Source organism: Pseudomonas sp. ASL9 (assembly GCF_056680335.1).
Window position 1 is genome coordinate 4,822,501 of record NZ_CM155277.1, and the last position, 57,671, is coordinate 4,880,171.

At 57.5% G+C, this 57,671-nt stretch carries 40 protein-coding genes, 2 rRNA genes and 3 pseudogenes (2 of these 45 only partly in view); 23 read left to right on the top strand and 22 right to left on the bottom strand.

What is annotated here, in order from left to right; all coding sequences use genetic code 11:
* Together AC1ME2_RS22240 and rrf are read left to right on the top strand one after the other, a co-directional pair.
* Positions 1–579 (top strand): 23S ribosomal RNA (locus AC1ME2_RS22240); it begins 2,312 nt to the left of the window's first position.
* 147 nt (positions 580–726) lie between these two features.
* A 5S ribosomal RNA gene (gene rrf, locus AC1ME2_RS22245) occupies positions 727–842 on the top strand.
* 186 nt (positions 843–1,028) lie between these two features.
* Here rrf and tnpC read toward each other — a convergent pair.
* Positions 1,029–1,858: pseudogene (gene tnpC / locus AC1ME2_RS22250) on the bottom strand (IS66 family transposase); the annotation flags it as partial.
* Positions 1,859–1,987: 129 nt separating this feature from the next.
* A complete protein-coding gene (locus tag AC1ME2_RS22255; protein WP_480436817.1) occupies positions 1,988–3,403 on the bottom strand; it encodes a purine-cytosine permease family protein in 1,416 nt (471 codons plus the stop codon).
* A gap of 253 nt (positions 3,404–3,656) precedes the next feature.
* Here AC1ME2_RS22255 and AC1ME2_RS22260 point away from each other — a divergent pair, with 253 nt between their 5' ends.
* The gene (locus tag AC1ME2_RS22260; protein WP_480436819.1) at positions 3,657–4,568 is read left to right on the top strand and encodes a LysR family transcriptional regulator; all 912 of its coding nucleotides are present in this window, start codon (positions 3,657–3,659) and stop codon (positions 4,566–4,568) included.
* A 16-nt stretch (positions 4,569–4,584) separates the two neighbouring features.
* On the opposite strand, the gene argE is transcribed toward AC1ME2_RS22260, so the two are convergent.
* The 6 genes from argE to AC1ME2_RS22290 form a co-directional block, all read right to left on the bottom strand.
* On the bottom strand, positions 4,585–5,736 hold the full coding sequence (gene argE, locus AC1ME2_RS22265) for an acetylornithine deacetylase (RefSeq protein WP_480436821.1): 1,152 nt from the start codon (positions 5,734–5,736) through the stop codon (positions 4,585–4,587).
* Positions 5,733–6,410 (bottom strand): DUF1028 domain-containing protein, encoded by a 678-nt coding sequence (locus tag AC1ME2_RS22270; RefSeq protein WP_480436822.1) that lies wholly within the window; start codon positions 6,408–6,410, stop codon positions 5,733–5,735. The genes argE and AC1ME2_RS22270 overlap by 4 nt, the downstream gene beginning before the upstream one ends.
* Before the next feature lie 27 nt (positions 6,411–6,437).
* On the bottom strand, positions 6,438–6,854 hold the full coding sequence (locus tag AC1ME2_RS22275; protein WP_480436824.1) for a RidA family protein: 417 nt from the start codon (positions 6,852–6,854) through the stop codon (positions 6,438–6,440).
* A 68-nt stretch (positions 6,855–6,922) separates the two neighbouring features.
* Positions 6,923–8,251 (bottom strand): flavin-containing monooxygenase, encoded by a 1,329-nt coding sequence (locus tag AC1ME2_RS22280; RefSeq protein ID WP_480436826.1) that lies wholly within the window; start codon positions 8,249–8,251, stop codon positions 6,923–6,925.
* 230 nt (positions 8,252–8,481) lie between these two features.
* Complete coding sequence (locus tag AC1ME2_RS22285) at positions 8,482–9,054, bottom strand: YceI family protein (RefSeq protein WP_480436827.1); 573 nt, start codon at positions 9,052–9,054, stop codon at positions 8,482–8,484.
* A gap of 48 nt (positions 9,055–9,102) precedes the next feature.
* Entirely contained in the window at positions 9,103–9,642 is a 540-nt protein-coding gene (locus tag AC1ME2_RS22290; RefSeq protein ID WP_480436829.1) for a cytochrome b, read from the bottom strand.
* 123 nt (positions 9,643–9,765) lie between these two features.
* Between AC1ME2_RS22290 and AC1ME2_RS22295 the strand changes: the two genes are divergently transcribed.
* Positions 9,766–10,752, top strand: a complete 987-nt coding sequence (locus AC1ME2_RS22295; RefSeq protein ID WP_480436831.1) for a GlxA family transcriptional regulator — start codon at positions 9,766–9,768, stop codon at positions 10,750–10,752.
* Between the two features lie 33 nt (positions 10,753–10,785).
* On the opposite strand, the gene AC1ME2_RS22300 is transcribed toward AC1ME2_RS22295, so the two are convergent.
* From AC1ME2_RS22300 to AC1ME2_RS22335, 8 genes are all read right to left on the bottom strand, one after another.
* Entirely contained in the window at positions 10,786–12,711 is a 1,926-nt protein-coding gene (locus AC1ME2_RS22300) for a DNA topoisomerase III (protein WP_480436832.1), read from the bottom strand.
* A 105-nt stretch (positions 12,712–12,816) separates the two neighbouring features.
* On the bottom strand, positions 12,817–13,623 hold the full coding sequence (locus AC1ME2_RS22305) for a glycosyltransferase family 2 protein (protein ID WP_480436833.1): 807 nt from the start codon (positions 13,621–13,623) through the stop codon (positions 12,817–12,819).
* An 11-nt stretch (positions 13,624–13,634) separates the two neighbouring features.
* Entirely contained in the window at positions 13,635–13,991 is a 357-nt protein-coding gene (locus AC1ME2_RS22310) for an EamA family transporter (RefSeq protein WP_480436834.1), read from the bottom strand.
* Positions 13,988–14,824: a sugar phosphate isomerase/epimerase family protein gene (locus tag AC1ME2_RS22315; protein ID WP_480436835.1), complete on the bottom strand. Its 837-nt coding sequence runs from the start codon at positions 14,822–14,824 to the stop codon at positions 13,988–13,990. The genes AC1ME2_RS22310 and AC1ME2_RS22315 overlap by 4 nt, the downstream gene beginning before the upstream one ends.
* Positions 14,821–15,624: an NAD-dependent epimerase/dehydratase family protein gene (locus tag AC1ME2_RS22320; RefSeq protein ID WP_480436836.1), complete on the bottom strand. Its 804-nt coding sequence runs from the start codon at positions 15,622–15,624 to the stop codon at positions 14,821–14,823. The genes AC1ME2_RS22315 and AC1ME2_RS22320 overlap by 4 nt, the downstream gene beginning before the upstream one ends.
* Positions 15,617–17,104, bottom strand: coding sequence for a hypothetical protein (locus AC1ME2_RS22325; RefSeq protein WP_480436838.1), 1,488 nt, complete (start codon positions 17,102–17,104; stop codon positions 15,617–15,619). Before AC1ME2_RS22325 ends, AC1ME2_RS22320 begins: the two co-directional genes overlap by 8 nt.
* Entirely contained in the window at positions 17,088–18,212 is a 1,125-nt protein-coding gene (locus AC1ME2_RS22330; protein ID WP_480436840.1) for an NAD(P)/FAD-dependent oxidoreductase, read from the bottom strand. Before AC1ME2_RS22330 ends, AC1ME2_RS22325 begins: the two co-directional genes overlap by 17 nt.
* Complete coding sequence (locus AC1ME2_RS22335; RefSeq protein WP_480436841.1) at positions 18,212–19,243, bottom strand: glycosyltransferase family 2 protein; 1,032 nt, start codon at positions 19,241–19,243, stop codon at positions 18,212–18,214. The genes AC1ME2_RS22330 and AC1ME2_RS22335 overlap by 1 nt, the downstream gene beginning before the upstream one ends.
* A gap of 684 nt (positions 19,244–19,927) precedes the next feature.
* On the opposite strand from AC1ME2_RS22335, the gene AC1ME2_RS22340 reads away from it, so the two are divergent.
* Together AC1ME2_RS22340 and AC1ME2_RS22345 are read left to right on the top strand one after the other, a co-directional pair.
* Positions 19,928–21,169, top strand: a complete 1,242-nt coding sequence (locus tag AC1ME2_RS22340) for a glutamine synthetase family protein (RefSeq protein WP_480442281.1) — start codon at positions 19,928–19,930, stop codon at positions 21,167–21,169.
* Positions 21,170–21,246: 77 nt separating this feature from the next.
* Positions 21,247–22,557 carry an MFS transporter gene (locus tag AC1ME2_RS22345; protein ID WP_480436843.1) on the top strand — a complete coding sequence of 437 codons (1,311 nt, stop codon included), beginning with the start codon at positions 21,247–21,249 and terminating at the stop codon, positions 22,555–22,557.
* 142 nt (positions 22,558–22,699) lie between these two features.
* On the opposite strand, the gene AC1ME2_RS22350 is transcribed toward AC1ME2_RS22345, so the two are convergent.
* The 4 genes from AC1ME2_RS22350 to flgA form a co-directional block, all read right to left on the bottom strand.
* Entirely contained in the window at positions 22,700–23,443 is a 744-nt protein-coding gene (locus tag AC1ME2_RS22350; protein ID WP_480436846.1) for a flagellar brake protein, read from the bottom strand.
* An 83-nt stretch (positions 23,444–23,526) separates the two neighbouring features.
* Positions 23,527–23,994 (bottom strand): flagella synthesis protein FlgN, encoded by a 468-nt coding sequence (locus tag AC1ME2_RS22355; protein ID WP_480436848.1) that lies wholly within the window; start codon positions 23,992–23,994, stop codon positions 23,527–23,529.
* 49 nt (positions 23,995–24,043) lie between these two features.
* Positions 24,044–24,367, bottom strand: coding sequence for a flagellar biosynthesis anti-sigma factor FlgM (flgM, locus tag AC1ME2_RS22360; protein WP_480436851.1), 324 nt, complete (start codon positions 24,365–24,367; stop codon positions 24,044–24,046).
* Positions 24,368–24,507: 140 nt separating this feature from the next.
* The gene (gene flgA, locus AC1ME2_RS22365) at positions 24,508–25,269 is read right to left on the bottom strand and encodes a flagellar basal body P-ring formation chaperone FlgA (protein ID WP_480442283.1); all 762 of its coding nucleotides are present in this window, start codon (positions 25,267–25,269) and stop codon (positions 24,508–24,510) included.
* Between the two features lie 80 nt (positions 25,270–25,349).
* On the opposite strand from flgA, the gene AC1ME2_RS22370 reads away from it, so the two are divergent.
* The 7 genes from AC1ME2_RS22370 to AC1ME2_RS22400 all read left to right on the top strand — a co-directional run bounded on the left by AC1ME2_RS22370 (position 25,350) and on the right by AC1ME2_RS22400 (position 32,484).
* A complete protein-coding gene (locus AC1ME2_RS22370) occupies positions 25,350–26,279 on the top strand; it encodes a chemotaxis protein CheV (RefSeq protein WP_480436855.1) in 930 nt (309 codons plus the stop codon).
* Positions 26,280–26,333: 54 nt separating this feature from the next.
* A complete protein-coding gene (gene cheR, locus AC1ME2_RS22375) occupies positions 26,334–27,161 on the top strand; it encodes a protein-glutamate O-methyltransferase CheR (protein WP_449636305.1) in 828 nt (275 codons plus the stop codon).
* Positions 27,162–27,427: 266 nt separating this feature from the next.
* Positions 27,428–27,835 carry a flagellar basal body rod protein FlgB gene (gene flgB / locus AC1ME2_RS22380; protein WP_480436859.1) on the top strand — a complete coding sequence of 136 codons (408 nt, stop codon included), beginning with the start codon at positions 27,428–27,430 and terminating at the stop codon, positions 27,833–27,835.
* A 3-nt stretch (positions 27,836–27,838) separates the two neighbouring features.
* Entirely contained in the window at positions 27,839–28,282 is a 444-nt protein-coding gene (flgC, locus tag AC1ME2_RS22385) for a flagellar basal body rod protein FlgC (protein ID WP_480436862.1), read from the top strand.
* A 15-nt stretch (positions 28,283–28,297) separates the two neighbouring features.
* Complete coding sequence (gene flgD, locus AC1ME2_RS22390; RefSeq protein ID WP_480436865.1) at positions 28,298–29,008, top strand: flagellar hook assembly protein FlgD; 711 nt, start codon at positions 28,298–28,300, stop codon at positions 29,006–29,008.
* Between the two features lie 28 nt (positions 29,009–29,036).
* A complete protein-coding gene (flgE, locus tag AC1ME2_RS22395) occupies positions 29,037–30,350 on the top strand; it encodes a flagellar hook protein FlgE (RefSeq protein WP_480436866.1) in 1,314 nt (437 codons plus the stop codon).
* A gap of 322 nt (positions 30,351–30,672) precedes the next feature.
* Positions 30,673–32,484, top strand: a complete 1,812-nt coding sequence (locus AC1ME2_RS22400) for a flagellar hook-basal body complex protein (protein WP_480436867.1) — start codon at positions 30,673–30,675, stop codon at positions 32,482–32,484.
* A 254-nt stretch (positions 32,485–32,738) separates the two neighbouring features.
* Here AC1ME2_RS22400 and AC1ME2_RS22405 read toward each other — a convergent pair whose 3' ends face one another.
* Both AC1ME2_RS22405 and AC1ME2_RS22410 read right to left on the bottom strand, forming a co-directional pair.
* Entirely contained in the window at positions 32,739–35,261 is a 2,523-nt protein-coding gene (locus AC1ME2_RS22405; protein ID WP_480436869.1) for an O-linked N-acetylglucosamine transferase family protein, read from the bottom strand.
* 119 nt (positions 35,262–35,380) lie between these two features.
* Entirely contained in the window at positions 35,381–45,976 is a 10,596-nt protein-coding gene (locus AC1ME2_RS22410; RefSeq protein WP_480436870.1) for a beta strand repeat-containing protein, read from the bottom strand.
* Between the two features lie 666 nt (positions 45,977–46,642).
* Between AC1ME2_RS22410 and AC1ME2_RS22415 the strand changes: the two genes are divergently transcribed.
* The 10 genes and pseudogenes from AC1ME2_RS22415 to AC1ME2_RS22460 form a co-directional block, all read left to right on the top strand.
* Entirely contained in the window at positions 46,643–48,361 is a 1,719-nt protein-coding gene (locus tag AC1ME2_RS22415) for a type I secretion system permease/ATPase (protein ID WP_480436871.1), read from the top strand.
* Between the two features lie 24 nt (positions 48,362–48,385).
* Entirely contained in the window at positions 48,386–49,711 is a 1,326-nt protein-coding gene (locus AC1ME2_RS22420; RefSeq protein WP_480436872.1) for an HlyD family type I secretion periplasmic adaptor subunit, read from the top strand.
* Positions 49,712–50,305: 594 nt separating this feature from the next.
* A complete protein-coding gene (locus tag AC1ME2_RS22425) occupies positions 50,306–51,043 on the top strand; it encodes a flagellar basal body rod protein FlgF (protein ID WP_480436874.1) in 738 nt (245 codons plus the stop codon).
* Between the two features lie 46 nt (positions 51,044–51,089).
* Positions 51,090–51,878, top strand: coding sequence for a flagellar basal-body rod protein FlgG (gene flgG, locus AC1ME2_RS22430; protein WP_480436875.1), 789 nt, complete (start codon positions 51,090–51,092; stop codon positions 51,876–51,878).
* 144 nt (positions 51,879–52,022) lie between these two features.
* The gene (gene flgH / locus AC1ME2_RS22435; protein WP_480442284.1) at positions 52,023–52,694 is read left to right on the top strand and encodes a flagellar basal body L-ring protein FlgH; all 672 of its coding nucleotides are present in this window, start codon (positions 52,023–52,025) and stop codon (positions 52,692–52,694) included.
* A 13-nt stretch (positions 52,695–52,707) separates the two neighbouring features.
* Positions 52,708–53,817 (top strand): flagellar basal body P-ring protein FlgI, encoded by a 1,110-nt coding sequence (locus AC1ME2_RS22440; RefSeq protein ID WP_480436877.1) that lies wholly within the window; start codon positions 52,708–52,710, stop codon positions 53,815–53,817.
* Between the two features lie 10 nt (positions 53,818–53,827).
* Positions 53,828–54,437 (top strand): annotated as a pseudogene (locus AC1ME2_RS22445) (rod-binding protein); the annotation flags it as partial.
* A 155-nt stretch (positions 54,438–54,592) separates the two neighbouring features.
* Positions 54,593–55,138: pseudogene (gene flgJ / locus AC1ME2_RS22450) on the top strand (flagellar assembly peptidoglycan hydrolase FlgJ); the annotation flags it as partial.
* 10 nt (positions 55,139–55,148) lie between these two features.
* On the top strand, positions 55,149–57,200 hold the full coding sequence (gene flgK / locus AC1ME2_RS22455) for a flagellar hook-associated protein FlgK (protein ID WP_480436879.1): 2,052 nt from the start codon (positions 55,149–55,151) through the stop codon (positions 57,198–57,200).
* 13 nt (positions 57,201–57,213) lie between these two features.
* Positions 57,214–57,671, top strand: the 5' end (the start) of a protein-coding gene (locus AC1ME2_RS22460; protein ID WP_480436881.1) for a flagellar hook-associated protein 3. The gene runs 1,144 nt beyond the window's last position; 458 of the gene's 1,602 nt are visible here — the first part of the coding sequence; it begins with the start codon at positions 57,214–57,216; the stop codon falls past the right edge of the window.

Sequence of the window (57,671 nt, forward strand, 5' to 3'; positions counted from 1 at the left end):
TAAAGGCAAAAGCGCGCTTGACTGCGAGACAGACACGTCGAGCAGGTACGAAAGTAGGTCTTAGTGATCCGGTGGTTCTGTATGGAAGGGCCATCGCTCAACGGATAAAAGGTACTCCGGGGATAACAGGCTGATACCGCCCAAGAGTTCATATCGACGGCGGTGTTTGGCACCTCGATGTCGGCTCATCACATCCTGGGGCTGAAGCCGGTCCCAAGGGTATGGCTGTTCGCCATTTAAAGTGGTACGCGAGCTGGGTTTAGAACGTCGTGAGACAGTTCGGTCCCTATCTGCCGTGGACGTTTGAGATTTGAGAGGGGCTGCTCCTAGTACGAGAGGACCGGAGTGGACGAACCTCTGGTGTTCCGGTTGTCACGCCAGTGGCATTGCCGGGTAGCTACGTTCGGAATAGATAACCGCTGAAAGCATCTAAGCGGGAAACTAGCCTCAAGATGAGATCTCACTGGGACCTTGAGTCCCCTGAAGGGCCGTCGAAGACTACGACGTTGATAGGTTGGGTGTGTAAGCGCTGTGAGGCGTTGAGCTAACCAATACTAATTGCCCGTGAGGCTTGACCATATAACACCCAAGCAATCTGCTGAGAGAAAAGCAGATTGATGTGTGTGAAGACGATACATGTCGAAAGTTTGCAGCCAACACACAAATCTATCACATCCCATTAGTTGGCCCGTTGCGCGCAAGCACCACGAGCCGGCAGCCGAATTTCTTGACGACCATAGAGCATTGGTACCACCTGATCCCATCCCGAACTCAGCAGTGAAACGATGCATCGTCGATGGTAGTGTGGGGTTTCCCCATGTGAGAGTAGGTCATCGTCAAGATTAAATTCCAGAACCCCTGTTTGCTTACGCAGACAGGGGTTTTGTTTGTGCGCAAGAAAGACAGGCCTAAAAAGTTGCACGTGGCGACGCGTAAAGCCCAATCGATAGATATAAAAAAACCACCAGATCGGTGGTTTTTTTGCATGCGACCCATAAACCCCACGTACCGTTAGATGGGCTTTACGTTTACCTTGGCATCTCTGGCGAGCAGTTCCACGGCAGCAAGGCTTCAAACGCTTCTACCGACGATGCATGTGGCAACCGCTCAAGTACGTGGCGCAGCCACGTATAGGGTTCCTGGCCGTTAGCCTTGGCGGTTTCGACCAGACTGTAGATCTGGGCACTGGCCGTCGCACCTCTGGGCGTATCGCTGAACAGCCAATTTTACGACCTATCACAAACGGCTTTACTGCTCTTTCGGCGACGTTGTTGTCGATGGGTAAAAAGCCGGCTTCCACGTAGCGCTCCAACCGGCTCCAGTTGCTGGCCAGATAACTGACGGCTCGGCCCAGCACGCTCTGCGGCGTAATCTGGGGATGTGTCTTCTCTAGCCAGCTTTTCAGTTGCGCCAGGACCGGAAAACTCTTTTCCTGCCGACCGACAACGCGTTGTTCATCGCTCACGTCTTTGAGTTCACGCTCGATGCCGTACAGCTTGTTAATCATCGTCACGGCTATATCGGCACGCCCAGTCTTGCCCTTGGGCTGCATTTTTTGCGCTTCGACGAACTTCCGTAGAACGTGCGCCAGGCAAGCCAGTCGCGTAACGCCCGGTTGCGCGCCCAAGGCGTTATAACCGGCGTAATCGTCCGTCATCACGTAGCCGCGATAACCTTCGAGCAGGCGCAAAGGCACCTCCTGTGTTTTGCGGATGTGTTTGATGACGCGGATCTGCATTGGCACGATCTCCAGCTGTTCGCTGGTTTCTTCACCGATGGTGTGTTTGCGGCAACCGCAGGCACAGGTCAGTTCGTGTTCGGGCAGTTCGTGGATAACTTCAATGCGCGGCAGCCCGGCGGGAGCAAGCACCCTCGCCACAATGGGGGAGTTTCTACGGGTTTTGCGGACCTGCACATAACGCATAACAGGGACAGACCACGATTTTTCCGTTCTGCGGATTTTGAAATCCTGGTCTGTCCTGCTGTTTCACACGCCGTTAGCCAGTTTCCCGGTAGACAACCGGCGCTTATAGGCGCTATCGCGGCTGGCCAGCCAGTAATACAGCGGTGAAGTCACCAGCAAACCCACCAACCAGGACAAATCCGCACCATCGATGTGCGCCGAAATCGGCCCGACATACAACGGCGTGTTCATGAACGGAATCTGCACGGCAATACCAATCGCATAGGCCAACAGCGCCTGAGGGTTATAACGCCCATAAATGCCGCCATCGACGTGGAAGATCGAGTCAATGTCGTACTGGCCTTTGTGAATGACGTAGAAGTCGATCAGGTTGATCGCGGTCCACGGCACCAGTACCACCAGCAGCACCAGCACCATGTCGACGAAGTGGCCGATGAAGTCAGCCGAGGCGCCGACGGCGGCAAAGCAGCAACTCGCCAGGACGATGATCGAGATGACTGCGCGGCTCTTGGCGGTCGGGATCCAGCGATCAGCGAAGGTCTGCACCAGGGTGATCAGCGACAGCACGGCGCCGTACAGGTTGAGGGCGTTGTGGCTGATCACGCTGAGTAGAAACAGCAACAGCATCAACGGGCCGATGGAGCCGGTGGCGAGTTTTACCGCGTCCATGGTGTCCATGCCCACGGGTGTTGCCAGTACCGCTACGGCGCCGAAGATGAACGAAAGGCTGGAGCCGAGCACAGTGCCCAGGTAGGTGGTCCAGAAGGTCGAAGCCACGGGCACATTGGCCGGCAGGTAACGCGAGTAGTCGGACACGTAGGGTGCAAACGCGATTTGCCAGAGCGCTGCCAGCGAGACAGTGGCCAGCCAGCCGGAGATGTTGAAGCTGCCGCGGGTGAGGAAGTCGACGGTCTGCACGTGGGTGAAGATGTAGCCGAAGCCCAGCACAATGCCAGCGCCGAGCACCCAGGTGCCGATGCGGTTGAGCACGTGGATGAAGCGGTAGCCGATGATGCCGATGATGCCCGAACCGAGGGCGCCGATAACGATGCCCACCGGCACTGGCACGCTGTCGATCACGCCATGCAGTGATTTACCGGCCAGGACGATGTTGGAGGCGAAGAAGCCGATGTACATGACCCCGGCGATCAGCACCACCAGCAGTGCGCCGAGCGAGCCGAACTGGGCGCGGCTCTGGATCATTTGCGGAATGCCCATCTGTGGGCCTTGCGCCGAGTGCAAGGCCATCAGCACCCCGCCGAGCAGGTGCCCAACCAGAATGGCGACGATGCCCCACACCAGGTTCAGGTGAAACAGTTGCACACCCAGGGCACCGGTGACGATGGGCAGCGGCGCGATGTTGCCGCCGAACCAGAGGGTGAACAGGTCTCTTACCTTTCCATGGCGATCTTCGGGAGGCACGTATCCAATCGTGTGTTTTTCGATGAGCGGAGCGGAGGTTGTTGCAGAGGTGACCATGGCGAACTCCAAGGCAAAGTGAGTACGTGGACGTACTTCGGTGAGCGCCGCACGAACGACGCTTTTCTTGTTGGAGTGATGATGTGCAATGCGCCGGGATAGATAAATTATTAAGTTTGTTGCTCTAGACGTTAAAAAAAGTATGCCCGTGGTTTTTGCGCCTCCGGTATGTTCAGCGTTGGTCGTGCGCCCAAAAAATACCTATTTGTGTCTTACTGATTGGGGGCGTAATCCGACTTTTCTGGAGGTCCGCATGGCCGCTTACAACCTGCGACAGCTTAGGTATTTTGTCACCGCCGCCGACTGCGGCAGCGTGGCTGAAGCCTCGCGCAAGCTCTATATCGCCCAACCGTCGGTGTCGACCGCCATCAAACACCTTGAAGAAAGCTTTGGCGTGCAGCTGTTTATTCGGCATCACGCGCAGGGTGTTTCACTGACGCCGAGCGGGTCGCGTTTTTACCGAAAAGCGCTTGAGCTGCTGCGGGTCGCTCACGAGTTTGAGCAGAATGCGCTGGCTGACAATGATGTGGTGGCGGGGCAGATCGATATTGGCTGCTTTGAAACGGTTGCACCGCTCTACCTGCCACGTTTGATCGCAGGTTTCAGAGAGCGCTGGCCGGGTGTGGAGATACGTATTCGGGATGGGGAGCAGCAGGAATTGGTGCAGGCACTGACCGCCGGCAGCATCGACATGGCGATGCTGTTCGAACATGACCTGGACAGCACGATCGAGACGGTTCCGCTGATGCCGCCCCAGCAGCCATACGCTTTGCTGCCGGCGGACCACCGCTTCGCGCAACAGGCGAAGGTGTCGTTGGACGACCTGGTACTGGAGCCGATGATTTTGCTGGACGTGGTGCCCAGCCGGACCTATTTCGTCAGCATTTTTGAAGAGCGCGGGCTGAGGCCGCACATCGTGTTCAGCTCACCTTCCATCGAGATGGTCAGGGGCATGGTCGGGCGGGGCTTTGGGTTTTCCATTCTGGTAACCAAGCCATTTTCTGAATACACCTATGACGGGCAAAAAGTCGTGTGTGTGCCGCTGGCCGAAACGGTGACGGGCTCAGGTTTATCCGCGGCCTGGCTGCGCCGAGCGCAATTGACCAAGCCGGTGCAACTGTTCGTTGATTATTGCCAGGAAGAACTGGCCCGACTGTATACCTAGCTCGGGCCATCGCGACTTAGCTGCAAATCGATAACAGCATCCGTTGCAGCATTGCGTCGCAGCCTGTGAGTTGCGCCAGGCTGACAAACTCGTCCGGCTTGTGGCCTTGATCCATGCTACCCGGCCCGCAGACCACCGTCGCAATACCCGCCGCGTCAAACAGCCCGCCCTCGGTGCCGAACGCCACTGTACCGAACTCCCTGGAGCCCGAGAATGCGGCGATCAGCTCAGCCGCCTCGCTGCGAGCATCGGTGGCCAAACCGGGATACGCCGCCAACTCACTGAAGCGGATAGCGCTCTGATTGCTCACGGCGCGCATGCGGGGTAACACCTGCTGCTCGGCGTAAGTCTTCAGCTCTTGCGCAACAACACCTGGGTCCTGTGAGGGCAGCGCGCGGATTTCAAAATCAAAGCGGCAATCGGCGGGGACGATATTCAAGGCCTTGCCGCCGGAGATGACCCCGGTTTGCACCGTGCTGAACGGCGGATCGAAACGAGCGTCGTGATGCTCTGGCGCTTTGAGTCTGTTGCCAATCCGCCCGAGTTCACCAATCAGTTCTGCGGCGTATTCAATGGCATTCACCCCGAGCGGGGCATACGCGGAATGGCACGCTTCACCGTGAATATCGCAGCGCATGGCCAGTTTGCCCTTATGGCCAAGCACCGGTTTGAGCTCGGTCGGCTCGCCAATGATGCAAAGCATCGGTTTGACCGGGCGCTGCTCGAGTGCTTTCAGCAGCGAGCGGGCCCCAAGACAGCCGACTTCTTCATCGTAGGAAAGCGCGATATGCACCGGTAGCCGAAGAGGGGCCTTCACCAGGGACGGAACCAAGGCGAGTACGCAGGCGATATAGCCTTTCATATCCGCTGTGCCGCGGCCGTACAGCTTGCCGTCGCGCTCAGTGAGCTGGAACGCAGGAACGGTCCACGGCTGGCCGTCAACGGGCACCACATCGGTGTGTCCCGACAGCACGATGCCGGGCTGATCCTTCGGGCCGATTGTCGCGAAGAGATTGGCCTTGCTGCGCTGGTCGTTGTAGATCAGCTCGCAAGGCACATCGAAGCGTGCGAGGTAGTCCCGGACAAATTCGATGAGGTGCAGGTTTGATTCGCGGCTCGTGGTGTCAAACGCCACCAACGCTTTAAGCAAATCGAGGCTTTTACTCATCTGTCGTCTCCAGCGACACCGTAGCCAGGCGACTTGGCGGGGTCCAGGGCACGATCAATGTAATCCTGAACCTGTGGGCGATAGGTACCCCACAACTGTTCTAATTGGCTGACCGGATCCTGATCAGCCCAATCAACCCTCAGGTTGATAATCGGCCAGGTCAGCTCGCCGACCACCACCACAGCGGCAGAATGCACGGCCCCGGCTTCGCCTCCCGCCGCCACAGCCGCTTTCAGCGCCGCCAGCAAGCGATCGGTCAGTTGACCCTCACCATTTTCGAATGCCTTGACCATCGCCTCGATCACCGAACGATCGGCCAGCATGTTACCGGCAGCCACGCATTGCTCGCCCGACACGGCATTATGGTTGCCCAACGTTTGCGTGCCGCTGAAGTGCGCGGTCTGACCGAGATGGTCAATCACGGTGATCTGTCGATACTGGCTATAGCCATTACGGGTCAAGACCTTGTCCAGGGCCTCGGCGGGCGCAAGGCCTTGCTCCATGAGATCGAGTACTTCCGGGCCGAGTGACGGCAAGGTGATGTTTTGGGTCGATACGGCGCCGACGCCGGGACGCAGCCATGGGCAGCGTGCGCCGACGGCGATACTCGATGAACTGATAGCAATGCCGAACTGACCGGTTTCGGGGCAACGTGCTGCGATGGAAAAGGTCATGTCTTGGCTCCTGTTTAGTCGGGCTGTTTACTCGGGGATCACGGCAATCACGTCAATTTCCATCAGCCACTGCGGCTGGCCCAGTGCCGATACCACCAGACCGGTCGAGATCGGAAAGACCCCTTTAAGCCACTTGCCTACTTCCTGATAGACCGGCTCGCGGTAACGAGGATCGATAAGGTAGGTGGTGGTTTTAACGATGTGGCTGAGGTCGCTGCCGGCTTCCTCCAGTAACTGTTTGACGTTGTGCATGGCTTGCTCGGTTTGCGCACGAGCGTCGCCGAGACCCACCAGGTTGCCGTCGAAGTCGGTGCCGACCTGGCCACGAACATAGACGGTGTTGCCAGCCCGGACCGCTTGGCACAAGTCATTGTCCAGGCTCTGGTTAGGGTAGGTTTCTTTGGTGTTGAACATGCGAATTCGGGTATGGGTTGGCTTGGACATCTGAAGCTCCTAGGGAAGAAAGGCAAAACCTGGCCCGGCGGTTCAACCGCCGGTGCGGATTTTGAGCATCAAGCGGTTACCGTTGTTTTATTGGCGGCCGGTGCGGCCGGTGCGGTTTCGCAGTCTTCTGCCTGGCGTTGCGCGGCATCCCTGTAGGCGAGGTACTTACGCTGCGTGGCGATATGATCAGCCACATGCTTGGCGTCGTGCCAAACGCCCCAGATGAACGAGGAGCCACGATGCGACTGCCATGGCAGGCCCAGGAAATACACGCCAGGCTCGCTCGAAACGCCCCGCTGATGCTGCGGCTTACCATTGGCGTCGAAGGCGTCGACCTTCAGCCAGCTGTAATCAACGGCAAAACCGGTTGCCCAGATGATCGATGTCACGCCGGCCTCGGCCAGGTCGAGCTCAAGAATCGGATGGGTCACACACGCCGGGTCCGCGAAGGTATGCCGGGCTTCAGGTTCTTCTGGCAGGTCCAGACCATTGCGCTCGATGTAGGCGTCAGCCGCATTGAGCAGCGCCAGATAGTTCTCATCGCCGCGCGCCAGGTTGTCGGCAAGATTCGGCTGGAAGGTCGCCACGGCACCCTTGAACGATTGGGTCAGGCCAACCAGCGTCATGCCGCGATGAGCAAGCCCGCGGAAATCCACCGTGCGGCCGCCATGCGCACCGCTGACGGCGATGGTGACGTGTTCCCGGCCTGGCTTCATGGCGGCCTGATCCCATTCGCCGAGCGCGCCCAACCACCAGCAGAAGTCACGGTTGCGATAGGCGCGAGGAGGGCGATCATGTGCGCCAACCGAGAGGTAAACCTGCTTGCCGGCACGCTGCAATTCATCGGCGATCTGCACCCCCGACGACCCGGCGCCCACGACCAAAACGGCGCCCTCGGGCAGTTGCGCTGGATTGCGGTATTCGGCGGAGTGGATCTGGGTGAATGGCTGATCTTGCGGGGCGATCGGCGGGATAACCGGACGCTGGAAAGGTCCGGTGGCGGCCACCACACGGCTGGCCTCGATCACGCCCTCGGAAGTTTCAATGGTGAAGCCCGGCCGGCCAACATTGCGTTCCACCTTCTTTACTTCCACGCCGGTGCGGATGGGCGCATTGAACTTCTTGGCATAGGCTTCGAAATAATCCGCAACCCGTTCCTTCGGGGCAAAGCCGTCGGGACTGAGATCGTCGAACTCAAGCCCCGGAAAACAATCGTGCCAGGCCGGACCGTTGGCAACCAGCGAATCCCAGCGTTCGGTGCGCCAGCGTTCGGCGATACGATTGCGCTCCAGCACGAGGTGGGACACGCCGAGTTTGCTCAGGTGTTCACTCATGGCCACCCCAGCCTGACCGGCGCCAACAACAAGCGTATCTATTTTTATTTTATCAATGGTCATCTCTACACCCTTCTAAAAAGCAGCTGGATTCAAGTCGGACATGGCTTGCCATCTCTTGGGGCAAGACTAGGGATCACCCCTGTATTGGTAAAATATTATTAAGCTGGTAATTGACGATAAATAACTGATGCAGAGCCTTTGTCGGCAAGGATCGCGTCCAAAAACTGATGCGATTTCACGGCACCACTGGCGTTCTCCATACAGACGTCTAACGACATTACGTCAGGGCATTACTGTGCAGGAGCGACCACGCGGAATTTGATGTGGATATCGTTGGAAATGATGCCGACATCAGCCCACTCGCCCTCACCGATATTGAAGTCGGCGCGGTTCAGGATGAATTCGCCATCGAATACGCCGATGGAGTTCTGCGGCTTCAAAATGATCTGCGCGCTGACGTCTCGGGTGTGGCCCTTGAGCGAGAGCGTGCCGGTGACCTCGTAGCGGTTGTTGTCTAGCACCCTCACGCTGCTCGATTCAAACTTCGCCACGGGATACGCGGCGGTGTTGAACCATGCGGGTTTTTGCAGTTCGCTGTTGGCGTCGCTGGTGCCAGCGTCGATGCTGGCGAGTTGGATGGTGAGCTCTGCGTGGGCGGCTGCGGGGTTGGCCGAGTCAAAATCGAGCTTGGCGTCGAACTTGCCGAAACTGCCGTACACCCTCGCGCCCATCTGGGTGTAAGTGAAGGCGATTTGGCTGGCAGCCGCGTTGACTCGCTTGTATTCAACGGCGTGGGCGCAGGTCAAGGCGCCGAGCGAGAGTGCAACGGCCAACGCGGCAGACGTCAGGAATCGATAACTCATAGGACTCTCCGGTTGGGGCGCGAGCGTCATGGAGTGAAGTGCCGTGGGTCAGTTTTTGCTCTTGAGCGGTAGTATGCGCGTGAGGACATCGTCGTGATCGATGAAGTGATGCTTCAGTGCGGCACCCGTATGGGCGATCACGAGACCGAGCAACGTGAAGTTGAGCACCTCATGCACGTCCTTCAAGCGGTCACCCAGCGCCGGGTCCTTGGGAAGCAGATCCGGCAGTGGCAGGACTCCAAACCACACGGTCTGGAAGCCTTTCGCCGACCCCATCAGCCAGCCGCTGACTGGAATCGCGATCATCAGGGCATACAGCAGCCAATGCATGGCATGGGACGTGAAACGCAACACGTCCGAGGTCGCCGCTGGCAGAGGTGGTACGGGGTGGGTCAGGCGCCAGGCGAGTCGTATAAGTACCAGGGAAAACAGGGTCACGCCTGCCCACTTGTGCCATGAGAACAGTTTCAGCTTGGTCGGCGAAAGTGGAATGTCGGGCATGTAGAAACCGAGCGCGAAGGTGCCGATCAGCCCCAGAGCCACGAGCCAGTGGAGGGCAATCGCCGTGCGGGTGTAACGCTGCGTCATGAGTACTCCGCCTCAACCTGCCGGGGGGGGCTGGGGATAACTTAAGGTTAGACGAATTAGAGGGTGGTCATGCCCAGTATATGGGCCCACCAATCCAGGAGCTTTTTTTGATGACTAGATTCGATGACTAGAACGGTTGCGCTTGTGGTTTTTTCCGGCGTGCAGTCCCTGGACGTAACGGGACCGATGGACGTGTTCGCGGAGGCGAATCGGTTTCTTCTACCGGAAGAGCACTACTTGCTGGATGTTATTGGTGTGGAGCGTGGCCTGCTGCACTGTTCGAACGGGTTGGCGATCCAGGCCCACCGGCATTTCAGCGAAGCACTGGAAGGGTACGACCTGCTGCTGTGCGCAGGCGGGCCGGGCCTTCCACAACAGCATTTTGGTGACGCGTTTTATGCGTGGTTGATTGAGCAGAGCCAGCGCTCGAATCGCTTTGGCTCGATCTGTAATGGCGCCTTTATGTTGGCGCGCGCGGGGCTGCTGGATGGCCGCACAGCAACGACTCATTGGAGTGATGCCGCCGCACTGGCCACCTTATGCCCGACGACACAGGTCGAGGCTGATCGACTTTATGTGCAGGACGGCGAACTGTTCACGTCGGCAGGCGTGACGTCGGGCATTGATCTGTCATTGTATCTGCTGTCGAAGGATCATGGTCCGGAAGTCGCCTTGAAGGTGGCTAAGCGTCTGGTGGTGTTCACTCAGCGCTCAGGCGGGCAATCGCAATTCAGCCCTTTTCTGACACCCCACGCGCAAGCGTCTTCACCCGTCGCGGAGGTTCAGCAGTACGTGCTGGCAAACCTGACGGGTGATCTGACCATCGCCGAGCTGGCCAAAGCCTCCAACATGAGCCAGCGCAATTTTTCTCGGGTGTTTGTTCGGGAGTCTAAAGTCACCCCGGCAGAATTTGTCGAGCGGGCGCGAGTAGACGCGGCACGAGTGATTCTGGAAAGCGGCAACTTACCGTTGAAAACCGTGGCCTACCACTGTGGCTTTCGCGACGCCTATCACATGCGCAGTGTGTTCAAAAGGCGGCTAGGGGTTTCGCCGCAACAGTTTCGCATGAGCTTCGGGGCGCCCATCGATCACGATGCTTCCAAACGTTGATCCTCAATGGGGGCCGTTCACTGGCGGGGCTTTTCAGGTTGATTTACCCGTCCCGACTTTGCGGGTGGCTGTTTTGCGTTTCTTCTTCCTGAAGGCGCCGACGCCTCCGGGCGGGCTCGCGGGGCCGGTGATGGTCAAGTTCAGGCCGGTGCAGCGCGCCACTTGTTTGCTCATCCAGGCTGACTGTTTGGCCACGAAATCTTCCAGGCTCATCTCGCCGCTTTGCACCATATCCAGTGCTTGCTCCCAGATAGCGGTGGTGCCGGGGTCGGCGATGGCGCGGGGGACGGCATCGATCAGGCTGAACGCTGCGGGGGTGGCGGCCAATGCCTTACCCTGTTTGGTCATGTAACCTCGGTCCAGCAATCCCTGGATGATCCCGGCGCGTGTCGCCTCGGTACCGATACCCGTGGTGTCCTTGAGTTTCTGCTTAAGCCGGGGATCGCTTACCAGCTTGGCAACGTTTTTCATCGCCTTGATCAAATCGCCCTCGGTGAAGGGCTTTGGCGGCTGGGTCCATAGATCCTTCAGCGTTACCTCCTTAACGGCGCAAACTTGTCCCTTGATCAAGGCTGGGAGTGCCTGCGGGGGAGGGGGTTCGTTACCTTTAGTGGGCGTCAGCGCTTGTGGCAGCGCACGCCGCCAGCCAGGTTCGACGATTCGCTTGCCCACCGCTCGCAATGCCTGCCCGGCGCACTCGAAGTCCGCCTGGGTTCTATCGTATTCGTGGTTTGGCAGGAACTGCGCCAGATAGCGTGCGCGTATCAAGGTGTAGACTGCCCGTTGTTTGCCTTCCAGGCGCCCAAGGTTTGTCGTTGCGGCAGTCGGGATGATGCCGTGGTGGGCGCTGACCTTGGCGTCGTTCCAAGCCCGTGAACGGCGCTGCGGGTCGACGTGCTTCAGCAGGTCGACCAAGCCTGGGTCGGCACGCCCCAGGCCAGCCAGTATTGTCGCTGCCTCGCTGTGCTGGCTCAGTGGCAAGTAGCCGCAATCGCTGCGCGGGTAGGTGATGATTTTGTGATTCTCGTAGAGCGCCTGGGCGATATCCAGGGTTTCCTGTGCGCCAAGCCCCAGTTTTTTCGAGCACACTTCCTGCAACGTACCCAGGTCAAAAAGCAACGGCGGCGCCTCGCGAATACGCTCCGTGCGCAGCGTGGTCACCTGGGCATCAACGGCGTTGCGCAACATCGCAGCAGCCTCTTTGGCCAGCGTTTGGTCCTGACAGCGACCCTGCTCGTCGCACGCGTCTTCTGGCGCGCGCCATTGCGCAGAAAAAGACGTCTCACCGCTGATGAGCTGTACTTCGATGGACCAGTGCGGGACGGGCACGAAATCAGCAATGCTGCGGTCGCGGTCCACCACCAGGCGAAGGGTCGGTGTCTGTACGCGACCCACCGGTAATACACCCTGATAGCCGGACTGGCGCCCGAGCAACGTGAATAATCGGCTCATGTTGATGCCGATCAGCCAGTCGGCACGGGAGCGGCCCAGCGCCGAATGGTAGAGACTGAATGTCTCGGCACCAGGCTTGAGCAGGGCCAATGCCTTGCGGATCGAGGCATCGTCCAGCGCCGACAGCCAGAGTCGTTGAATCGGTCCGCGATACCGACAATGCTCCACCAATTCCCGGGCAATCATCTCGCCCTCACGGTCGGCATCGGTGGCAATGACCAGCTCATGGGCTTCGCCGAGCAAGCGTTTGACGGTTTTAAATTGACCCGCAGTCTTCGGTTTGACCAGCATCTTCCATTTTTCGGGAACGATGGGCAGATCGGCCAGATTCCAGCGTTTGTAGCGGGTGTCATAGGCGTCGGGTGGTGCGGCTTCCAGCAGATGGCCGATGCACCAGGTCACCGTTATGTTCGATCCCACCCAGCAACCGTCGCCACGTCGGGTGGCGCCGAGCACTTTGGCGATGTCTTTGGCCTGGGAAGGTTTTTCGCACAGGAAGAGCCGCATGGTCATCATCGTTCATTTGTTGCCGGGATGACGTGCAGCATGCGCAGTGTTGGGTGTTCAGGCAACCTTTATCTGTATGGATATACAGTTTGTATCGGTACAGGGTTATGGGTTGTAAAGCCCGAAACAAGCACGAAACAGCACCTCCAGCACTGACAGGTTGCCTTTGACGCTACTGATCTTGGTCGGCACCTCGCCTTTGGGGTAACGCCTCACGGTCGGTAGCTCAACGCAGCGATAACCCAGTTTCGGCGCGCGATAGGAGAGGTAGGCAAGCAATTCGTAAGTCATGAACACATCACGAAATAGCGCGACTTTCGGGTCCAGCAGCAACGTGCGACTGTAGGCACGAAAACCCTGGGTGGTGTCGGTCCACTTAAACCCGGAAGACACACTCAGCATCGGCGCATGAATAAAGCGGATCGCGAAGTCGCGCGATTTTGGCGTGTTCTCTGCGACGCCACCTGAGACGAAACGGGACGCCTGGACGAAATCGACGCCTTGCTTGAGCGCTTCAATAAACCGCGGGATGGCTTCTGGATCATCCTTGTCGTTGCCGTCAATCGTAACGATGCCTGCATAGCCTTGATCGAGTGCAAAGGCGTAAGCGCAGCGGAGCTGGGCGCTTAGCTTGCCCGGTGCGGTCTTGACCAGCAGCCCACGAACACCGACCTGTTGCAGCGCGTCCAATGCCAGCGAGCCATCGGTGCTCCCGCCATCCACGATGATGATGTCGGCGATACCGTGGAGGTTAAGGGCCGCCATTCGGCTCAGCAGACGCTTGATTCGTTCCCCTTCATTGACGACCGGAATCACAATGCACCAAGGGTGCTGACGGCCGAGCCATAGAGGCGTTTCAAAGGACGGCACTTGCCAGGCGCTACGAATGGCAGAAGGAATATCAGAAGTCATTATGTTTACCATCAGGCGACGCGCGCTGTAATCAGCGCTACGCCAGCGATTACCAGTACGATCCCGGCCCCTGTCGTCCAGTGGAAGGGTTCACGAAAAATCAGCACCGAAGACAACGCCACGGTCGCCACCGCTCCGGCGGTCAGCACCGGGTGCGCCACATTCAGCGGGAGGCGCGCCAGCGCTGCGGCATAGAGTAAAAAAGCGCCGCCATATAGCCCGAGGCCTAGCCAGAATGGCCAATTACTCAGCGCGCCCAGAGGGTCACCGAGGGATGGAAACTTGCGCGGCGGCATCATGGCCATCTTCACCAGAACACTGGCGGAAGCGTTGGAAAAAATGCCAATAAGCAGGATGAGCCACTTCATACGTCGGCCTCCAGGCCATGCTTGCGGTAATGCTGGATCGCCACGTTCAGCGCTCGCTCAATCGACACCGCATGCGGTTCATTTTTGGTGGCCAGCATTTCGATGGACACCACATGGTTGGGGATAAAGTGTTCCAGGGCGATCATCACCTGCCCATGATCAGTGCCGCCATCCCCCAGAGGAAGCAGGTCAGGCTCACTGGCATGCACATGCCCGATAAGGGCGGCGCAGTCTTGCAGCACCGCGCGCGGATCTTCAGCGTTGATAGTCAGCGCGCCTGTGTCCAGTTGCATTTTGATGGCGGAATGCGCCACCTGCTTCACCACCAAGGCCGTTTCAGCGCTGGTGGTCATGAAGTTGGCGCCATAACAGGTGGGATTGGGTTCCAGGCAGACCGTCACACCGTACAGCTTGGCGATTGCCCCCAAGTGCCTGAAAAAAAACACCGCCACGTCCAGCGTTTTCTGGTCATTCAGCCCGGTGCGATCCCGGTTTTTCGGTGAGCCAAAAACCAGGCGTGTGGCGCCCAGCCCCGAGCCTATGCGACAGACCTCCGTCAGATGTTGCAGCAGTGCGCGCTGGCTCTCAGGTGAGCCAAAGACATTCAAGCCCTTGGTGCCAAACAGCAACGCCTGCATGCCGGTGATTTCGATGCCTCGCCCGGCCCACCAGCCTTTGACCTGAGCAATGTGCTCATCTGTAGCCTGGGCGGGCATAGGGAAATACTTGCCGGGTGCGACATCAATCGCATCGACTGCAAAGCGCTGAAGGAGCGTGGCGATCTCTTCATCTTCTGTGGTGTCCCACGCAATATTGGAGATCGCCAGCCTCATGCGCTACTCCCCAGAACGGACTGGATCATGTGCGGTTCTGACTGCGCATAGGCCCTGACAGCCTGAACCGCTTCACGTGCGCGGTACTGGTAGCGACCGGCGGCACCAAACACGTGAGCGTGCTTGGTCTGCATGTCGTAGGTCGCTATCGGGTTAGCCAAGGCATTGGTGAACGGCCTGCCGAAACCCTGTTGCGAAATATCCGCCACGCTGATGGGTTCTGCCGTGAGGTGAACCAACTTCAAGCCGGCGTTCAGCGCAGTTTGAATGTCATACCAGAGATTGACCATAGGGTAGAACTGAAAGACACCGCGGCTATCAATGGCCTGAAGATTGTTGTCATTCAAAAAATCGAAGATGACATTCTTGCGCAGGCCTGGCCCAACCAGCCCAGGCAGGCGGACGATCAAATAATGGGGGAAGTGGCTTTCGACAAACTTCTCCAGCAGTCGGCGGTGCAGACCATAAGCATGCAGCCCGGACTCATCGACGGGCGTGTCTTCATCAACGCCCACGGCTGTTTTGAAGACATCGACCGTGCTGATCAATATGAAGGTTTTACACTGGATGGTTTTCAGGTGGTCGATAAGGCCTTCGATTTTCTGCCGATCCGCTTCAGGTTCGCGGTTAGCGATCCATTTTTGCGCGGGTGCGCCAGCACAGACAACGGTACCGAATGACTTGCCATCAATATCGCCAATATTGATGGATCGATAATTGGCGTCAAAGACTGTCTGCTTCGCAAGCGTCGACCCGGCAAATCCGGTAAATCCAATCAAGCAATCATTCACGTTATTCATGATTTACCCCGCAACGCATACGCAGTAGCTCGGCATTATGGACATAAAGAACCGACGTGTAGTGACAGTCAAACTTGCTTATTTCAGATTCAACCACTGCCGCATAGCCCGTCTCATCGTCATGGCGATCCATGTGTGAAAGTAATAAGTAAAACTGACCGGCTGGCCGGCGCTCAAATAATGTCCTGATTAACTCGGAGACTATTTGTTTTTCCATGGACGGGTCTCTAGTCTGAGTCGTTTCATCGAGCACGCTGATGAAGTGATGCTTGTTCAGCCGGTTATCCAACAGCAAGTAATACTCGAGAGACGGTTGTGCATCCGGGTAAACCAAAATGTTACTGGCCTCCATGCCTGCAAGGTACTCGTACAAACTATTGTTGGCCGTGTATTCGTAATTATCGCCTGTAAAATTCTTGTACCCTGCTTTGCCCGCCTGAAACGCTAAAATGATAAACAGAGTCCAGCCCAGCACCTTGAAGGTTTTTAGAGGGCTTGATGTGAACTCAAGGATTGCACAGCTGGAAATAACCAGGCTGAAGGGAATCAGCCAGATCACATGCCGGGGATAGGTGGCCGGATAAAAACCAAAAATCTTGCCGGCTACTACGACAAGCACCAAGGCGCAAAAGAATAAATTCAGCCTGAAAATAAATCCTCTATTGCTGAACGTAAACAGTGCAATGCTCGACAGGCAGGACGTTATTAGCAGTGCCTTGCCGTAGGCCCCTAATATCGCGTTACCCAACGTACTGATCGATACTGAAAAAGATTTTTCACCGTACTCAGCGTAGTTGGTCAGCTGATAAATAGTGAGGTGTTTCATGTAAAAATACGAGAAGGCAATGCACGCAGTCGAACATAAAAAGGCGACTATCGTTGCGTTGCGTCGGGGGCGCTCGCTGTTGGTCAGGAACCAGAGAAACGCATACCCTAACAACCCTCCTGAAACAATGAGGGTGGAAAACCCTATTGCGCTGATAACGGCTGCAATCAAAAGGGCCCAAAAAATGTTTTTATGTTCTTCAGCTTCCCAAATCGCGAAGATAGCCAAAAAGCTCCCGCTCACTTCAAGAAAATAATACTTAAGCTCCGTCACGTGAAAGCCAGAAGAAAACGTATTGCCTATGACCGCTACCAGGAAAACAAAAAGCCCCCACTTGTATTGTTTATACAGGAGAGAGACGGGCAAGATCATCAGCACTGACGCCGCCAATACGGACAGCCTCAGAGGCTTGATGTCGTAGTTGAAAATCGCCATCACCGCTTTAAAGAAGAATGACGCCGGTACTGGCTCTGCCTGATCGTAATAGGGTAACGGTGTCATAAAGCCGTTCAGCGTGTTCACTTCGATAATGTTTTTCAGAAGCATGGCTTCATCCAGCCACACAGAACGTGACGCTAGCGTTAAAAATATGCTGGCTAACAGTAGCAGGGCGACCCCGGTACAGACGGAGGGCAGATCAAAAAATTTCTTCATTAATCTTCTCCAACACATCATAAATATTGTCAATTTTTCCGCCGAGCACTGAATAGCAGCCAGGTAACTCCGCATGTTTCTCGAAAAGAATGGGCCTCCCGTCATCACCCTCATTCTTGGCTAGAATGGTTTTGACTTCGAATAACGAATCGATATACCTGGCCTCGAATACAGACGGGATATAGCGCCCCACATCCCTGACCATACGGTCAACGCGGGTTGTGCGGTCGTGGTTCATGAGCTTTTCGTAGGGGTCTATTCCTTGCTCATCATTCCAGTGCAGGTGGGGCGTGAAGCGGACGTGGGATAGCGTATGCAGTCCGCGGGCAGGAAATGGCATGATCGAAAAGAAAGGGCCATCCATCACAGTAATCCCCAAACCTTTTAGGGCGGGAGGCATCTGCATCAGGGCCATTTCGGTGATTTCCTGTTTCAGACCGGTTCGAACACCGGGGAAATCACCCTTGAACTGGTTGGAACCGCTATAGGTGCAGTTGAATACATAACGGCAAGAGATCAGGTCCGGGGCGCTGTCCTCCGTTTCAGCCGCCACCTGTAGCGTCGCGCTCGGTCCTTTGGAAATGGCAGTCGCTCGGGTCTGATAGCGGATCTGTACACCGCATGCTTTCAGCTCTCGTTCCGCCCAGCTCGCCAGTTTCGTGGCGTCGAATGCATACTCTTCAACTAGGAACACATCTTCGATCAGCCGCGGTTCAAACAGTTTGCGCAACGCGGGATCGGCACGCTGAGTCCGGGCGCCAATATCCCGACAAAACCGCTCGAACTGTTTTGCCGTGACTTTCGAGTTATGGCTGGCAATCGCATAGACTTTGGTGAAATCCTGGGTGACTGCTTCGGGCCAATCACGCACGAACTTGGGCAGGTTTATCCGGCTTCGATACGCCGTGGTGAAACTGCGTGGGTAATGGTATCCATTGTGTACACGCGCCTGATTGTTATACGAGGCGCGCATCAACAGCGCCGGCTCACGCTCTACCAGTACGATGCGTTTGAGGCCTCGCTGCCTGGCCAGGTACACAGCAATAGCCGAACCATAAAATCCGCCGCCGATAATCACGGCGTCGTAGTGTGGATCGGTACCTGGCATCAGGACACTCGCTCACTGACAAAGGCTGTCGCCTCATCGGTCGTTGATGACACCTCTTCGATATTCAGCTTTTCACGCCGCGTCATACGAGCGCTGGTGAACTCTTGTCCCACATGGTAGAGCGGGCCTTCATTGGAAAAACTGGCCATGTTCAGGATGTATTCACCCAGCACAAGAAGCACCAGTGAGATCAGAAAAAACATGCCCGACTGTTGCAACGAAAGGCTGATCCAGCCAGGCGCGACGTCCGCTTTTAAAAAACCGACGGCGACGACGTAGACGCAATAAACCAGGTTGATCATTGCGCCAAACGTGGAGAGGGCCGTCACCAGTCGCATGGGCGCGCGAGTAGTTGACACCAGCAAGCGCATGCCTCGGTCGATGCTGTCCCCCAACCGTTTGGGGGGCTGGGATTTTGGCGCCGCCACGTAGTTGTAACGGAGGTAAGACCGGGCAAAGCCGCCCGTTGCAGGTAAATGACGGTAGGTTATGGCCGGCTTTGGATGTTGCAGAATGAAATTGATTACTTTCTTGCTAATGAGTCGGTATTGCGGCGCTTCTGTGGCGAGATGAATACTGTTGAACCAGCGATAGAGTATATGGAATAGCGTGTAAGCGCAGCGGTAGGCGAAGCTTTGTACACACCGTTGCTGGTTGCTGACAAAGACCACATCAGCGCCGCCGATCGCTTGCTCTAGCATATTCGGCATAAATTTTATGTCGTCCGTCGTAGGGTCAATGACGGCCACAAAATCACCCAGCGCATTTTCCAGCCCAACCCATGAGGCGGTGTCGGCATCCACTTCCTTTGTCAGTGCGTACACCTGCAAGTTGGCAAATCCATGTTCGCCTGTCAGCCGTTTCAGGACGGTAATGCTGTCGTCGACCGACGCGTTGTCAACAATGATCAACTCATAATCACTGACAATGGAGGCGATCACGGAACCGGCGTTAAAAAGTATGCCCTCAAGACTTTCCGCTTGATTGCGGACAACGAAAACGACAGATAAAAAACAGGGAAAAAATGCCATTTTAAATTCTCTTTAAAAAGCCAATAAATATCGGGCGCTGGGTGTCGCGCCTGAGGCTGCATTTAAGCTGGATCAAATCGATGTCGTTGGGCTGGGCACGATCAATGCCGACGCAGGGGGCACGGTTGACGGCCGGGACCGCCGCAAGGGCTGACCTCAGACGAACGTCGGACCAGTGGTCAGCAATAAACCGGAGCACAACAGGGTGTTGTCGAGGGCGACAGCAAGGAGGGGGCGTGGGGCGGAAGGTTAAAATAGTCACAAAAAAATGTCCCAGAGTGCTTGCCAGATACTGTCCGATCCAGAAAACAAAAAGGTATCAACGCACGAGCGCTGCACTTTTTCATGGCGTAAAGCTACTGAAAGCAGGCTAGACCAGTGACCCACACTCCGCTAGGCGAGCGCCAAAAAAGACTTGAAAAGGCCAGTGCACATTTAAAGGGTGCCTGCCTACAATGTGGTTTCTGCTATTTTTTTGACGAGAAGGATTTTCGTCGGGATGCTTGAAATTTCGAACGGGTGATGCGTATTTTGTACAGATCGCCGTTCAACGGCTTATAAAACAATAAAGGATTTAGAGTCATGATGATTAATGACCTCCGTTCCCTCGCGGAGCGATTGGCGGGCATTGATGAGATTGAATGTGTTACGCCAGATTTGAACGGTGTGCCACGGGGCAAGGTGATGACCGCCGAGGGCTTTCTCGAAGGGCGGCGTTTGCAGCTTGCGCGTGGTGTGTTGCTGCAATGCATCATGGGTGGTTATCCACCGGCGCGATTTTACGGGAGCGATGACGGTGACCTTGCACTGATTGCCGATCCTACCCAGATTCACCGTTTGCCCTGGAGCGAGCACCCGCGAGCGCTGGCGATTTGCGATGCGGATGAACTGACCGGGGAAGGGTCCAGTCTGTCGACCCGTGGCCAGCTCAAGGCGGTCATCGCTCGTTATGCTGCGCGTGGCTTGGCGCCGGTGGTGGCGACCGAGCTGGAGTTCTTCGTGTTTGCGCCCAATACCGATCCGACTCAACCTTTCGAGCCGCCACTGGGCCTTGATGGTCGTCGCGAGCAAGGTCATTCGGCCTTCAGCGTCAGCTCTAATAATGGTCTGCGCCCGTTTTTCAAAGAGGTGTACGAATGCATGGCGGCGTTGGGCCTGCCGCGCGACACGTTTATGCACGAAATGGGTGTCAGCCAGTTCGAGATCAACCTGTTGCATGGCGACCCCTTGTTACTGGCCGATCAGACATTTTTGTTCAAGCACCTGCTCAAGGAAGTTGCGCTCAAGCATGGCTTGACCGTGGTGTGCATGGCCAAGCCCTTGGCACACACGCCGGGTAGCTCGATGCATATTCATCAAAGCGTGGTGGACCTGCACTCGGGGGGCAATGTGTTCAGTGACGAGAGTGGCAATCCGACCGCGACCTTCCGGCATTTTATCGGGGGGCAGCAAGCGGGCATGGCGGATTTTACGGCGCTGTTTGCGCCGAACGTGAACTCCTACCAGCGTCTGTGTCATCCGTATGCATCGCCTAACAATGCTTGCTGGTCCCACGACAATCGCGCCGCGGGCCTGCGTATCCCGGCGAGTGCGCCGGTCGCCCGAAGGGTGGAGAATCGTCTGCCCGGTGCGGACGCCAACCCCTATCTGGCAATTGCCGCGAGCCTTGCAGCCGGTCTTTATGGTATTGAACATGCGTTGGAACCCACGGCGCCGATACAGGGTGAGATCAAGGTGCCGGATGACTTGTCATTGCCATGTACCTTACATGCCGCACTGGAGCGTCTGAAGCGTAGCCAATTGGCAAAAGAGCTGTTTGGTAACGTGTTCATCGAAGGCTATATCGCTTCGAAGAGCATGGAACTCACCAGCTTTTTTGATGAAATTACCCCCTGGGAAAGGCGTGTGCTGGCTGCTCAGGCTTAGAAACTGTGGTTTTGGAGTCGCCCGTTCGGGTGGCTCCATTCTTTTGCTCCTTTATATGCGGAAAGCCTGGAACGTCGATGCGTCAAATCTGGAAGTCCTTTCGAGCGCTTTATTTCGCCTCGCTGATGATGCTCATCGGCTCGGGTCTGTTAAGCACCTATCTCGCCTTGCGCCTGGCGGCTGATCAGGTCGATGGCCTGTGGGTCGGTGCGTTGATGGCGGCCAACTACTTCGGTCTGGTGCTGGGTGGCAAGATCGGTCACCGACTGATCGGCCGGGTCGGGCACATTCGCGCCTATGCCACCTGCGCGGGTATTGTTGGTGCTGCGGTGTTGGGGCACGGACTGATCGATTGGCTGCCCGCGTGGTTGTTCCTGCGGATGATCGTGGGCCTTGGCATGATGTGTCAGTACATGGTCATCGAAAGTTGGCTCAACGAGCAGGCGCATGCCAAACAGCGTGGCGCCGTATTCAGCGGTTACATGATCGCGTCTTACCTTGGTCTGGTGTTGGGGCAGCTGATTCTAGTCATTCACCCGGCGCTTGGGCTCGAACTGCTGATGCTGGTCGCGCTGTGCTTTGCTCTGTGCCTTGTGCCGGTGGCAATGACCCGCAGTATTCACCCTGCGCCCATGCACCCGGCACCGCTGGAACCACGGTTTTTCCTCAAGCGGGTGCCGCAATCGCTGAGTACCGTATTGGGGGCGGGGCTGATCATCGGCTCGTTCTATGGTCTGGCGCCGCTGTATGCCTCCCAGCAGGGGTTGTCCACAGAGGCCGTGGGCTTGTTCATGGGGAGCTGTATTCTCGCGGGGCTGTTAGTGCAATGGCCGCTCGGGCGCTTGTCGGATCGCTATGACCGGGCGTTGTTGATTCGCATTTTTGCCGGTGCGCTGGCCTTGTTGGCTTTTCCCTTGGCGGTCATGCCGCAGGTGCCTGTGGAAGTATTGTTCGGGGTCGGCTTCTTCGCCTCTTTGATGCAGTTCTGTCTTTATCCGTTGGCCGTGGCCTTTTCCAACGACCACGTTGAAGGCGAGCGCCGTGTGTCGCTGACCGCCATGTTGCTGATGACCTACGGTATAGGCGCCAGCATTGGTCCGTTGGCTGCGGGTGTACTGATGAAGATGTTCGGCAGCAACATGCTCTATGCGTTCGTCTGTTTTGCCGCTGTGATTCTGGTCTGGCGCATCCGGCCCAAGGCTGTGACCAATCTGCACCAGGTCGAGGATGCACCGTTGCAACACGTGGCTATGCCGGACAGCATGTCCAGCTCACCGTTGGTGGTCGCGCTGGACCCGCGCGTGGATGAACAGGTGGTTCAGGATCAGATGCAGACGACGGTCGAGCCGCAGGTAGAGCCGGAAACCGAAGAGGAGCCGCAACCCTGATTGCAAGGCAGCGACAGAGCGCGCTGGCAAGCCTGTTTGATCGCGGACGATTGCGAGTTATGAAGAGCGGGGAGACGCAGTACAGGGGCGGAGGGCGATTGCGGTAGGTATTGCACCGCAATCGCTCATGTCGCAAGCGCGATCAGAAGTCGTCGTCTTTATCGAATCGCCGCGCTTCGCGCTGTAACTGATAAACGAATCGCTCAACCTGGCGCTGGACCAGGCCACTCATGTTGTGGAAGCGCACCCCGGCGAAGGTGATGTTGATTCGGTCTTCGAAATGCAGGTAACGCAACTCGACTGGCGCGGTCATCTTGCCAAAAGGCAGGGCAGCGACGAAGCGCTCATAGACCTGACCCAATTGCAGCTGCTCGGAAATATCACCTTTAAATCGCAATTTGCAGCCGGTGGCAGAAATATCCAAAAGCTTGCCGACCAGCGGTACTTTCAGCTTGTCACCATTGATTTCTATATCGACCAATTGAGCCAGTTTCAGTGCGGCCCGAAAGGCGCTGCGGCGCTGGTGATAAACCACTTCCTTAGGCATGGGGCCACGGTAGCAGCGATGATCTCCATGGTCGCTTATGGCCAGCGTATCTTCGCATTCCCACGCGATACGAACACCGTCATGAAATCCTTCGACGCGAAAGGGTTCGCCGCTGGTCAGGAACCGTTCGCCGTCTCGGGGGATCATTTCGTCGAAAGCAATCTCTTTACCGTCGACCTCGATCAGATAGCTTTGAAAGCGCTGAGTGCGCTCATGAAAGGTAATAATCAGAGGGTCATGACTGTCGAGCATTAGCCGCAGGTTGGCGGCAATTTCCAAAGGTGTGGTGAGTACCTTTGGTGGCTGCGGAGCATCTTCCGCGCTTAAGGCATTGAACACGGTTCATCCATCTCCAGGCAAAATACAATAGCACGCGATTGCGGGCATTTTGCCAGCATGTTCGATGCCTTGATACAGGAAATTTACGCTTGGCTCAGTGGGCGCGGCTTATTGACACTGGCTGTCGACCCGCGATTGTCATACAGCATGGGTGCTTCGCCGCCGGTGAGAATTCTCATCTGATGGGCAGTGGACACTTGCTGTACCTTGATCAAGTCGCCATTGAATTCGTTGGCTGCTCGGCAGTGGCTCATCAGCTCGCTGAGTTTGTCGCCTTGACTGATCAGCGCGTCACCGATCAATGAATTGCGCGCCAGTTCCTCGAGACCCTGACGATCAGGCTTCAAATTGAGGCTGGCAAGAATCTGGCTGCGTTTGCGGCCACGCTGTTCAAGCATGATCACCAGCGATTGTTTCTGCGCAAGAATATCTTCGAGTAAGAACATATCCCGACCATGCAGCGCCAGTGATTCGGCGTGCAGCAGCTCCAGCAGCTTCTGTGCCGGGGCGACATCGTCGGTGATCAGTTGCAATAGAGTAGTGTCGTGCATTGCATGCTCTGAGTTTTAGGCGTCCAAAAGCCCTGGCGCAGGCCCTCGGCTAGCGCTGGGCTTCGAAATTAAGCAGCTTGCTGGCTACGCGACCGCTATCAACTTTATAGCTGCCGTCTGCAACGGCTTGTTTCAACTCGGCCACACGGGCGCTGTTGACAACAGGCTGACTGCGGATCTTGTCGCTGATAGTCTGCAACTGCTGCGCCTCGTTACTGAGGTGTACGGTTTCCCCGCTCGACGTGTTGGCCGTTTCGGTGGTGGTTTTCGCGCTCGTGGAGGCTGCGGCAGTGCCGGTCTCCTTGACATTGCTGGTACGCGAACCCGTCGACACGGAGGGGGGACTGTTTAAACGACTGAAGTCGATGACCATGGTTAAGAACCTCTAGGTGTTTGGACGCTTGCCATGTTTTCGGCCAAACACAAGAAAACTTTAGGTGAGTTTTGAAGAGGAGAAAAAGCTGCCATACACAGCTTGGCAGTCTAGGAAACTCCGCCTCATTACGCCAACTATCACAAGGCTACTTCTACCTGCCCCGGTGCTGTTACCCGAGCTTTGATCACTCGTTTCGAATTAAGGTTCCGCACCCTGATTTGTTCACTCAAGCCGCCATCGGTCAATGCCTCGCCGGGCATGCGGACCACCAGTGTACCGCTCTTGGCGGTAATCACGACCTGGTCGCCCTTGCGTATGAGTTCTGCCTGTTCCAGCTGCAACGGGGTGATGATCTGCCCATTGATCATTTGACGGGTTACTTTTTGTCCTATCGCCTCTTCAACCGATGTGATGTAGCCCTGGGACATCTGACTGATATCGCGTTCGCTCAGGGATATATCATCTTCACCAATGATGCCGTCGCGCTTGAGCGGGCGTTTGACAATCACGACCTGGCGAAATAAATGTACCTGGGCAGGCACATACACCGTCCAGGGTAGTGACCCTTCGCAACGAACCTTGACGGTCACTCGCCCGATGGGCTGAGCAGGGCTTTCGAGACTCGCTGTCAATTCCTTGTCGCACTGTGTCAGAGTCATGCGCGGGTCGAGCTGGTTGACTTGGATTTGGTAACGGCCTTCGGTCTGGGTCGTCGCCAGATAGTCCTCTACGGAGAATTCAAGAAAACCCTGGGTCACGCCGATAAGCTGATCAGGCATGCTCAAAGGCTCGCCCCGTGCGAATTGGCCGCTACTGAAAAGCAACAAAGCGACTGTCGCGCAGCGTAAGCTGCGAGAAATAGATATCACGCGTCGGAAAAATGTCGTATTTGCATTCATAACAGTTAAAAAGCAAGCCCCGTGCCGCTTAGTCATTTTAGTGAGTGTGGGGTCGAAGCTTTCAGTTTGGGAGTCAGGGCATGGCTGGTGTAATGGATTCGGTGAACCAGCGCACGCAACTGGTGGGGCAGAACCGTCTTGAGTTGTTGTTGTTCCGTCTCAACGGCCAGCAGCTCTACGGGATCAATGTGTTCAAGGTCAGGGAGGTGCTGCAGTGCCCCAAACTGACCGTGATGCCTAAGTCCAACCCGGTGGTGCGTGGCGTTGCAAATATTCGTGGGGCGACCATTCCGATCATTGATCTTGGGATGGCCACCGGCTCGAAAGCATTGGTGCAGGGCGTGAATGACACCTTCGTCATCATCACCGAGTACAACACCAAGATTCAGGGCTTTCTGGTGCATTCGGTGGAGCGCATCGTCAATATGAACTGGGAGGAGATCCATCCGCCGCCCAAGGGAACGGGGCGCGATCATTACTTGACCGCAGTCACCCGAGTGGATAATCAACTGGTCGAAATCATCGATGTAGAGAAAATTCTCGCGGAAGTGGCGCCGGCACCGGAAAGTATTTCCGTGGGTGTCGTCGATGCAGAGACCCAGGCCAAGGCGTTGACGCTGCGGGTACTGACGGTCGACGATTCGTCGGTTGCGCGCAAACAGGTGATGCGCTGCCTGCAGACGGTCGGGGTTGAGGTGGTAGCCTTGAACGACGGTCGTCAGGCTTTGGATTACCTGCAGCGCATGGTCGCGGAGGGTAAGAAGCCCGAAGAGGAATTTTTGATGATGATTTCAGACATCGAAATGCCCGAAATGGATGGGTATACCTTGACTGCGGCAATCCGCAACGATCCGCGCATGCAAAAAATGCATATCATCCTGCATACTTCGTTGTCGGGTGTGTTCAACCAGGCCATGGTCAAGAAAGTCGGCGCAGATGACTTTCTTGCCAAGTTTCGACCTGATGAGCTGGCCGCTCGAGTAGTCGAGCGGATCAAGGCAGTGAAATAATCGCCAGAGGGCGCCGCCCTCTGGTTGTACGCAAGCGTGTAAAAGGCGGTTTCTTTGTCGACAGGTAATTTGGATTTCGAACAGTTCCGGGTCTTCCTGGAAAAAGCCTGTGGCATTTTGCTGGGTGAGAATAAGCAGTACCTGGTCTCCAGCCGTCTCAACAAGCTAATGGATCAACAAGGCATCAAGTCGTTGGGGGAGTTGATTCAGCGCATTCAGGCTCAGCCTCGGAGTGGTCTGCGCGAGCAGGTTGTGGATGCAATGACCACCAACGAGACGCTCTGGTTTCGCGACACCTATCCGTTCGAAGTCATGAAGAACAAAGTGCTTCCTGAAGCGATAAAAGCCAGTCCCAACCAGCGCCTGCGCATCTGGTCGGCGGCATGTTCTTCGGGTCAGGAACCGTACTCGTTATCGATGACGATCGACGAGTTCGAGCGCAGCAACCTCGGTCAGTTGAAGCAGGGGGTGCAGATCATCGCCACTGACCTCTCGGGCTTGATGTTGAACAACTGCAAGACAGGCGAATATGACAGTCTGGCGCTAGGCCGTGGCCTTTCCCAAGAGCGCCTGCAGCGCTTTTTCGATCCCAAGGAAGCAGGTCGTTGGGCCGTCAAGGCGCCTATCAAGAGTCGGGTCGAGTTTCGTTCGTTCAATCTGCTGGACAGTTATGCGAGCCTGGGCAAATTCGACATCGTTTTTTGCCGCAACGTGCTGATTTACTTCTCGGCGGAAGTGAAAAAAGACATCTTGTTGCGTATCCACAGTACGCTCAAGCCGGGCGGCTATCTGTTCCTCGGCGCGTCGGAAGCGCTCAACGGTTTGCCTGACCATTACCAGATGGTCCAGTGCAGCCCGGGGATCATTTACCAGGCGAAGTAATCGCTGCGCAAAAAAAAGAGACCCTAGGGGCTCTTTTTTTGCCTCGGGTAAACCATTATGGCCCTTCGGACGGGGGGCGGCAATGGCAATAAAACGGCACCTGGCTTGCCACTTTCCCCCTGAATAGCGGAAATATTTTGCCGCTTTTCTGTCATTGCCGCCCCGTATCGCCCGCAAACCCCCGATTTACGGCCTCGGCGAAGCTGGCACGTTGATTGCTATGTTCCTGATACGAAATTCAGGTCAGCCGCTAAAGGTTTCCCGACATGAGCATCAGCTTCGATAAAGCACTAGGCATCCATGAGCAGGCCCTCGGCTTTCGCGCTCAGCGTGCAGAAGTCCTGGCCAACAACATTGCTAACGCTGACACACCGAACTACAAGGCGCGAGATCTTGAGTTCTCGGCCGTGCTTGCGGCGCAAAGCGATAAAACCAAAAATGGCACCTTCGGTCTTAAAACGACTAATAGTCGGCACATCGATGCCGAGGGGCTGGGTGGCGAAGACGGGACGTTGTTGTACCGCACGCCGAGCCAACCTTCGTTGGACCAGAACACCGTCGACACGCAGGTCGAACAGGCCAGCTACGCGCAGAACGCCGTTGGTTTCCAAGCCAGCTTCACCCTGCTCAACAGCAAATTCAAAGGGCTGGTATCAGCCCTGCGTGGAGAGTAATCCATGTCCCTTGCAAATGTTTTCAACATTGCCGGCAGCGGCATGAGTGCTCAAACCACGCGTTTGAATACCGTGGCCAGTAACATTGCCAACGCCGAGACTGTTTCGTCGAGCGTCGATCAAACCTACCGTGGCCGTCACCCGGTATTTGCCACTGTGCTCCAGGGGCAAAGTAGCGGCGATAGCGGCTCCCTGTTCGGTAGTCAGGGTGAAGCCGGTCAGGGCGTTCAGGTCAGCGGTATTGTTGAAGATCCGAGCAATCTTGACGCTCGTTATGAGCCAAACCATCCATCGGCAGACAAAAACGGTTATGTCTACTACCCCAACGTCAACGTTGTCTCCGAGATGGCCGACATGATTTCTGCCAGCCGCTCGTTTCAGACCAACGCGGACATTATGAACACCGCCAAAACCATGATGCAGAAGGTCCTGACTCTCGGTCAGTGATAAGAGGCGCAGTCGATGACAACCACTAGTAACGTCGGCCAGTCGGTTCTGGACCAGCTTCAGAAATCGGCAAGTTCGAGCAGCTCCACCAGTTCTACCAGCACAGCCAGCACAACCGGTACCGCATCACTGGGCAAAGATGCATTCCTGCAACTGCTTGTCACGCAGATGAAGAACCAAGACCCTCTCAGTCCGCAGGACAACACGCAGTTTGTTTCTCAGTTGGCTCAGTTCAGCAGTCTCGAGAGCATGCAAAACCTGACCAGTACGGTTGATACAATTGCCAGTACTTACCAGTCGTCTCAAGCCCTGCAGGCCTCTTCTTTGGTCGGGCGTTCGGTGATTGTTGAAAGCGGCTCGGCAGTGGTAGACACCACCAAAGGTCTGACCGGTTCAGTGGTCGTGCCTAGCTCGAACTCGTCGACCACGGTCAAAATTTCCGACGCGAATGGGAACGTGGTCGACACTATCGACCTTGGCGCGCAGTCGGCGGGTACTACCAGCTTTACTTGGGACGGCAAGAACGGGGACGGCACAGTTGCAGCAGCCGGCACTTACAGTTTCGTTGCTACCGGCACTGCCAGTGGTACGGCCACCGCTTTGAGCACCTATCTGCCAGCCACCGTCAACAGCGTGACAATGGGGGTCAGCGGTGCAGAAATGACGCTCAACCTCGCGGGCGGTAGCAGTGTCGGCCTGTCCAAAGTACAAACAATCGGAATATAGAGCCGACTAGACGGCAAAGGAGTTGAGCATGTCATTCAATATCGGCCTCAGTGGGCTCTATGCTGCAAACAAAAGTCTCGACGTTACCGGCAACAACATTGCCAACGTTGCGACCACTGGTTTCAAGTCGTCCCGTACCGAGTTCCAAGACCAGTACGCCGCTTCGATTCGTGGTACTTCCGGCGGTACCACTGCAGGTAGCGGCGTCACCACGGCCGCTGTGTCCCAGCAATTCACGCAGGGCACTTTGACCACGGGTACAGGCCGCAGCCTCGATTTGGCGATCAACGGCAACGGTTTCTTCATGGTCAGTAATAACGGCGAAAAACTCTACACTCGCGCCGGTGCGTTCTACCCTGACAAGAATGGTAACGTCGTCGACGCCTCCGGCAACAAGCTGCAGGGGTATGGCGTTAACGCCGCCGGCAGTGTGGTGAACGGTGTCTTGACTGACCTGAAAATCGATTCGTCGAATTTGGCGCCGAGCCCGACCGGCTCAATCAGCATCGCGTCAAACCTGAACTCTTCATCGGCCCTGCCGACTGTTTCAACGTTCGACCCGACTGATGTGAACAGCTACACCACCACGTTCAGCACGCCGGTCTACGACAGTCAGGGCAACGAGCATTCAATGAGCCAGTATTTCGCCAAGACGGGCACCAATGCCTGGACGATGTACACCTTGGTAGACGGTCGCAATGCGTCTGATCCTACGAGTACGGTGGCTGACTCGATGAACCTGACCTTCAAGTCTGACGGCTCGCTGGATACTTCCACGCTGGCTACCACGGGTAATCTGACCGTCAACGCTGACAGCACCTTCACCCTGAACAACTGGATACCGGCAGCACAAGTGGGTACCACCGGGGTCTGGGCGGGCAACGGTTCGGCGGCCAAAGTGAGCGGTGTCAAACTGGACATGCTCGCGACCACCCAAACCAACTCGGTGTCGGGCGCGATCACCAAAACTCAGGACGGCTACGCAACCGGTCAGTTGTCGGCCATGTCGGTAGACCCTACGGGTAACCTGTTCGCCACCTACACCAACGGCCAGTCCAAGGTCATCGGGCAAGTGTCGTTGACCAACTTCGCCAACGTTCAGGGCTTGGCTCCAGCCGGGGGCACCAGTTGGCGTGAGACGTATGCTTCAGGGGTTCCTGTCACGGGCGCGCCGGAGTCCGGCACGCTGGGCAGCCTCACCGGTGAAGCCCTGGAAGATTCCAACGTCGATCTGACCAGCGAATTGGTCAATCTGATCAAGGCGCAAAGCAACTACCAGGCGAATGCGAAAACTATTTCGACTCAAAGCACTATCATGCAGACCATTATTCAAATGGCATGATAAACATGCGTTGAACAAAGCCCCTTTTTAAGGGGCTTTTTTTTACGTTATTTTTAGTGTTTATATAAAAACAATGTTGATTTAATAGGGTTGTACCGCCATGGGTAAGTTCGATAGAGGTAAGTCGCTGTTATGAAGTTGATGGAAAAACGTTATAGCTGAATCCTACTATGTATGCGGAAAATTCCTACTTTCGATAATGCGAGAATAAATAACGCAGAAAAAATGGCGATGCAGATCTTCAAGTGATATTGGGCTGCAATGTTCGACTGCGAAAAAATGCATTAACGAAAGCGCCGTTCACTACGGCACAGGAGTGTTTATGTCATTCAATGTTTCCCTGAGTGGGCTGCACGCTGCCCATAAAAGACTTGAGGTTGCCGGTAATAATATCGCCAACGTGGGTACCCATGGTTTCAAGTCATCCCGAGCGGAGTTCGCAGCCCTGTATTCGAGTGCGCAACTGGGCAGCGCTCACAACGCGGTCGGTGATGGTGTACGTCTGGCCACTGTCTCGCAAAACTTCAGTCAGGGCGGCGTCGACTCCAGTTCGGGTGGGGTTCTGGACATGCGTATACAAGGTAAAGGCTTTTTTGTGGTTAGCGATAACGGCGCACTTAGCTATACCCGCGCCGGTGCATTCAAAATGGATAAGAACGATTATATCGTTGATAACGAAGGTAACCGTCTGCAGGGTTATGGTGTTAATGCCAAAGGTAATGTCGTCAACGGAGTGCGCACCGACCTGAGGATCGATACTGCTAACATGCTGCCCAAAGCGACCACTGAAATCATCGAAACGATGAACCTGGATTCCTCTCAGCCCGCGCTCTCGGCACTTCCGGTTTTTAATCCGGATGATCCAGGTACCTATTCTAAAGTGATCAATAGAACCATTAAAGATAGCGGGGTAGGCGCTGTTGCGGAGGTCAAGGTCAAAGATGCGCAAGGTAACGAGACAGTGCTAGTCCAGGCCAAGCCCGCCATTCCTCCTGCAGATCATGAGCTTAAGCAGTATTTCGTTAAAACCGACGCCAACCAATGGGCGATGTACACGCTCATTGATGGGCGTAACCCAGTGGACCACACCACGACCACACCGCTGAAGGTAATGATGACGAAAAAACCGGACGGCAGCCTCTTATCCGCGGGCGATGGCGAACATATCAAAAAAACATCGGACACAGAATTTACCCTGGCTGGCTGGAAGCCTATCCAGCAAATCAATGGCGTCTGGGCCGCGAGTCCTGCGTTAAACAGTGGCCCTATAGTGCTTTCTTTAAGTGACGGGGCAACCAGCGGAGTGGATGAGGGAGACGCCGTGATGGCGCGGCGTGTTCCGGTATTCGGCGCCAACGATGTCACCACCTTTAATAAGTCGTTCGCGACCCCCCTCTATGACAGCTTGGGTAACAAGCATGAGATGACTCAATACTTCGTCAAGGACGATACGAACAGTTGGAAAATGCATGTTCTGGTCAATGGTCGAAACCCGGCGGACCCGGAGAAAACTGATCCAGCCTCCGCGCACATAACCTTCGATGCCTATGGCGCGGTTCAATCAATGACCGGCAGTCAAGGTCTTGAGGTTGCGAACCGGACATTGAACCTCAAGGGGTGGGTGCCTGCCAAGGTGATTGATGGGGCTACTCATAACGAAAAGTGGGTACCCAACGGCGCTCGGGGCAGTTCAGGCGGTATCGTCATTGATTTGAATAAGCTCAGCCAACATAACGCAGAGACTGCGCGCGTTTCAGCTCAGCAGGACGGGCATGCGGCAGGCAATATCAACAACATCAGCGTCGATATGAATGGGGTCCTTAGAGCGGGTTTCACCAATGGGCTGCATAAAAACATTGGTCAGGTCACACTCGCCAGCTTTGCTAACGAGCAAGGTTTGCAGCCGGGCAGTCATACCCATTGGCGGGAAACAAATGCCTCGGGTATCGCCACTATGGATGCGCCCAAGGTCGGTACATTGGGCAGTATTGTCTCGGGTGCGCTTGAAGGCTCCAACGTCGAATTGACCAATGAGCTTGTGGAGTTGATTCAGGCGCAAGTAGCGTATCAGGCCAACTCCAAAGCCTTGTCTACAGAAGCGACGCTGATGCAGACGCTGATACAGGCGACGTAAGCTGCGGTATTTATGGGTAGGCCCCAATGGGTCGGGGCTTACCGTACGTTTATTAGATGTTATGCACGAAATCGCTCACCAACCTGTTCATCCTCAATCGTTGGGCCGGTAAGGTGTCCAGTGAACGCGTCAACGTTTGGTTGAGTCATAACAGTAAGCCCGGCAAAGCCGGGCTGAAAGTGTAGGTGTTAGCTCCGATGGTTAACACCCGCATGGTCCGTAGGGGAATCTTCTTGGCGAAGTTCCCCTATGCCTCACTTGATAAAGTGTACTGCGGCCAAGGCCCGCATCTCATCTTCACTGCGCGGACTTTTGCTTGCGACGGTCCACAGATCAAAGGCAGCAGGGCGAGCGATGGTTATGATCGTCGCGAATCCAGCTGCTTGCAGTGTGCCGTTCAAGACCTTCTCTGTGAAGCCGCAACGATGCGCCATATAAAGATTACCCTTGGCCATGGCCGAGCGATAACCGTACAGGATATCGATAGGTGCGATCGGACCGGAAGCCGACTGATAGGCAGGATCGGTGAGTTTATCTTCGGCAACCAGAGCGCACACCGACTTCAGGTCCGGGCATGTAATCACCGCGAAGCCGTCGGAATTAAGCACGCGGAGGAACTCATTCAGCGCCAGTGGTACCTCGTGCGGGAAGAGGTGCTCAATATTGTGGCTGGAGAAGACAGCATCCACAGAGGCGTCCTCTACCCGCGACATATCGGTCATCGTTCCGACAATATCTGGCTGGACAGATTCATCAATATCGAGGCGCAGCTCATTCCAATCACCGGAATTGAAACCTTTGGTCGTAGACTCTTTGCGCAGAGGCCCACAGCCGACGTGAAGGAAGGTCTTGGCTTGGGCCTTGTTGACCTTTGACTTGGTTGTCTTTTTTTCTGGGGTTGCGGCGGGATCTTGGGGCGCCGCGCTCAATGGTGACGACTGCTTGGCCTGCTCGTTATCAATGATGATTTCTTTGACTTTCATATTATTCTCAATATTGAAACCAGCAATCTGGCTAAAGAGGTTATCAATCATGCGTACTTGATGATCCGTGCGAAACAGCGCGCTGTTATCGCGGTTAGCGACCAAGTGGGTTTTAATACGATCCAGGCGAGCAGGCTGGGTCGCCAGCTCTACCGCCAAATGCTCGTAGTGCTCAAAATTGTTCACCACCAGTTCATTCAGCCCCAGGTTGCTCAGCAAACTGCCTGCCATGCGCGACGCGAACGCTCGACCCGAGCAAGTCAGAATGGGTAACCCCATCCATAATGCATCGTTGGCGGTGGTGCCACCGTTGAAGGGAAAGCAATCGAGAAACAGATCTGCCACACAGTAGCGAGCCAAGTACTCAGGTGGAAGCACCCGTGATGCGAAGATCAGTCGCTCTGTTGCAATGCCGCGATCGGCGCAGAATGCCAGCAGATTGGACTGGACCGATGCATTGTCGGCCAGTAGCCACAGTACACTGTCGGGCACACGGAGCAGGATTTTAATCCAGACTTCGAACAGTTCCGGCGTGTATTTGTGATTGTTGTTGAAGGCGCAAAAGACGAAGGCATCTTCGGGCAGGCCACACTCGGCCCTGCTGGGAGTCTTTGCGACCAGGCGATGGCGATCGCTCACCTGGAAAACCTCCGGTAGATACAGCGGTTTTTCGGTGAAGTACGCCTGTTCCTGTTCGGGTAAAACATACCGGTCGCACAGAATATAGTCGATAAACGGCATGCCGCTGGTACCCGGAAAGCCGAGATAGGCCACCTGGATGGGGGCCGGTCGACGAGCCAGAATATTGATGCGTGCGCCGGCCGTCAGTCCCTGTAAGTCCACCAGGATATCGATTTCGGCTTCACGGATGCGCTGGGCAGCCGCCTCATCCGACAAATCACCGATAAGCACATGGACATCCAGTGCCGAGATGACCCGTTGGCGCAAGGCCGAACCATCATTAGGGCTCCAGCAGAAACCGTAGACCTCGAAACGCTCACGGTCATGCAACTCCAGCATCTCGACGATCAGCATCGATACCGGGTGCAAGGTGAAATCTGATGACAGGTAGCCTATCCGTAATTTTTTGTGACCATAGCCGGCTGGATTGGCTAACGGTTCCAGGCCCGGTGTGACTTTCTCGGCGATATAGCGTTGGGCTGCCTTTAATTGCAGTGCCGGATCATCGGACAGGTCAAGCATGGACAAGGCTGAGGCTGCGTTCAGAATTGCGGCGGGTGTCAAACCTGGTAACTCAATCAGCACAGGCCAGCTGCACTGTTTCTGGCGCAAACTCACCCAGTGATGGATGACATTGGGTTGGTCCGGTTTGAGCAACAGGCTACGGGTGAGGGTCACCTCAGCATCGTTATAGCGCTTGCGCGTCTCCAGCAGTCGACCTCTGTTGTTAAGCGCCAGAATCAGCAGGTCGCGTTTGTCACCGCTTACCTCGTTGGGTAACGCCAAAAGAACATCCCAATTTTCCAGCGCTTCATCGAAACGTTGCTGCTTTTCCAGCGTCGTGCCCAGGTTGAAAGCCGCTTGCAGAAAATCAGGTTGTCGCTTGAGAGCCTCGCGATAACTGTGCTCGGCAGCGATCAGTTCACCCGCCTCTACCTGCAAGACCCCAAGGTTGAACAGTACGGCATGGGCCAATGGCGATACACCATGGCTGGTCAGCCACTGCTGGTATGCCTGCATGGCGCCGGCGTTATCACCCGCTTCGCTGAGGACAGAGGCCTCGCCAAATAAGGTGGCAACGGATGATTGAATCTGTTTCAGGGTTTTTTTCATCTAACAAGTCCACGGATTGACCCCGGATATCCGGGTAAAAAAACACCGAGCTTAAACTCGGTGTCGTGGAGAGTGAAGGGGTACCCGGCAGTCAGCCTGCCGGGCACCGACGTGTAGCGTCAGACGTATTCGCTGTTGACGCCATGAAGCCATGTATGCAGCGCGGTGGTAACCCCTGTCAGACTGATCATCGTCCCGCTTGTCGTGCCGTCGCTTGTCACCTGAGCGGAAGTCAAACTCGCTACCTGAGTCTGGTCAAGCGCATTGAGTTGAGCTGATGTCATCGCATTCAACTGCGCAAAGGTTATCCCGTCCATCTGTCCTGTTGTAAGGCTGTGGATGGCGACGGTTGACAAGGCTGCTACCGTTTGCACCGTGAGCATGCCCACTTGCGTCGAGGTTAGGGCACTTGTCTGAGTGTCACTCAGGGCAACCTTGAGCGCGCCGGCCTGGGTGGCGTCATTCAACAACGCACTCACATTCACGCCCAATGCAGCGATGTCGGAAGCCGTTAATGCTCCAATTTGCCCCGTGGTCAACGCATCGACCTGCGTCGTTGTCAACGCACCCAGTTGAGCATTGGTCAGCGCGTCAATCTGGGCGGTGGTGAACTTGGCCAGATCGGCCGTCTCGATTGCGCCCACCTGAGCCGTGGTCAAGGCACCTACCTGATCGGTGGTCAGACCGATGATGTTGGCGGTGCTCAGGCCAGCAATCTCGGTGAGGCTGAGCTTGACCAGATCGGCGGTCTCGATTGCACCCACCTGGGTCGAGGTCAAGGCCCCCATTTGATCGGTGGTCAGGCCGATAATGTTGGCGCCGGTCAGGCCGGCAATCTGGTCGACGCTGAGCTTGACCAGATCGACTGTCTCAAAAGCGCCCACTTGGGTCGAGGTCAAGGCACCGATTTGATCGTGGGTCAGGCCGACGACGTTGGCGGTGGTCAGGCCGGCAATCTGGGCAGTGGTGAGTACCGCCAGGTCAACGTTCTCGAATGCGCTCACCTGGGCCGAAGTCAAGGCGCCGATTTGCGCGGTGGTCAGGCCGGTGATGTTGGCGGTGGTCAGACCGGCAAGCTGGTCGGTAGTGAGTGCGACCATATCAGCGGTGATGATTGCGCCTATCTGGGCTGCACTGAACTTGGCCAGATCGGTCGCCTCGATAGCGCCCACTTGGGCCGAGGTCAAGGCGGCCACTTCTCCGGTAGTCAGACCGATGATGTTGGCGGTGGTCAGCGCGGCAATCTGGGCGATGCCGAGCTTGACCAGGTCCGCAGTTTCGATCGCGGCCACTTGGGCCGAGGTCAAGGTACCCATTTGATCGACGGTCAAACCGACGATGTTGGCGGTGGTCAGTGCGACGATCTGGGCGGTGCTGAGTTTGATCAGATCAGCGTCCGTGATCGCGCCTACCTGGGCCGATGTCAAGGCACCCATCTGATCGGTCGTCAGGCCGAGGATGTTGGCGGTGCTCAGGCCAGCAATCTGGTCGGTGCTGAGCTTGACCAGGTCGGCGGTTACGATCGCGGCCACCTGGGCCGAGGTCATGGCACCCATCTGATCGGCAGTCAGACCCGCGATGTTGGCGGTGGTCAGTGCGGCAATCTGAGCCGTGCTGAGTTTGGCCAGATCGGCGGTCTCTATCTCGCCCACTTGGGTCGAGGACAAGGCAGTCACTTGCGCGGTGGTCAGACCGACGATGTTGGCAGTGGTCAGCGCGGCAATCTGGTCGGCGGTGAGCGCGGCCAGATCAGCGGTGATGATTGCGCCCACCTGGGCCGAGCTGAGTTTGGCCACATTCGCGGCTTCGATCGCGCCCACCTGAGTCGAGCTCAAGGAGGCGATTTGCGCGGTGGTCAGACCGATGATGTTGGCGGTGCTCAGTGCGTCAATCTGGGCGGTGCCGAGCTTGGCCAGATCGGCCGTCTCGATTGCACCTACCTGGGCCGAGGTCAAGGTACCCATTTGATCGACGGTCAAACCGACGATGTTGGCGGTGGTCAGTGCGACGATCTGGGCGGTGCTGAGTTTGATCAGATCAGCGTCCGTGATCGCGCCTACCTGGGCCGATGTCAAGGCACCCATCTGATCGGTCGTCAGGCCGAGGATGTTGGCGGTGCTCAGGCCAGCAATCTGGTCGGTGCTGAGCTTGACCAGGTCGGCGGTTACGATCGCGGCCACCTGGGCCGAGGTCATGGCACCCATCTGATCGGCAGTCAGACCCGCGATGTTGGCGGTGGTCAGTGCGGCAATCTGAGCCGTGCTGAGTTTGGCCAGATCGGCGGTCTCTATCTCGCCCACTTGGGTCGAGGACAAGGCAGTCACTTGCGCGGTGGTCAGTCCGACGATGTTGGCAGTGGTTAGCGCAGCAATCTGGTCTGCGGTCAGTGCGGCCAGATCAGCGGTGATGATTGCGCCCACCTGGGCCGAGCTGAGTTTGGCCACATTCGCGGCTTCGATCGCGCCCACCTGAGTCGAGCTCAAGGAGGCGATTTGCGCGGTGGTCAGACCGATGATGTTGGCGGTGCTCAGTGCGTCAATCTGGGCGGTGCCGAGCTTGGCCAGATCGGCCGTCTCGATTGCACCTACCTGGGCTGAAGTCAAGGTACCCATTTGATCGACGGTCAAACCGACGATGTTGGCGGTGGTCAGTGCGACGATCTGGGCGGTGCTGAGTTTGATCAGATCAGCGTCCGTGATCGCGCCTACCTGGGCCGATGTCAAGGCACCCATCTGATCGGTCGTCAGGCCGAGGATGTTGGCGGTGCTCAGGCCGGCAATCTGGTCGGTGCTGAGCTTGATCAGGTCGGCGGTTACGATCGCGGCCACCTGGGCCGAGGTCAAGGCACCCATCTGATCGGCAGTCAGACCCGCGATGTTGGCGGTGCTCAGCGCGGCAATCTGGGCCGTGCTGAGTTTGGCCAGATCGACGGTCTCGATCTCGCCCACTTGGGTCGAGGACAAGGCAGTCACTTGCGCGGTGGTCAGACCGACGATGTTGGCAGTGGTCAGCGCGGCAATCTGGTCGGCGGTCAGTGCGGCCAGATCAGCGGTGATGATTGCGCCCACCTGGGCCGAGCTGAGTTTGGCCACATTCGCGGCTTCGATCGCGCCCACCTGAGTCGAGCTCAAGGAGGCGATTTGCGCGGTGGTCAGACCGATGATGTTGGCGGTGCTCAGTGCGTCAATCTGGGCGGTGCCGAGCTTGGCCAGATCGGCCGTCTCGATTGCACCTACCTGGGCTGAGGTCAAGGTAGCCATTTGATCGACAGTCAGGCCGACGATGTTGGCGGTGGTCAGTGCGACGATCTGGGCGGTGCTGAGTTTGATCAGATCAGCGTCCGTGATCGCGCCTACCTGGGCCGATGTCAAGGCACCCATCTGATCGGTCGTCAGGCCGAGGATGTTGGCGGTGCTCAGGCCGGCAATCTGGTCGGTGCTGAGCTTGATCAGGTCGGCGGTTACGATCGCGGCCACCTGGGCCGAGGTCAAGGCACCCATCTGATCGGCAGTCAGACCCGCGATGTTGGCGGTGCTCAGCGCGGCAATCTGGGCCGTGCTGAGCGCGGCCAGATCGGCGGTCTGGATCTCGCCCACTTGAGTCGAGGACAAGGCAGTCACTTGCGCGGTGGTCAGTCCGGCGATGTTGGCAGTGGTCAGCGCAGCAATCTGGTCGGCGGTCAGTGCGGCCAGATCAGCAGTGATGATTGCGCCCACCTGGGCCGAGCTGAGTTTGGCCACATTCGCGGCTTCGATTGCGCCCACCTGAGTCGAGCTCAAAGAGGCGATTTGCGCGGTGGTCAGACCGATGATGTTGGCGGTGCTCAGTGCGTCAATCTGGGCGGTGCCGAGCTTGGCCAGATCGGCCGTCTCGATTGCACCTACCTGGGCTGAAGTCAAGGTAGCCATTTGATCGACGGTCAAACCGACGATGTTGGCGGTGGTCAGTGCGACGATCTGGGCGGTGCTGAGTTTGATCAGATCAGCGTCCGTGATCGCGCCTACCTGGGCCGATGTCAAGGCACCCATCTGATCGGTCGTCAGGCCGAGGATGTTGGCGGTGCTCAGGCCGGCAATCTGGTCGGTGCTGAGCTTGATCAGGTCGGCGGTTACGATCGCGGCCACCTGGGCCGAGGTCAAGGCACCCATCTGATCGGCAGTCAGACCTGCGATGTTGGCGGTGCTCAGCGCGGCAATCTGGGCCGTGCTGAGTTTGGCCAGATCGGCGGTCTCGATCTCGCCCACTTGGGTCGAGGACAAGGCAGTCACTTGCGCGGTGGTCAGTCCGGCAATGTTAGCAGTGGTCAGCGCAGCAATCTGGTCGGCGGTCAGTGCGGCCAGATCAGCGGTGATGATTGCGCCCACCTGGGCCGAGCTGAGTTTGGCCACATTCGCGGCTTCGATCGCACCCACCTGAGTCGAGCTCAAAGAGGCGATTTGCGCGGTGGTCAGACCAATGATGTTGGCGGTGGTCAATGCATCAATCTGGGCGGTGCCGAGCTTGGCCAGATCGGCCGTCTCGATTGCACCTACCTGGGCTGAAGTCAATGCACCCATCTGATCGACGGTTAGGCCGACGATGTTGGCGGTGGTCAGTGCGACGATCTGGGCGGTGCTGAGCTTGCTCAGATCAGCGTTCCCGATCGCGCCCACTTGGGTCGAGCTCAACGCAGCGACTTGCGCGGTAGTCAGGCCAATGATGTTGGCGGTGCTCAGGCCGGCAATCTGGTCGATGCCGAGCTTGGCCAGGTCGGCCGTGCCGATCGAACCCACCTGGGCCGAGGTCAATGCACTGATTTGATCGGCGGTCAGGCCGACGATGTTGGCAGTGGTCAGCGCCGCAATCTGAGCAGTAGTCAGGGTCGCCAGATCGACTTTGGTGATCGAACCCACCTGATCCGAGGACAAGGCAGCCACTTGGGCGGTTGTCAGGCCAGCGATGTTGGCGGTGGTCAGCGCGGCAATCTGGTCGGCGGTGAGCGCGGCTAGGTCAGCAGTGATGATTGCGCCGATTTGGGCTGAGCTGAATTTGGCCAGATCAGTCGCTTCGATCGCACCCACCTGAGTCGAGCTCAATGCGGCGATTTGCGCGGTGGTCAGGCCGGCGATATTGGCGGTGGTCAGTGCGGCAATCTGGGCGGTACCGAGCTTGGTCAGGTCAGCAGTGCCGATTGCACCCACCTGGGCCGAGGTCAAGGCGCCGATTTGATCGGCGCTCAGGCCGACGATGTTGTCAGTGGTCAGTGCGGCAATCTGGGCGGTGCTGAGCTTGCTCAGGTCGGCTGTTTCGATCGCGGCCACTTGGGTCGAGCTCAAAGCAGCGACTTGGCCGGCGGTCAGGCCGGCGATGTTGGCGGTGCTCAGGCCGGCAATCTGGTCGACGCCGAGCTTGGCCAGGTCGGCCGTGCCGATCGAACCCACTTGGGCCGAAGTCAAGGCCCCCATCTGATCGGCGGTCAGTCCGATGATGTTGGCGGTGGTCAGTGCAGCAATCTGAGCGGTAGTCAGGGTTGCCAGATCGACTTTGGTGATCGAGCCCACCTGGGTCGAGGACAAGGCAGCCACTTGGGCGGTGGTCAGGCCAGTGATGTTGGCGGTGGTCAGCGCGGCGATCTGGTCGGCGCTGAGCGCAGCCAGATCAGCAGTGATGATTGCGCCGACTTGGGCTGCGCTGAACTTGGCCAGATCGGCCACCTCGATAGCACCCACCTGAGTCGAGCTCAAAGCGGCCACTTGGGCGGCGGTCAGGCCGGCGACGTTGGCGGTGGTCAGCGCGGCAATCTGGGCGGTACCGAGCTTGGTCAGGTCAGCAGTGCCGATTGCACCCACCTGGGCCGAGGTCAAGGCGCCGATTTGATCGGCGCTCAGGCCGACGATGTTGTCAGTGGTCAGTGCGGCAATCTGGGCGGTGCTGAGCTTGCTCAGGTCAGCTGTCTCGATCGCGGCCACCTGGGTCGAGCTCAAGGCAGCCACTTGCGCGGCGGTCAAACCAATGATGTTGGCGGTGCTCAGGCCGGCGATCTGGTCGACGCCGAGCTTGGCCAGGTCGGCAGTGCCGATCGCGGCCACCTGGGCCGAGGTCAATGCACCCACTTGCGCGGCAGTCAGGCCGGTGATGTTGGCGGTGGTCAGCGCGGCAATCTGGGCGGCACTGAGCTTGCTCAGGTCAGCTGTCTCGATCGCGGCCACTTGGGTCGAGGACAAGGCAGCCACTTGCGCGATGGTCAGACCGGTGATGTTGGCGGTGGTCAGGCCAGCGATCTGGTCGGCGCTGAGCGCGGCGATGTCAGCAGTGATAATTGCGCCGACTTGGGCTGCGCTGAATTTGGCCAGATCGGCCACCTCGATAGCGCCCACCTGAGTCGAGCTCAAGGCGGCCACTTGGGCGGCGGTCAGGCCGGCGACGTTGGCGGTGGTCAGCGCGGCAATCTGGGCGGTGCCGAGCTTGGTCAGGTCAGCAGTGCCGATGGCACCCACCTGGGCCGAAGTCAAAGCCCCTATTTGATCGGCGCTCAGGCCAATGATGTTGGCGGTGGTCAGCGCTGCAATCTGGGCGGTGCTGAGTTTGCTCAGGTCGGCTGTCTCGATCGCGCCCACTTGGGTCGAGCTCAAGGCGGCGATTTGCGCGGCGGTCAGGCCAGCGATATTGGCGGTGGTCAGCGCGGCAATTTTATCGGTGGTGAGTGCAGCCAGATCGGCTGTCTCGATCGCACCTATCTGGGTAGAGCTGAGTTTGGCCAGATCAGTCGCTTCGATCGCGCCCACCTGCGTCGAGGTCAAGGCTTTCATCTGTGCCGTGGTCAGACCGGCAATGTTGGCGGTGGTCAGCGCCACAATCTGGTCTGTCGAGAGCGTCGCCAGATCGGCCGTGGTGATCGCGGCCACTTGGGCCGTACTCAAGGCACCTACCTGATCGGCAGTCAAACCGGCGATGTTGGCGGTGGTCAATGCAGCAATCTGGGTGACGCTGAGTTTGACCAGATCGGCTGTGGTGATTGCAGCCACTTGGGTCGAGGTCAAGGCACCCACTTGCGCGGCAGTCAGGCCAAGGATGTTGGCGGTTGTCAGCGCGGCAATTTTATCGGTCGTCAGGGCAGCCAGGTCGGCTGTCTCGATTGCACCCACTTGGGCGGCGCTGAGTTTGGCCAAATCAGTTGTGCCGATCGCGCCCACCTGAGTCGAGGTCAAGGCTTTCATCTGCGCTGTAGTCAGACCAGCAATGTTGGCGGTGGTCAGTGCGGCAATCTGATCGGTAGTGAGCGTCGCCAGATCAACCGTGGTGATCGCGGCCACTTGGGTCGAACTCAAAGCAGCCACTTGTGTAGTGGTCAGGCCGGCGATGTTGGCGGTGGTCAGTGCGGCAAGCTGGTCGGCGCTTAGCTTAGCCAGATCGGCCGTGGTGATCGCGCCCACCTGAGTTGAGGTCAAGGCTTTTATCTGCGCCGTGGTCAGGCCAGAGATGTTGGCGGTGGTCAGTGCGGCAATTTTATCGGTCGTCAGAGCAGCCAGGTCGGCTGTGTCGATTGCACTCACCTGAGCAGCGCTGAGCTTAGCCAGGTCGGCCGTAGTGATTGCGCCCACTTGGGTCGAGGTCAAGGCCTTCATCTGCGCGGTGGTCAGGCCAACGATGTTGGCAGTGGTCAGCGCGACAATCTGGTCGGTCGAGAGCGCTGCCAGATCCGCCGCGGTGATCGCGGCCACTTGGGCTGTAGTCAGTGCGCCCACTTGCGCGGTGGTCAGGCCAGCGATATTGGCAGTGGTCAGCGCGGCAACCTGGAAGATGCTGAGCTTGGCCAGGTCGGCGGTTCCGATCGCGGCCACTTGGGTTGAGGTCAATGCCTTCACTTGGTCGGTGGTCAGGCCAGTGATGTTGGCGGTGGTCAGCGCGGCGATCTGGTCGGTAGTGAAGGTCGCCAGGTCAGCCTTGGTGATTGCAGCCACTTGTGCTGCAGTTAGTGCGCCCACTTGAGCGGAGGTCAGGCCGGCGATGTTGGCGGTGGTCAGTGCCGCAATCTGGGCGACGCTGAGTTTGACCAGATCGGCCGTGGTGATCGCAGCCACTTGAGTCGAGGTCAATGCCTTCACCTGCTCGGAGGTCAGGCCGGCGATGTTGGCGGTGGTCAGTGCAGCAATTTTATCGGTGGTCAGGGCAGCCAGGTCAGCGGTATCGATCGCACCCACTTGGGCCGCGCTGAGTTTGGCCAGGTCGGCCGTCTCGATTGCGCCCACCTGAGTCGAGGTCAAGGCCTTCATCTGTGCCGTGGTCAGGCCAGTGATATTGGCGGTGGTCAACGCGACAATCTGGTCGGTCGTGAGCGACGCCAGGTCCGCCAGGGTGATCGCGGCCACTTGGGTCGAGTTCAAGGCGGCGACTTGCGCGGTGGTCAGGCCAGCGATGTTGGCGGTGGTGAGCGCGGCAATCTGGGCGACGCTGAGCTTGGTCAGGTCGGCAGTTCCGATCGCGGCCACTTGGATAGAGGTCAGGGCCTTCACCTGCTCGGTGGTCAGGCCGGCGATGTTGGCGGTGGTCAGCGCAGCAATCTGGTCGGTGGTGAAGGTCGCCAGATCAGCCTTGGTGATCGCGGCTACTTGGGCTGCACTCAGAGCGCTCACTTGAGCGGCAGTCAGGCCGGCGATGTTGGTGGTGGTCAGCGCGGCAATCTGGAGGACGCTGAGTTTGGCCAGATCGGCGGTAGTGATCGCCGCTACTTGAGTCGAGCTCAAGGCTTTCACTTGGTCGGTTGTGAGGCCAGTGATGTTGGCGGTGGTCAGCGCAGCAATTTTATCGGTCGTCAGGGCAGCCAGGTCGGCGGTATCGATCGCACCCACTTGGGTTGCGCTGAGCCGGGCCAGGTCGGCCGTCTCGATTGCGCCCACTTGGGTCGAGGTCAACGCTTTCATCTGCGCGGTGGTCAGACCGGTAATGTTGGCGGTGGTCAACGCGATAATCTGGTCGGTCGTGAGCGACGCCAGATCCGCCAGGGTGATCGCCGCCACTTGGGCGGAAGTCAGCGTGGCGACTTGTGCTGTGGTGAGGCCCGCGATGTTGGCGGTGGTCAGCGCGGCAATCTGTACGGCGCTGAGCTTGGCCAGGTCGGCAGTTTCAATCGCCGCCACTTGGGTGGAGGTCAAGGCCTTCACCTGGTCAGTGGTGAGGCCAGTGATGTTGGCGGTGGTCAGTGCGGCAATCTGGTCGGTCGTGAAGGTCGCCAGATCAGCCTTGGTGATCGCGGCCACTTGTGCTGCAGTCAGCGCGCCCACTTGAGCGGAGGTCAGGCCGGCGATGTTGGCGGTGGTCAGTGCCGCAATCTGGGCGACGCTGAGTTTGACCAGGTCGACCGTGGTGATCGCGGCCACTTGGGTGGAGGTCAATGCCTTCACCTGGTCGGCGGTGAGGCCAGTGATGCTGGCGGCGGTCAGTGCGGCAATTTTGTCGGTGGTGAGTGCGGCCAGATCGGCTGTCTCGATCGCACCTACCTGGGCAGCGGTGAGCTTGGCCAGGTCGGCCGTCTCGATTGCGCCCACTTGGGTGGAGGTCAACGCTTTCATCTGTGCCGTGGTCAGACCGGTGATGTTGGCGGTGGTCAGCGCAGCAATCTGGTCAGTGGTGAAGGTCGCCAAATCTGCCAAGGTGATTGCGGCCACCTGGGCGGCAGTCAGCGTGGCGACCTGTGCGGTGCTCAGGCCAGCGATGTTAGTGGCGGTCAGCGCAGCAATCTGCAGGACGCTGAGCTTGGCCAGGTCGGCGGTTTCGATTGCCGTCACTTGGGTGGAGGTCAATGCCTTCACCTGGTCGGTGGTCAGGCCCGCGATGTTGGCGGTGGTCAGCGCAGCAATCTGATCGGTGGTGAAGGTCGCCAGATCAGCCTTGGTGATCGCGGCTACTTGGGTGGCACTCAGCGCGCTTACTTGTGCGGTGGTCAGTCCTGCGATGTTGGCGGTGGTCAGCGCGGCAATCTGGGCGACGCTGAGTTTGACCAGATCGGCCGTAGTGATCGCCGCCACTTGACTCGAGGTCAAAGCCTTGATCTGTTCGACGGTCAGGCCGGTGATGTTGGCGGTGGTCAGTGCAGCAATTTTATCGGTCGTCAGGGCAGCCAGGTCGGCGGTATCGATCGCACCCACTTGGACTGCGCTAAGTTTGGCCAGGTCGGCCGTCTCGATTGCGCCCACTTGGGTGGAGGTCAATGCCTTCATCTGCGCCGCAGTCAGACCGGTGATGTTGGCGGTGGTCAGCGCAACAATCTGGTCGGTAGTGAGGGTCGCCAGATCCGTTGCAGTGATCGCGGCCACTTGGGCGGCAGTCAGCGTACTTACTTGCGTGGAGGTCAGGCCGGCAATGTTGGCGGTGGTCAACGCGGCAATCTGGACGACGCTGAGCTTGGCCAGGTCGGCAGTTTCAATCGCGGCCACTTGGGTGGAGGTCAATGCCTTCACCTGGTCGGTGGTCAGGCCGGTGATGTTGGCGGTGGTCAGTGCAGCAATCTGGTCAGTGCCAAGCGCCGAAACCTGACTGGCCGTCAGTGAGGCAGTCTGGGTTTTAGACATCCAGCCAATTTGATCGGTCAAGCCGGTAAAGTCGAGGTGGCTGATCTGAGCTGCGGTCAAACCTGCAAACTGGGCCTGCGTCAGAAGAGCCAGTGTGTACGTATTAATCTCGGTAACCGTGGCCGAGGCAATTTGGGCGGCGGTTGTCGTTGAAGTAATTGCTGCCATCTTTGCAACTCCTAAAAAGCTCGAAAATCAGGAATAAAGGGAAGGTGAAGGGTGGTTGCAGGCGCTGAGTGCGATACCTAGCCGTGATCGTCAGTGCCTGTCCAAAGGCTCTGGCGATCAGGTTCTATAGCCAAGGGCAGCTGCATGAGATTACCTGCGAGTGGCGTGCAAACTCGCATAAACATTTCGAGTGGAAATGCTCGACTGAAGTCATGGAAGTAGGGAGGTTGAAGCCTGGTACTGCCTGCTTTAATCCAGTAACCGTATCGCATTCAGTTTCTTCAACCGCAGTGGTCTTGATGACGGGCATGTTAGACATCCTTTGTTACGGTTGAAGTTGGGCGTCAGTGGGAAGCACTAAAGAGCACACTGGCAGCAATGGACGTACGTTCTCTATTTATCTATCGGCCATCATTATGCCTTCTTTAGGCCGTAGCGAAAAAATCTCGACGAATTTGGTGTGGGTGTGTTTTGGGGTATGGGCTAGCGCTGCTCGGGCCCAATCGCTGGTCAATGGTTCGAATCTGGAGGGGGCGCAGCGCGTCCGGGTAGGGTTTTCGCGAGAGTCACAAGCAGCCTTCAGGCTCTTGTTATTGCTTCGGTTCTATCGTGCTATTCTCCGGCGCTTGCTTATCCAGACTGGCTGCCGAGTACGAGTAGTAGAAAATGACCTCCCCAAAGACAGATCTTCAGGCCGCCATTGCCGCCTGCAAAGGTAGCTTCATCTCGGTTGGCTTCTTCAGCCTGTTTGTTAATTTTCTGATGCTCGTTCCTTCCTTTTATATGCTTCAAGTCTATGACCGGGTAATGGGGGCGGGCAGCGAGTCAACGTTGTTAATGTTGACCCTGATCCTCATCTTGCTGCTGGCGACCATGGGTGCTCTGGAGTGGGTGCGCTCGCGGATCATGGTGCGTATCAGTACCCGTCTGGATAGCCTGCTTGGCGGGCGGCTGTACGATGCCAGCTTCAAGCAGGCGTTGAATTCCGGTGGCATGAATGCTTCGGCACAGCCGCTAGCCGACATGACCGGGTTGCGCCAGTTCCTCACTGGCAATGGGCTGTTCGCCTTTTTTGACGCCCCCTGGCTGCCGATCTATCTCGCAGTGATGTTCATGTTTCATCCCTGGTTTGGCTGGTTTGCGGTCGTTTGTGCCGGGCTATTGATCGGTCTGGCCTACGTCAATGAGCGGCTGACCAATAAGACCCTGGGGGATGCCAATAAGGAGAACCTCGCCGCCACCGCCTTCACTAACAAGAATTTGCGCAATGCCGAGGTGGTGGCGTCGATGGGCATGCTGCCGCAGTTGCGCCGCCGCTGGCAGCAAAAGAACAACAGGGTGCTGGAGCTGCAAGGCCTGGCCAGTGACAGTGCCGGCACCATCACGGCGTTCTCCAAGACCTTTCGCCTGCTGGTACAGTCGCTGATTCTCGGCTTGGGCGCTTACCTATCGCTAAAACAGGAAATCAGTGCCGGCATGATGACCGCCAGCTCTATTCTGCTCGGTCGTGCGCTGGGGCCAATCGATTTGATGATCGGTTCCTGGAAGGGCTTTATTTCGGCACGTTCGCAATATGGCCGACTTAACGAATTGCTGGTGAAGATCGACGCCGAGCCGGAGCGCATGCCGCTGCCGCCGCCGAAGGGTGAAGTGAGTGTCGAATCGCTGATAGTGGCCCCGCCGGGCTCCCCGCTGCCGGTGATCCGCGGGGTGACCTTTCATGTCGCTGCCGGCGAATCGGTGGGCATTATCGGCCCTAGTGGTGCCGGCAAATCGACCCTGGCCCGTGCGCTGCTAGGCATCTGGCCCGCCTCTCATGGCAAGGTTCGCCTGGACGGCGCTGACGTGTCCAGCTGGAATCGCGACGAGCTTGGTCCTCATATTGGCTACCTGCCGCAAGATATTGAGCTGTTCGAAGGCACCATCAGCGAGAACATTGCTCGCTTCGGTGTGTTGGACCCTGCGGCGGTGGTTGAAGCTGCATGCATTGCCGGGGTGCATGAACTGATCCTGCGTCTGCCGCAGGGTTACGACACGGTAATCGGTGTCAGTGGTGGTGCGCTCTCCGGTGGGCAGCGCCAGCGCGTTGGTCTGGCGCGAGCCGTCTACGGGAAACCAAAGCTGGTGGTGCTGGATGAGCCCAATTCCAACCTTGATGATCAGGGGGAGCAGGCGCTGGCCGTGGCTTTGCAGCAATTGAAAGTAGCTGGCACGACGCTGTTCGTGATCACCCACCGCCCGAGCATATTGGCTGAAGTCGATAAGCTGATGGTGCTGCGTGATGGCGCGCTGGTGATATTCGGAGCGAGGGTTCAGGTTCTGCTCGAGCTGCAGAAGGTTCAACAGGCGGCCGCAGCGTCGCAGCTTGCCGTCAGTCATGTGTAACGGGTGGGTGTGATGGGAGTGGACATGGACAAATCCGTACAGGCGGTCGTGCCAAGCAGGGTGCCGCAGCCGCAGATCAATGACCTCCCGATTCGTCGCATCGGTTACCTGATCGTTTTCCTGACCTTTGGCTTGTTCGGTTCTTGGGCGGTCTTTGCCCAATTGGACAGTGCGGCATTGGCGCCGGGCGTCGTGACGGTGAAAACTCACCGTCAGACGGTGCAGCACCTTGAGGGCGGTATCATCAAGGCGTTGCATGTGCGCGATGGCGATGTGGTGCGGGCAGGGGATGTGCTGATCGAGCTGGACGGCACCCAGACCCTGGCCGAGCTACAAGTGGTGCACAGCCAATTGATCGCGGCTCGCGCCATGGGGACGCGTCTGACCGCAGAGCGTGATGCTCTGGGGACGGTCACCTTTGCCCCGACGCCCGAGGGCAATGACCCGCGGGTGATCGAGGCGCAGGAGAACGAGCGGCACATCTTCATCGCACGGCGTAACGCCCACGCGGGCGAGATCGACGTGCTGAAGAAGCGCGTAATGCAGCTCAACCAGCAGATTCGTGGTTTTCAAGAGCTGATTGCCAGCAAGCAGCAGCTGGCTGATTCCTATAAGGAGGAGGCCGGCGATCTGAGCGCCCTGCTCAAAGAAGGTTTCGTCGACAAGCAGCGTCTGCGTGAAAAGGAGCGCAGCATGACCGGCCTGTATTCGGAGGTGGCGGATCTGAAGTCCTCCATTGCACAAGCCAATCTGCACATCGGCGAAACCGAGCTGCAGATCGCTCAGCAGCAGAAAAACTTCGTTTCCGAAGTGGTTAGCCAACTGGCTGAAGTACAAACCCGGGTCTTCGACATGAGCGAGCACCTGGCCGCCTTGCAGGACCGTGCCAACCGCATCGAGATCCGTGCGCCTGAATCCGGCATGGTGTTCGGTATGAAGGTGCACACCGTGGGCGGCGTAATCGGGCCTGGCACGCCACTGCTGGACATCGTTCCGGCCAACGAGGGGCTGATTGTAGAGGTCCAGATTTCGCCAATCGATATCGATCGCGTAGCGCCCGGCAAGCAGGCCAAAATTCGCTTCAGTGCCTTCAAGAATGCCAAAACGCTGGTGATCATGGGTAAGCTGACGCGTGTGTCAGGAGACCGTCTGATCAACGAGCAAACGGGTGCTTCTTATTACCTGGGGCGCGTCGAGCTGACCGATAAGGGGCGAAAGGATCTGGGTGACTTGAAGCTGGTGCCGGGGATGCCGGCAGAAGTATTGATCAACACGGGTACGCACACCTTGCTGAGCTATCTGGTGCAGCCAGCGAGCAATGCCTTCGCCCGTTCGTTGCTCGAAGACTGAGCGCGTGAGCTGGATCGCTCCTGCTAGAGGGCGTGGTTGACGGACAGTCTTCGTGGGTGAGGGTGCTATTCAGGCCCAGCCCTTGGGGCTTTTTAACCTGGGCGGCCTGGGTACCGGCAACTAGCGTCTCTGTAGGGGCCGTCAATCAACTTGAATACCGATTTTGGATTGACCCATTGCTTGCAAATAACCCGTGTCGCGCCTTGCCATTTGTACCAGGGGGCGGTGGACGCCTGTGCCTGGATCGAGATCAAGGCCAGGCTCGCCATTAGGGGAATCATGAAGCGGAGGTGCGGGGTCATATAAACCTCATTGCGTGTTGATCAAATGTTATCGCGTTGAACCCTTTCGTATCCGGTATTTATCGCCTGGCCCCTCGAGTGAAGTTTTTCTGGCGGCATCCTTTCCCCTAATCGGCCAAATGCGACAGTCCGCCGCCGCCATTTCTTGGGCGGGCTGCCTTGTCCGTGGGCGTTCTCCCGTTAATGCTGGTGAATCAAGGGTTTGTGTCGGGCCTGCTTAGTTGGTTCGAATATTGCTTGAGCGTGTTTAGAACAGCTACAGGCGGCAAACGTCTGTCAGAGGAGGAAGACTGTGGACAAGTTGCTTTACGTGGCAATGAGTGGTGCGTCCGAGAACGCTATCGCGCAGAAGGCTCATGCGAACAACCTGGCGAACATCTCGACCACCGGTTTTCAGCGTGACCTCGAACAGGCGCGCTCGATGCCAGTGTATGGCGAGGTTATGCCTTCGCGTGCCTACGCCATGAGCGAACGTCCGGGGACTGACTTCTCTGATGGCGCGATGATCGATACTGGCCGGGATATGGACGTTGCCGTGAAAGGGGATGGCTGGATCGCGGTACAGACCGCCGACGGTAGCGAGGCTTACACGCGCACCGCCAGCATGAATATCGATGCTCTTGGTATTTTGCGCACTGGCAATGGTTTGCCGGTGATGGGCAATGGTGGGCCGATTGCCGTGCCGCCTGAGCAACAAATCGAGATCGGTGCCGACGGTACCATCAGCATTCGCTCGATGGGCGAAGGTCCGCAGGTGATGGCGCAGGTCGACCGGATCAAGCTGGTCAAGCCTGACTTGAAAAACATGGAGAAGGGCCCCGATGGCCTGATCCACACCAAAGACGGCAAGGCTGCCGGCACCGATGGCACCGTTCAGGTCGAGTCGGGCTTTTTGCAGGCGAGCAACGTCAATTCCGTAGAGGAAATGACATCGGTGCTGACATTGTCCCGTCAATTCGAATTGCACATCAAGATGATGAAGACCGCCGAAACAAACGATGAGTCCATGGCGCGAGTCTTGCAGAGTTAACTATTGATAGCTCGCGCCGATAATCAGGCGCTCGAGGAGAGAAAGAATGCTTCCTGCACTATATGTCAGCAAGACCGGTCTCGCCGCTCAGGACACTAACCTGACGACCATTTCCAACAACCTGGCGAACGTATCGACCACAGGTTTCAAACGTGATCGTGCCGAGTTTCAGGACTTGTTGTATCAGATCAAGCGTCAGCCAGGTGCTCAGTCAACCCAGGACAGCGAACTGCCGTCCGGTCTGCAGTTGGGTACTGGTGTGCGCATCGTCGGCACCCAGAAAAACTTCTCGGCCGGCAGCTTGCAAACGACCGATCAGCCGCTCGATGTGGCAATCAATGGTCGCGGCTTTTTCCAGGTCATGCAGCCTGATGGCACCGTGGCCTACAGCCGTGACGGTACCTTTCACCTGGACCGCAACGGCCAGATCGTGACCGCCAATGGTTATGCCCTGGAACCGGCAATTGTCGTTCCGGCGCAAGCCCAGACGTTCACCATAGGCCAGGACGGTACCGTGTCGGTGACCTTGGCAGGTGCCAACGCCACCTCCCAGGTGATCGGCAACCTGCAGACCGCCGACTTCGTCAACCCGTCCGGTCTGCAAGCAGCGGGCAGCAACCTGTTCATGGAAACCGCTTCGAGCGGCGCTCCGCAGGTGGGTACTCCGGGCCTGAACGGCTTCGGCACCACCCAACAAAACACCCTGGAAGCTTCCAACGTGAGCACCGTAGAGGAGATGGTCAACATGATCACCACTCAGCGCGCCTATGAAATGAACTCCAAAGTGATTTCCACCGCTGACCAGATGCTGCAGTACGTTACCCAAAATCTGTAAGGCACGGACTGTGTTCCGCCTGTCGATACACCGGCTCATTTTGATAGGGCGCCTGATAAGCGCCTGCTGCACCGCGAGGTTTTAAGTGTCATGAAACGGCTTCCTTTTCTGCGGCTTTCCCTGCTGCTTGCTCCGTTGATAGCCATGTTTTGCGCAAGCGCATTGCTGGGTGGTTGCGTTGCACCTGTGGCCAAGCCCAATGACCCTTATTACGCGCCGGTGTTGCCGCGTACACCACTGGCGGCGGCAGCGAACAACGGTTCGATCTATCAGGCCGGCTTTGAGCAAAATCTCTATGACGACCGTAAGGCTTATAGGGTTGGCGACATCATCACAATCACGCTTTCCGAGAAGACGGCGGCGAGCAAGGCGGCCAGTAACGGGATCACCAAGAACAGCAGCAACAGTATCGGTTTGACCTCGTTGTTTGGTGCCGGTGTGAGCACCGGCAATCCGGTGGGTAGCGGCGATCTTAGCCTCAACGTTGGCTATAACGGTGCGCGCACCACCAAGGGTGATGGCAAGGCAGCTCAAAGCAACAGCCTGACCGGTTCGGTGACCGTGACGGTGGCCGAGGTCCTGCCCAACGGCATCCTCGCGGTTCGCGGCGAGAAATGGATGACCCTCAACACGGGTGATGAGTTGGTGCGTATCGCCGGCCTGATCCGTGCTGATGACATCGCCACTGACAACACGGTGTCGTCTACTCGAGTAGCCGATGCTCGCATTACGTACTCGGGTACCGGCTCGTTCGCCGACTCCAGTCAGCCGGGGTGGTTCGATCGGTTCTTCCTCAGCCCGTTGTTCCCTTTCTGATGGCGGGATAGACATGCTCAATTTCAAGCAACTGATTGCAGCGGTCCTGCTGCTGTCCACAACGCTCGGTGTTCATGCTGAGCGTTTGAAGGACATTGCCAGCATTTCCGGGGTGCGGACTAACCAATTGATCGGCTACGGTCTGGTGGTTGGTCTCGATGGTACGGGCGACCAGACCACCCAGACTCCGTTCACGCTGCAAACATTCAACAACATGCTGGCCCAGTTCGGCATCAAGGTGCCGAGCGGCTCAGGCACCGTCCAGTTGAAGAACGTCGCTGCAGTGGCGATATATGCTGACCTGCCGCCGTTCGCCAAGCCAGGTCAGATGGTCGACATTACCGTGTCGTCCATCGGTAACTCGAAAAGCCTGCGCGGGGGCAGTCTGTTGATGACCCCCATGAAAGGTATCGATGGCAACGTCTACGCCATTGCCCAAGGCAACCTGGTGGTCGGTGGCTTCGACGCAGAGGGCCGGGATGGGTCGAAGATTACCGTCAACGTTCCGTCGTCCGGTCGTATCCCCGGGGGGGCTTCTGTCGAGCGTACTGTGCCGAGCGGGTTCAATCAGGGCAACAGCCTGACCTTGAACCTCAATCGTTTTGACTTCACCACCGCCAAGCGTGTGGTCGACAAGATCAATGACCTGCTTGGCCCTGGTGTGGCTCAGGCCCTGGACGGTGGATCTGTGCGGGTGACTGCGCCACTGGATCCGAATCAGCGGGTCGACTACCTGTCGATGCTCGAGAACCTGGAAATCGATCCGGGTCAGGTGGCCGCCAAGGTCATCATCAATTCGCGTACCGGCACTATCGTGATCGGCCAGAACGTTAAGGTTTCACCGGCAGCCGTGACTCACGGCAGCCTGACGGTGACCATCACCGAAGACCCGATCGTCAGCCAGCCGGGCGCCTTGTCCGGTGGCCAGACAGCCGTGGTCCCGCGTTCGAAAATCAAGACGGCGCAGGAACTGCACCCGATGTTCAAGTTCGGCCCAGGCACCACGCTGGATGAGATCGTTCGAGCGGTCAATCAGGTCGGTGCGGCACCCGGTGACTTGATGGCGATTCTTGAAGCGTTGAAGCAGGCGGGCGCGCTGCAAGCCGACCTGATCGTAATCTGAGGAACTGAGCATGGACATGCCGAAGGGCGGGGTTTCCTCGGGTAGCGATTCAGGTGCCTATAGCGACTTGAATCGTCTGAATGCCCTGAAAACGGGGAACAAGAACAGCGACGCGAACTTGAAGAAGGTTGCCCAGGAGTTCGAGTCGCTGTTCGTCAGCCAAATGCTCAAGTCCATGCGCTCGGCCAACGAGGTGCTGGCCAAGGACAACCCGATGAATACCGCGGCGACTCGCCAGTATCAGGATATGTATGACCAGCAGCTATCGGTGACCATGTCCAAGCAGGGCGGCGGTATCGGCCTGCAGGATGTATTGATGCGGCAGTTGTCGAAAATCAAGGGAGGGCAGCCCTCCGAGCCTGCGACGGGCAACCTGACGTCAACCATCAAGAGCTCGGACCTGAAGAGTTCGGATCAGGACAGTTCTGCCCTGGCGACCAAAATCGCTCAGCGACCGCTGTGGGCTACGCGCTCTGTTGCAGTCGATCATGCACATGCCGCGGCTGCCGCCTCTGCTTCAGCCAGCGGCGTCGTGCGCAATGACGTGGCGATGCTCAACCAGCGCAGGTTGTCGCTGCCAAGCAAGCTCGCCGATCGGTTGCTCGCGGGCATCGTTCCGGCCACCACTGCCAGCCAAGCGGCAGGCGAGGTGGGGTTGAAAAACCGTATTTCGGCACCCGGTGCTACCGATACCCGCAGCGGCGGTACATTCGCAGGCAATGGCGACTGGACGCAGGACCCGAATCTCTCCGCCTCGACGGGCTCGACGCGGGTCCATGGTCGCACCATCGCTCAGCCGCCGCTGGCGCCCGCCGGTAAAGCATTCAGCAGCGCCGACGATTTCGTCGCGACCATGTTGCCGCTGGCCAAGGACGCCGCCGCGCGCATTGGCGTCGATCCAACCGTACTGGTCGCTCAGGCGGCCCTGGAAACAGGTTGGGGCAAATCGGTGATGCGCCAGCAGGATGGCAGCAGCAGCCACAACCTGTTCGGCATCAAGGCGCAGGGTGATTGGCAGGGCCCCGAGGCACGGGCAATCACCAGCGAGTTTCGTGATGGGCAGATGGTCAAGGAAACGGCGGATTTCCGTTCCTATGATTCCTACTCCGACAGCTTCCATGACCTGGTCAATCTATTGCAGAGCAACAATCGCTATCAAGGTGTACTGAAATCGGCCGATAACCCGGAACAGTTTGTGAAAGAACTGCAGAAGGCTGGTTACGCGACAGACCCGGACTATGCCAGCAAGATTTCGCAAATCGCCAAGCAGATGAAGAGCTATCAAAATTACGCAGCCGCGAGCTCTTCCACGACTTTATAAGGCTTGAACCATGTCACTGATTTCAATTGGGCTCTCAGGGCTGACTGCTAGTAGTGCGGCGATCAACACTATCGGTAACAACACCGCCAACGTTGATACCGCAGGTTATTCTCGCCAGCAGACCATGACCGTTGCCTCGGCATCGCAGAACATCGGGGCTGGTTACATCGGCACTGGTACGACGCTGTCTGATGTGCGACGCATCTACAACAGTTACCTCGACAGCCAGTTGCAATCCAGTACTGCGCTCAATTCCGACGCTACGGCCTTCCTGGGCCAAGCCAGTTCTACTGATACGTTGCTGTCTGACAGCAGCACCAGTGTCTCGACCGTGCTGGCAACTTTTTTCACTCAGATGCAGGGTGTCTCGACGACGGCAACCGACTCAAGTGCCCGCGCACAGTTTCTAACGACCGCCTCAGCGCTCAGCGCCCGGTTCAATTCGACTTCTTCGCAATTGAGCGCACAGAACACCGCTATCAATAGCCAACTGACCAGCCTGACGGGTCAGGTCAACACGCTGTCGGCGTCGATTGCACAGTTGAACAAGCAGATCACTCAGGCGTCGGCGGGCGGCTCAACACCCAATAGCCTGCTTGATGCGCGTAACGAGTCGGTACGCCAGCTCAATGAGCTGGTTGGCGCGAAAGTTGTGAATAACAACGGCAGTTACGATGTGTACGTGGGTACTGGCCAGGCGCTGGTCAGCGGCACGACCGCTAATACCTTGTCCGCAGTGCCAGGCACGAGCGATCCTTCGCAATACAGTTTGAAAGTGAACTACTCACAGACCAGTGCGGACGTGACGTCGGTCGTGACCGGCGGCACCATCGGCGGTCTGCTGCGCTACCGCACCGATGTATTGGCGCCTGCAGTCAACGAGTTGGGGCGTGCCGCACTGGTCGTTTCCGATCAGGTCAACAGTCAACTGAGCCAAGGTATCGATAGCAACGGCGACTTTGGTACCAATCTGTTCAACAGCATCAACGGTGCCGATCAGATCAATCAGCGCAGTCTTGCCACGTCAGGCAACAGTGCCGGTTCGGGCAACCTCGACGTGACCATTGCCGATACTGGCAAGCTGACGGCAAACGACTATCAGGTCACCTTCACCAGCAGCACCGGCTACAACGTCAAGCGCCTGCCCGATGGTACAAGTGTGGGGTCCTATGATCTCAGTACCACCCCGCCTCCGGTCATCGACGGCTTTTCGTTGTCGCTCAATGGCGGCGGCGCGAGCACGATGAATACAGGTGACAGCTTTAAAATCACCCCGACCCGCAATGCCGCGGCGGGCCTCACGACCGTGATGAGCGACCCCAAAACCATCGCGGCTGCCGCGCCTCTGACGGCGACAGCGAGTGGGGGCAATCTGGGGAGTGGCGTGATCACCCAGCCAGCGCTGACGAGCAGTCTGGATATCTACAGTCCGACCACTAGCGCTGATCTGCGTACTGCCTTGAAAGACTCGACCCCGGTCAAGCTGGTCTTCGGTGCCGCCAGCGGCGGTTCTCAAAGTTATCAGTTGCTTGACGCCAAGGGGCAGGCGGTGCTGGACGCCTCGGGCGCTGCCGTTACCGGCTCAATCGTGCCTGGGCAGAGTAATGCGCTGAGTTTGTCAGTCGGGTATACCGACTCCACCGGCGCGTCACAGGCCTACAACTTCACTATGACGGTGGCTGGCGCGCCGAGCCAGAACGATAGCTACAGCATCAACCTCACTGGCGCTGGTTCTGCGGATAACCGCAACGCCCTGGCTGCATTGGCTTTGCAGACCAAGCAGACGGTGGATGTTTCTTCAGCCAATAACGGAATGAGCCTGTCCGGCGCCTACGGCAAGCTGGTTGAAACCGTCGGAGCTCAAGCCAGTCAGGCCAAAAACGACAGCACCGCGACCACGGCAGTCCTGACCCAGGCCAAAGGCGCACGTGATGGGGTGTCTGGTGTGAACCTTGATGAAGAGGCTGCCAACCTGATCAAGTATCAGCAGTACTACACCGCTTCTTCGCAGATCATCAAGGCTGCGCAGACCATTTTCAGCACGCTGATCAACAGTCTTTAAGGGGGCGTAAACCATGCGTATTTCCACTGCCCAGTTTTACGAAGCCAGCGCCACGAACTACCAGCGTACGTATAACAATGTGATCACCACCGGTAACGAGGTCTCCAGTCAGGTCAAACTCAATACGGCGGGTGATGATCCGGTCGGCGCCGCGCGCGTGCTTCAACTCGCGCAACAAAGCTCGATGCTTGACCAGTACAAGACCAATATCAGCACCGTTAACGCCAATATGACTCAGACCGAAACTGCACTGAGCAGCATCACTGATGCATTGCAGACAGCCAGAGAGCTGGTGATCCGGGCGGCCAATGGCACATTTACAAATGCCGATCGTAAAGCCAACGCGGATGAACTCACCCAGCTCCAGACCCAGATAGTGGGTGTGATGAACAGTCAAGACGCCAACGGTCAGTATATATTCTCTGGCGGCAAGTCCACGACGGCACCGTATGCTTTGAACAGTGACGGCAC

Coding starts and splice junctions, on each gene's coding strand:
- AC1ME2_RS22255 (WP_480436817.1), bottom strand. CDS start 3,403: ATGGTCACCTCTGCAACAACCTCCGCTCCGCTCATCGAAAAACACACG.
- AC1ME2_RS22260 (WP_480436819.1), top strand. CDS start 3,657: ATGGCCGCTTACAACCTGCGACAGCTTAGGTATTTTGTCACCGCCGCC.
- argE (WP_480436821.1), bottom strand. CDS start 5,736: ATGAGTAAAAGCCTCGATTTGCTTAAAGCGTTGGTGGCGTTTGACACC.
- AC1ME2_RS22270 (WP_480436822.1), bottom strand. CDS start 6,410: ATGACCTTTTCCATCGCAGCACGTTGCCCCGAAACCGGTCAGTTCGGC.
- AC1ME2_RS22275 (WP_480436824.1), bottom strand. CDS start 6,854: ATGTCCAAGCCAACCCATACCCGAATTCGCATGTTCAACACCAAAGAA.
- AC1ME2_RS22280 (WP_480436826.1), bottom strand. CDS start 8,251: ATGACCATTGATAAAATAAAAATAGATACGCTTGTTGTTGGCGCCGGT.
- AC1ME2_RS22285 (WP_480436827.1), bottom strand. CDS start 9,054: ATGAGTTATCGATTCCTGACGTCTGCCGCGTTGGCCGTTGCACTCTCG.
- AC1ME2_RS22290 (WP_480436829.1), bottom strand. CDS start 9,642: ATGACGCAGCGTTACACCCGCACGGCGATTGCCCTCCACTGGCTCGTG.
- AC1ME2_RS22295 (WP_480436831.1), top strand. CDS start 9,766: ATGACTAGAACGGTTGCGCTTGTGGTTTTTTCCGGCGTGCAGTCCCTG.
- AC1ME2_RS22300 (WP_480436832.1), bottom strand. CDS start 12,711: ATGCGGCTCTTCCTGTGCGAAAAACCTTCCCAGGCCAAAGACATCGCC.
- AC1ME2_RS22305 (WP_480436833.1), bottom strand. CDS start 13,623: ATGACTTCTGATATTCCTTCTGCCATTCGTAGCGCCTGGCAAGTGCCG.
- AC1ME2_RS22310 (WP_480436834.1), bottom strand. CDS start 13,991: ATGAAGTGGCTCATCCTGCTTATTGGCATTTTTTCCAACGCTTCCGCC.
- AC1ME2_RS22315 (WP_480436835.1), bottom strand. CDS start 14,824: ATGAGGCTGGCGATCTCCAATATTGCGTGGGACACCACAGAAGATGAA.
- AC1ME2_RS22320 (WP_480436836.1), bottom strand. CDS start 15,624: ATGAATAACGTGAATGATTGCTTGATTGGATTTACCGGATTTGCCGGG.
- AC1ME2_RS22325 (WP_480436838.1), bottom strand. CDS start 17,104: ATGAAGAAATTTTTTGATCTGCCCTCCGTCTGTACCGGGGTCGCCCTG.
- AC1ME2_RS22330 (WP_480436840.1), bottom strand. CDS start 18,212: ATGCCAGGTACCGATCCACACTACGACGCCGTGATTATCGGCGGCGGA.
- AC1ME2_RS22335 (WP_480436841.1), bottom strand. CDS start 19,243: ATGGCATTTTTTCCCTGTTTTTTATCTGTCGTTTTCGTTGTCCGCAAT.
- AC1ME2_RS22340 (WP_480442281.1), top strand. CDS start 19,928: ATGACCGCCGAGGGCTTTCTCGAAGGGCGGCGTTTGCAGCTTGCGCGT.
- AC1ME2_RS22345 (WP_480436843.1), top strand. CDS start 21,247: ATGCGTCAAATCTGGAAGTCCTTTCGAGCGCTTTATTTCGCCTCGCTG.
- AC1ME2_RS22355 (WP_480436848.1), bottom strand. CDS start 23,994: ATGCACGACACTACTCTATTGCAACTGATCACCGACGATGTCGCCCCG.
- flgM (WP_480436851.1), bottom strand. CDS start 24,367: ATGGTCATCGACTTCAGTCGTTTAAACAGTCCCCCCTCCGTGTCGACG.
- flgA (WP_480442283.1), bottom strand. CDS start 25,269: ATGAATGCAAATACGACATTTTTCCGACGCGTGATATCTATTTCTCGC.
- AC1ME2_RS22370 (WP_480436855.1), top strand. CDS start 25,350: ATGGCTGGTGTAATGGATTCGGTGAACCAGCGCACGCAACTGGTGGGG.
- flgB (WP_480436859.1), top strand. CDS start 27,428: ATGAGCATCAGCTTCGATAAAGCACTAGGCATCCATGAGCAGGCCCTC.
- flgC (WP_480436862.1), top strand. CDS start 27,839: ATGTCCCTTGCAAATGTTTTCAACATTGCCGGCAGCGGCATGAGTGCT.
- flgD (WP_480436865.1), top strand. CDS start 28,298: ATGACAACCACTAGTAACGTCGGCCAGTCGGTTCTGGACCAGCTTCAG.
- flgE (WP_480436866.1), top strand. CDS start 29,037: ATGTCATTCAATATCGGCCTCAGTGGGCTCTATGCTGCAAACAAAAGT.
- AC1ME2_RS22400 (WP_480436867.1), top strand. CDS start 30,673: ATGTCATTCAATGTTTCCCTGAGTGGGCTGCACGCTGCCCATAAAAGA.
- AC1ME2_RS22405 (WP_480436869.1), bottom strand. CDS start 35,261: ATGAAAAAAACCCTGAAACAGATTCAATCATCCGTTGCCACCTTATTT.
- AC1ME2_RS22410 (WP_480436870.1), bottom strand. CDS start 45,976: ATGGCAGCAATTACTTCAACGACAACCGCCGCCCAAATTGCCTCGGCC.
- AC1ME2_RS22415 (WP_480436871.1), top strand. CDS start 46,643: ATGACCTCCCCAAAGACAGATCTTCAGGCCGCCATTGCCGCCTGCAAA.
- AC1ME2_RS22420 (WP_480436872.1), top strand. CDS start 48,386: ATGGACAAATCCGTACAGGCGGTCGTGCCAAGCAGGGTGCCGCAGCCG.
- flgG (WP_480436875.1), top strand. CDS start 51,090: ATGCTTCCTGCACTATATGTCAGCAAGACCGGTCTCGCCGCTCAGGAC.
- flgH (WP_480442284.1), top strand. CDS start 52,023: ATGTTTTGCGCAAGCGCATTGCTGGGTGGTTGCGTTGCACCTGTGGCC.
- AC1ME2_RS22440 (WP_480436877.1), top strand. CDS start 52,708: ATGCTCAATTTCAAGCAACTGATTGCAGCGGTCCTGCTGCTGTCCACA.
- flgK (WP_480436879.1), top strand. CDS start 55,149: ATGTCACTGATTTCAATTGGGCTCTCAGGGCTGACTGCTAGTAGTGCG.